Here is a 57,671-nt window from a genome sequence, read left to right as displayed (position 1 = left end):
GGCTGCTCGATCTGCACTTCTTCTGCAAAATCCGCAAACAGCGAATTTTCCATTTCATTTTTACTTTCCTGGAAGCTCTGCCCGTATCTGATCAACCTTTCCAGATTTGTTCTGCCAGCCATGTCAATATCGAAATACTGACCTCTATGGAAAGAATCCAGTTCGTCAAAAGCACCGGCCAGCACTAAACTTTCAGCAACTCTTTTATTCATCTGAGAAGGAAGAATCCTTTCAAAAAAATCATAGATATTCTTAAATCTGCCGTTTGCTCTTTCTCTTGTGATAGCTTCACTTGGTCCTTCCCCAATACCTTTGATAGCTCCCAATCCAAAACGGATCTGTCCTTTTTCGTTTACAGAGAATTTATATTGAGATTCATTAACATCAGGCCCCAGAACGTCTACTCCCATACTTTTACAGTCTTCCATGAACATGGTAATAGAATCGGTATTGTTAATGTTATTACTCATTACGCTCGCCATATATTCAGCAGGATAATTGGCTTTTAAAAATGCGGTTTGATAAGCAATAAACGCATAGCACGTTGAGTGAGATTTATTAAAGGCGTATTCTGCAAAGGCTTTCCAGTCGTTCCAGATTTTTTCCAATCTTTCTTCGTCGAGATTGTTTTTTCTTCCGCCTTCGATGAATTTTGGGTACATTTTATTAAGAACGTCGATCTGCTTTTTACCCATCGCTTTTCTCAGTGTATCAGCTTCACCTTTTGTAAAATTGGCCAGTTTCTGAGATAAAAGCATTACCTGCTCCTGATAAACGGTAATTCCGTAAGTTTCTTTTAAATATTCTTCGGTTTCCGGTAAATCGTAAACAATCTCTTCGATTCCATGTTTTCTGTTGATGAAATTCGGGATATATTTAATCGGCCCCGGACGATACAAAGCATTCATCGCAATAAGGTCAGCAAAAACAGTAGGTTTAAGTTCCCTCATGTACTTTTGCATTCCCGGACTTTCATACTGGAAAATCCCAATCGTTCGTCCTTCTTTAAACAGCTGATACGTTTTAGTATCATCCAACGGGATTTCATCCGGATCAATGTCGACACCGTGCCTTTCTTTAACCAGTTTCAGAGCATCTTTAATAATGGTCAGTGTCCTAAGCCCCAGGAAGTCCATCTTAAGAAGGCCTGCACTTTCAGCAACTGAGTTATCAAACTGGGATACCAAAATATCTGCATCTTTCGCTGCAATCGTTACCGGAACAAGATTACTCACATCTTCCGGCGTAATAATAACCCCACAGGCATGAATCCCGGTATTCCGGATACATCCTTCCATTTTTTTCGCACTCGCCAACACATCATGACGGGGATCTGAAGGACTATCCAGAACAAATCGCATTTCGTCAACGAGCATCTGCTCCTCCGGTTTCAATTTATCATATTTAGCCAAAGCTTTAGCAATATTCATCCCGGGTGTGGAAGGAATCAGCTTGGCTATATTATTTGTATCAGGAATCGGAACATCCAGAACTCTTCCGGCATCTTTAATGGCAGATTTACCTCCCAAAACGGAATATGTAATGATCTGCGCTACCTGGTTCTGTCCATATTTATCAATTACCCATTTGATAATCCGGTCACGACCTTCATCATCAAAATCGATATCAATATCCGGCATGGAAACCCTTTCCGGATTCAGGAACCTCTCAAAAAGGAGGTCATATTTAATAGGATCTACATTGGTAATTCCGATACAGTACGCTACCGCAGAACCTGCCGCAGAACCCCGCCCCGGACCAACCCAAACGCCCATTTTACGGGCTTCATTACAGAAATCCTGTACAATCAGGAAATATCCCGGATATCCTGTATTGGCAATTACTTCAAGCTCGAAATCAAGACGTTCTTTAATACTTTCCGTGATTCCATCAACTCCATATCTTTTCTTGGCTCCTTCATAGGTCAAATAGGTCAGATAAGCCATTTCACCTCGTTTTCCACCATCTGTTTCATCTTCTGCATGAACGAATTCCTGAGGAATATCAAATTTAGGGAGAAGAACATCTCTTTTTAAAGTATAAGGCTTAAATTTTGCGGTAAATTCTTCAAAAGCGTCAAAAGCGTCTGGATATGCTAAAAAAGTTTCTTTAATTTCATCAGAATTTTTGATATAATATTCCCCCCGTAGCAAGGCCTCTTCTTTTACCAAAACCTTTACCGACAGGCGTTGAAAGCTTTTCACCGTCTTTGATACAGCTTACAATATCCTGAATATTAGAATCATCTTTATTGGTATAAAAAGTCTCGTTCTGTGCTAAAATTTTAACATTATATTTATCTGCAAAATGAAGGAGGACATCATTCAAATGCTCTTCTTCAGGCAAATTATGATTTTGAATCTGAACATAGAAATCGTCTCCAAAAGTATCTTTCCACCATCTAAAAAGCTCCTCCCCTTTCTGTTCACCCGTATTTAAAACAGCATCCGGAATATCACCGTGAATGCCGGAAGTCAAGGCTATGATACCTTCTTTATACTGAGCAATTAATTCGCGGCTTACCCTTGGAACTCCAAAATAAAACCCTTTAAGAAAACCGATACTTGAAAGCTTTGCCAGATTTTTATATCCGTTAAAATCTTTCGCCAGTAAAACAACCTGCGTTCTCCTGTCGGGATCATCTTTGGTAAACTGCTTTTGCTCATAGCGGTCGGAAATATAAAATTCGCAACCGACCACGGGAATCAATGGTTCTGAAACCGGTTCGGCATCACTGAACATTTCACCCTTTTCCTCCGCTTCCTGCTTTTTAGCTAAATATTCCTTATGCTTTTTAGCTCTGTCACCATTAACACCCTCCACGGCAGAAACAAATTTAAAAGCCCCCATCATATTTCCCAAATCCACCATTCCGACGGCCGGAAAGTTATCATCGGTAGCTTTTTTAATCAGATCATTAATGCTGGAAGTCGCCGAAAGAGTGGAGAAGACACTGTGGTTATTAAAATTGAAATATTTCCCGAGATCAATCTCATCAATACTTCCGAAATCCTGCTGTTTCTTTTTATTATGAAAATCTGCGACCTGTCTCCTGATAACAATATTGAAAGGCTTGATCGGATCGGGATAAAGCGTTTTAAAATACGTGAGCTGATCCTCAGAAATTTTTAAAACCTCAGCCGGTACCACTCCTATTCTCATCATCTCGAAAAACACCTGAGCCGTAGCATTTACGTCGGCCGCAGCATTGTGGGCTTCTTCAAACTTATGTCCGTACAGCTTTTCATATAGTTCTTCCAGTTTCGGAGGTTTAAATCTTCCGCCACGACCTCCTCCAAGCTGGCAGAAATCTGTCCCAAGAATCATCGTGTCAGCTCTCGGCTTTTCCTGAAGGTTGTCTTTAATATTTTTACGGTAAAATTCTGCTCCTACAATGTTATAGTCGAACTCTACGTTGTGTCCGGAAACAACTCTTACTTTTTCTAAAACTTTAGAAAATTCATTTAAAATCTCTGTAAGATCACGACCTTCTTCATTGGCAATCTTAGTCGTAATCCCGTGAATTCTTGCAGCGTTGAAAGGAATGTCATATCCTTCCGGTTTTATAATATAATCCTGATTTTCAATTAATGTTCCGTCATCATTATGCAACTGCCACGCAATCTGTACCATTCTTGGCCAGTTGTCTAAGTCTGAAAGCGGAGCGTTGAAATTCTTTGGTAAACCTGTGGTTTCTGTGTCAAAAACTAAATACATGTAACTTTTTTCTAGCTTTTAATTAAAAGAGAATGTAAAGTTACTTCATTTTTTTGATGTAAGTATGTTAATACAATTTTAAAAGGATTAAGAAAGTCTGTTTTCAAAGTTAAAAAATTCTTAATTACGGATAATTTTAATAAAATTTTTAAGATTAATTAAAATTTTATTAAGATTAATTATAGTATAACCAATATATATTAAGAAATCATGAAACTTCTATACATTTGTTGCAAGATATTTACATAATCACTAACGGGCATGAAGAAAAATCTAATTTTTATCGGAATGTTGCTATGCATAACTGCATATGCGCAAAAAAATAACGAAACTTTAAAAAGAGAATTTGAACAGCAAAAGATTCAGAATGAAAAAAAATTTGATGCTTATGCTGAAAAGGTTTACGGAAAAAATCCTGATTCATCAACGAAGAAAAAAATAGATTCATTAAAATCACGTTTAGGAGGATTCAATTTTGACATCCCTTATTTTTTAGAGGAGCATGATACCAGACAATTGTCGAATTCCAATTCTGACCAACTGAATACCGCAGGTAATATTTCAGGGCTTACAGGTGCTTTCAACGGAGAAAACATTAAATATACAATTTTCGACGGCGGAAGAATATATGCAGCTCATACCGCTTTTGATAATGCACCCAACAGAATCACTAATAAAGAAGAAAGCACACAAGACTATTCTGACCATTCTACAGGTGTAGGAAGTTTTATCGGTGGAAAAAGTGCTAATTTATCCAGCGGCGGTGTGTCTGTAGGAAATGCTAAAGGAGTTGCTGTCAATTCCACGATGGACAGTTATATGTTCGCAACAACTACTTTGCCTGGTGACACTTCCACAAGTACTGTTTTTGATAAAATTCTTACTGCTTCACCCAATATTTCCAATCACTCTTATGGTGTTAATTCCGGATGGACAATAAACTATGACACCAGTGGAAATATTACTTCCTTTTTATATAATGGATCTAAAAGCGGAAGCACATTCTATGATTTACAAGGCACTTACAATACGAGCGATTATAACTATGACATGTTAGTGTATAATAATCCTTCTTTCATTATTGTAAAATCTTCAGGAAACTATTTTGACATGGGACCTAATGGTTCTACCTCAACCGCTCCGAAATATTACCGAAATTCCAGCGGTCAGGTAGCCTTTAGCTCTACTGATACAATTCCCCAAAACAATTGCTCACAAGGGTACGATTGTATCGGAACAGGATCACTGGCAAAGAATATTATTGTAGTAGGAGCGACAGACATCATCACAACCAATAATTTCCGCTACACCACATCAAGTGACGTTGTGCATTCAGAATATAGCAGTGCAGGTCCAAGAGACGACGGCGGAATAAAGCCGGACATCTCCACAGTAGGAACAGATGTGCTGTATGCTGCGACATCAGCCACAGGCAGCAGCGTATGGGCAGGAGGAAGCGGAACTTCTTTTTCAGCACCGGTTGTAACAGGGATCATCGGACTTTGGACACAAATCTACAAGCAGCTATTCAATAATGCATTGCTTAATGCTGCTTCAGCAAAAGTACTTACCGTTCATTCTGCGGCTGAAGCAGGAAATATTGGTCCGGATCCATGGTTTGGATGGGGATTTATTGATGCTAAAAAAAGGAGCGGAATTACTCGTTGGTAAATCAAACAATACCGTAATCTTCAATGATGAAACACTCAACAGCGGAGTAAAAAACACTAAAACCGTTATAGCATCTGGAAGCGAGCCACTAAAAGCAACCATCAGCTGGATAGATCCGGAATATGAACCGAATTACCAGTTTGTATCAGATGTTTACAACAACAGATCATCAAAATTAATTAATGATCTCGATCTTAGAATTATAGATCTTACCACCAACACTATATATTATCCTTGGAAACTTGATGCCAACAGTCCTTTAACGCCTGCAACAAAAGCCGACAATACGGTTGATAATGTTGAACAGGTGGTTATTGATGCTCCTGTGGCCGGAAGAAGCTACAGAATCGAAATAACAAACAAAGGAACATTGGTTGATGAAGCCGGATCTTCTGCCCCACAAAGCTATTCGATTATGGTGACCGGACAAACCCAGTCTTCATTAGGAACAAGCGATGTAGCAACAGACAACGGAATAATCGTAGCACCTACGCTTACCAAAGATTTTGTTAAAGTATTAAAAGCACCGAAAAAGTCCGTCTTTAATGTGTATGATTTGTCCGGCAAAAAATTACAAAGCGGAACCATTAATAATAATGAGGAAAGCATCGATCTTACTCCATATATTAAAGGAATCTACATCATCGAAGTAAAAACTGCCCGTGAAACAATCTCTAAAAAAGTGATTAAAGAATAATAAAATATTGTTTTAGCTTTATGAATACACAAAACACTAACGATTGTTAGTGTTTTGTTTTTTTGTTTATCTTTGCTTCCTATGGAAAATACACTTCACGAAAAAGTTTCTCGGGAAATTCTGCTTAAAGCTTATAACCATATGATGCTTGCCAAGGCAATGGCAGACATTTACGAAGAAAACCGAAATGTTACCAAATACGTTCATAGTACATCAAGAGGCCACGAAGCCATTCAGCTGGCCATTGCTTACCAGCTTAAAAAAGAAGACTGGGTTTCTCCTTATTACAGAGACGAAAGTATTCTTTTAGGAATAGGTTTTGAACCTTATCAGCTGATGCTTCAGCTATTGGCAAAAGCAGACGATCCTTTTTCAGGAGGAAGATCTTACTACTCTCACCCGTCAAGCAGAGATGAAGATAAACCTAAAATAATTCACCAGAGCTCTGCCACAGGAATGCAGACCATTCCTACAGCGGGTATTGCACAGGGGATAAAATATATTGAGGATTTTAATCTTCAGCAGTTTGAAAATAATCCGGTTGTAGTCTGCAGCCTCGGAGATAATTCAGTAACGGAAGGTGAAGTGAGTGAAGCTCTTCAGTTTTCAGCATTACATCAGCTGCCGATTATTTTCCTGATTCAGGATAATGAATGGGGAATTTCCGTAACTAAAGAGGAAGCCAGAACCTGCGACGCTTACGATTTTGTAGCCGGATTTACAGGCTTAAGCAGAATGAGAGTCGACGGAACAGATTTCATTGAAAGCTTTGAGGTCATGAAAAAAGCAGTAGACTTTGTACGTACTGAAAGAAAACCTTTAGTTGTTTGCGCTAAAACTGTTTTAATTGGTCACCACACTTCCGGGGTACGAAGAGAATTCTACAGAGATGAAGAAGATTTATCAAAACATAGAGCCAAAGATCCGGGAGAGATTCTTAGAAATCAATTGCTGGAATCCGGAGTTGATGAAGAATTATTAAAACAGATCACTAAAAAAGCCCGTCTTGAAGCTGAAGAAGCTTTTGAAAGAGCCCAAAAAGCTGAAGATCCGAAACCTGAAACCGTAATGCAACATATTTTTGCACCGACTCCTATTACTGAAGAAGTTGGAACGCGTGAGCCTCAGGGTGGTGAAAAAATCGTTATGGTTGACGCTGCCATTCATGCCATTCAGGAGCTGATGTGGAAGCATCCTGAAGCCTTACTGTATGGACAGGATGTGGGCGAAAGAATCGGTGGTGTATTCCGCGAAACGGTAACGTTAGGAAAGAAATTCGGGAGCAAAAGAGTTTTCAACACCGCCATTCAGGAAGCCTATATTATCGGTTCTACAACAGGGATGAGCGCAGTCGGATTAAAACCAATTGTTGAAGTACAATTCGCCGATTACATTTATCCCGGAATCAACCAGCTGATTACGGAAATTTCAAAATCGAATTATTTAAGCCAGGGTAAATTTCCCGTAAGCAATATCATCCGTGTTCCAATTGGAGCTTATGGCGGCGGAGGACCTTACCACAGTGGCAGCGTTGAAAGTATTTTAGCAAATATTAAAGGAATAAAAATTGCTTATCCGAGCAATGCTGCTGATTTCAAAGGATTGTTAAAAGCAGCATATTACGACCCGAATCCGGTGATCATGCTGGAACATAAAGGATTGTACTGGAGTAAAGTTCCCGGAACGGAAGATGCCAAAACTATCGAACCTGCAGAAGACTATATCTTACCTTTCGGAAAAGGAAAAGTAATCATCGAAGCTGATAAAGATGAAACCGAAAAAGGCAGAACCTTGTTAGTTGTAACCTACGGGATGGGCGTTTACTGGGCTAAAGAAGCCGTGAAAAACTTTAACGGAAGAGTGGAAGTCATTGATTTAAGAACATTGATTCCGCTTGATGAAGAACTTGTTTTTGAAAGGGTAAAAGCTCACGGAAAATGCATCGTTCTTACAGAAGAACAATTGAACAACTCATTTGCTGAAGCTTTTGCACACAGAATTTCTAAAAATTGCTTCAAATATCTTGATGCCCCTGTTGAAACAATAGGATCTCTGGATACTCCTGCGGTTCCTATCAACTTAGTTTTAGAAAAAGCCATGTTGCCTAATGCTGAAAAATTAAGTCTAAAGATTGAAGAAATGCTGAAAAATTAATTCAGATAAAAATAAAATTTAACCTCTAAAATTTCTTTTAGAGGTTTTTTTTGTATGCTTTTTTGTTACTTTGAATAAATTTTAAAAAAGCATTACCTCCTTATGATCACAACAAAATACGTCAACTACAAACAAGTTCTTAACTTATCAGGATTTCATCTCATCCTGATTTCTATTTGGTGTACATTGATTGCCGTACTTTTTCATTTCTTCAATTGGCACTGGATGGTCATTCCGTGGGTTCCCGTAGCGTTGATCGGTACCGCAGAAGCTTTTTTGGTTGGTTTTAAAAACAATCAGGCCTACGACAGGTTATGGGAGGCCAGAAAAATATGGGGCGGAATCGTTAATTCCAGCCGAATGCTCGGTTCAATGGTCTATGCTTTTGATGCTGAAAATGAAAAAATTGGAAAATTTGAACTCGAAGATCACAGAAGAAAAATCGTCTGCAGACATATCGCATGGCTGTATGCATTCCGTGATCAGCTTCTTATTCCTGCAGAATGGGAACATATCAAGGTGGAGGAAGAGCTTTCAAAGAATACCGACCTCAAACGTAACCGTTTGATTAAAGCGGGATTTCCGGATTATACAAGAGCACCGCTATTTCTGAATAAATATTTATCAGAGGAAGAAGCGGAACAACAATCTCATTATAAAAATTTCGCCACTTATCTCATTGCCCAGCAGTCGAAGGATGTCAATGAGCTAAAAAATATGGGAGCCATTTCAGAATTCAACCAGATGCAGTTACAGGACTGTCTCAATGAATTTTATACCCTTCAGGGCCAAGCTGAAAGGATCAAAAAATTTCCTTTGCCGAGACAATTTGCGAGTACGGCTTTTGTATTTAATGTCATTTTTATTATGCTCCTTCCCTTAGGATTGGTAAGTGAATTTGCCCAGCTGGGAGATTGGGGAATCTGGGCTTCCATTCCTTTCTGTATTACAATTGGCTGGATTTATATCATTATGGAGCTTGTTGGAGATTATTCTGAAAACCCTTTTGAAGGATTAATGTTCGATATCCCCATGCTTTCCATATGCAGGACTATAGAAATTGATCTTCTCCAAATGACCGGAGAAACAAATCTGCCTGATCCTATTTCATCTAAAAATGGGGTTTTAGTCTAAAGATTAACTTTCAGAGGTACATTTCACAGAACAATTACGGTTGTATTTTTCACCTCAGAGATCATAAAGGAACTGTGAGTACTTGCAATATGCTGTAAAGTTGTAAGTTTAGAAAGCATAAAATTACGGTAGTCTTCCATATCCTTAACCGAAATTTTTAAGATATAATCATAATCGCCACTTACATGAAAACATTCGGTCACTTCGTGCAGATTGATGATTTCTCTCTCAAACTGCAATACATATTCTTTTTTATGCTGGGTTAATTTAACATGACACAGTACAATAAAATCCCTGTCGATTTTATGCCTGTCGAGAATGGCAACATATTTTGAAATAACTCCTGTATTTTCAAGTTTTTTGATGCGCTCATAAACAGCCGTAACAGACAAACCCAGCTTATAAGAAAGTTCTTTGGTGGTTTGTTTGGAGTCTTCCTGCAAAAAAAAGAGTAGTTTTTTATCCGTTTCATCGAATGCCATAGATTATTTTTTGTTAAAAGTTTACACAATTCAAATATAATAAACTTTAAATCTATAAAATTAAAAATTAATAGATTTATATTCTGACAATCGAAATTTATATTGTAAAAAACATTGAATAGTTTCATTTTAGCACGGAAAAATTAATGCTTATATGAAAGATTTTAACGCAGCCAACGAAATTCAGGACTTACAGTACTTCGGTGAGTTCGGAGGGGTAAATCCGTCTATTTCCGACAGTTCTACTTACACGTTCCTTTCTGCCAAAACCATGTTTGACACCTTTGAAGGAAACGCAGACGGATGTTATTTATATTCTAGGCATTCTTCTCCCATGAATCTGTATCTTTCACAGGCTCTTGCCAAAATGGAAAATACCGAAACTGCCAATGTAACAGCATCAGGAATGGGAGCCATTACTTCCGTGCTGCTTCAGTTGTGCAAAAGTGGCGATCATATCATTTCCAGCAGAACAATCTACGGTGGAACCTATGCTTTCATGAAAAATTTTCTACCACCATTTAATATCGAAACAACCTTCGTGGACATCAATAATTTTGAGTCCATCGAAAATTCCATACAACCCAACACAAAGATTATATACTGCGAAAGTGTAAGCAATCCCCTTCTGGAGGTTGCCGACTTGAGAAAGTTATCAGAAATCTGTAAAAAGCACAACTTAAAACTGATTGTTGATAACACTTTCTCACCACTTTCCATCTCACCTGTTGTATTGGGAGCGGATATCGTTATTCACTCCCTTACAAAATTCATCAACGGAAGCAGTGATACCGTGGGCGGAGTTTACTGCGGAACCCAGGAATTCATCAATGATACCAAAAATGTGAACACCGGAGCCTGTATGCTTTTAGGACCGACAATGGACAGCCTTCGCTCTGCAAGTATTCTGAAAAACCTCAGAACTCTTCACATCAGAATAAAGCAACACAGCCACAATGCGATGTTTCTTGCCGAAAGATTTGAAGAGGACGGATTGAAAGTCTCCTATCCCGGGCTGAAGTCTCACAAAAATCATGAATTAATGAAAAGCATGATGCATGAGGAATATGGTTTCGGAGGACTATTGACTGTAGATGCCGGAACAACTGAAAAAGCCAACGAGCTGATGGAATTGATGCAGAAGGAAAATTTAGGGTATCTCGCCGTAAGCCTTGGATTCTATAAAACTTTATTCTCATGCTCAGGAAGCTCGACTTCTTCGGAAATACCTGAGGAAGAACGTGCCGAAATGGGAATTTCTGATGGATTGATAAGATTTTCCATCGGTCTGGATCACGATATTCACAGAACCTATGAAAAGATGAGAGAATGCATGCTCAAAACAGGCGTTCTCAACCATGAAACTATATCTATATCTTAATTATTGTTTAAAAGCTGTTGTTCATCCGACAGCTTTTATTTTTTTACGTAATAAAAACTACATTTTATGAAAATGTTTCGGGAAAGCATCTTCCGGTTTCATTTTAAAGACATTCAGCAACACCCACGACTTTAAGAAGCCGTATCCGTAAGAAAACATTTGGATATAAGTGGAAATCACTGCCATTCCGGCAATGCTGATATTTTTAGTTACCCATAAAGCATGGAAAAGCACCATAAAAGTGTACAGTCCGTAAAATGCAAGGATAATCCCTTTTCCCATGATAAAATATTCAAGAAAACCCATGATATAACCCAATAAAAATAAAGTAGGAAATGCAAATGATATCTTTACGTAAGTTGGATGTCTTTGATTAAGAATTGGCCTTGCACACCCAAACTGATACACCTGTTTAGAAAACTTACCAAAATCTACTCTCCTTTTATGATAAACGGCAATATCATCAAAAAATGCCGTTATATAGTCATTTTCCCAAAGCGTCATTGACAGATCCGGATCTTCCCCGATTCTCATTTCCGAAAACCCTCCTACCTTTTCAAAGACTTCTTTCTTTACGCCCATATTAAAACTTCTCGGCTGAAATTTTGATACCGCTTTTTTATTTCCCCGGATTCCCCCCGTCGTGAAAACTGAAGTCATAGAATAGGAAATTGCTTTCTGCATCAGATTGAAACCTTTATGTGCTTTATCTGCGCCCCCAAATGCATCACATGGAATTGCTATGATATCTTTTTTGATATTTTCGATATAGTTCTCTTCAACAATCACATCACTGTCTACAAAAACCAGCCATTCATTTTCCGCTCTTCTCGCACCATAGTTCCTCGACAAGCCGGGTCCGGAATTATCTTTTCTGAAATACTTGACAGGTAAAAAAAGTTTCAAAATTTGAGATCGTGGGCTTAAGATCAACAAGAGAACCATCATCCACGATAATAATTTCAAAATCTTTATCTGTCTGTATGGTAAGAGAATTCAGGAGCTCAAAAAGCTCATCTTTACGGTTAAAAATAGCAACGATAATGGAAATGGTAGGCTTCAAATCTGAAAATTTTTCAAAAATACTTATTCACAAAGGAATGCGCAAAGCATTTATGATAAATTATGAAATGAATATTATTTTCAGACGAAAAAGCAGCATTTGCATTTCCGCTGATACAATATTCTTTACAGAATAAAAAAAGCCGAAACTCAATATTGAATTTCGACTTTTATTCTGTGAGTCGGGAAATTATATTCCGATATTTATTTTACCAGCTGAATATCTGCTGCAGAAAATCCTTTCGGTGACTTTTCTTTCTCATAAGACACTTTGTTTCCTTTCTTTACAGGCTCTGCGCAGTTGTTACTGTGGAAAAATATATTTTCCTTTGTTTTGTCTTCAGTGATGAATCCGTACCCTTTTTCACTGAAAAAAGTAATGATTCCTGTTTTTCTGATTTCTTCCGCTTCGATGGGAGCCGCTCCCAAACGGATATCGTCCACGTTGATCTCAGCTTTTTCCGCGTGATCTGGTGGAGTTGAAGTCAATTGACCGTTTGCATCTACATACATCAACATGTCGTCAAGACCTTTACCTTTGTTGTTGCTCGTTTTACGCTCTTCACGTTTCAGAGCTTTTTCCTTTTGTTTTTTGAATTTTCTTTTTTGAAATTTTCTTTTTTTAGAAAAAGAATCCGCCATATATTATTATAAAATTAGTTGTTACTGAATAAAAACTTTCCGTTGGTGCGAAAAGAAATAAAAAGCTTTGGATAAGATCTCTGATTATGCCTAAGCACGTCAGTGAAACAGTATTAAATCTGTCAGCTGTAAAAGCAAAAAACTGATTGGAAAATGAGAAATTCTAACTTGTACAGAGAAGGCCATGACCTTTTATCATCTACAAAGATACGAAAAAACAATGAAACTACCTATTAATTAATTGTATCTCAACTATATTTATCCTTAACACCTAGTTTCCAGAATAGATATAAACAAATTAAACCTATCTGTAACCACTCAATTTTATGCGCTCTTCCGCCTGCAAACAATATTCTTATGGCTGTATTTACTATTGTAACAGTAAAAAGTATTGAAAGCCTATATCCTTATCTGAATGCGCTGTCTCAAAACTCCACAAAAAAACCACCGGAAATCCGGTGGTTTCAAATATTATTGATAAATACTAATCTTACGCTTCAGTTGAAGGATTGTTATTTTCAGCAGGCTTTTCACCTTCAGGTCTGTTCGGTCTTCCCTCTCCTTCCGGTCTTGGTTTCCCTTCAGGTCTTGGAGGTCTTGGCAACAAAACTTTTCTTGAAAGCTTCATTTTTTTACGGTCATCATATCCCATAAATTTCACCTCCACTTCATCTCCTTCCTGATATGGAACTTTATCAAGACGCTTCCACTCTATTTCCGAGATATGAAGAAGTCCTTCCGTTCCTTTTGCAATCGCTACGAATGCTCCGAAGTCCATGATCTTCACCACTTTTCCGTTATACACCTGCCCTACAACAGGAACAAATGTGATTTCGTTGATTTTTGCCACTGCCGCATTGATCTTCTCTCTGTCGGTTCCTGCAATTTCGATACGGCCAATTTCACCGATTTCTTCAATCGCGATCACCGTACCGGTATCCTTCTGCATCTGCTGAATGATTTTTCCACCAGGCCCGATTACCGCACCAATGAAATCTTTCGGAATTTCCATTACCACCATTTTCGGAGCGTGAGGTTTTACGTCTGCTCTCGGTTCAGCAATTGTTTCCGTGATTTTATTTAAAATATGTAATCTTCCGTCTTTTGCCTGCATTAAAGCTTTTTCCATGATATCCATAGAAAGCCCCTGGATCTTGATATCCATCTGACAAGCGGTGATACCGTCTGCAGTTCCCGTTACTTTAAAGTCCATATCCCCAAGGTGATCTTCATCTCCTAAGATGTCAGAAAGTACCGTGAATTTTCCGGATTTCGTATCTGTGATCAGTCCCATTGCAATACCGGAAACAGGTTTTGTAATCTGTACCCCTGCATCCATTAACGCTAAAGTACCTGCACAAACTGTTGCCATTGAAGACGAACCGTTTGATTCCAGAATATCAGAAACAATTCTGATCGTATATGGATTTTCTTCAGGAATTACAGCCTGTAAAGCTCTCTGAGCCAAGTTTCCGTGTCCTACTTCTCTTCTTGAAGTTCCTCTTAAAGGTCTTGCTTCACCTGTTGAGAACGGCGGGAAATTATAATGTAAGAAGAATTTTTCGTCGTGCTGAGAAATAACACTGTCTACCATATTGGCATCTTTTACAGAACCTAATGTTACAGCTGTTAAAGACTGCGTTTCCCCTCTCGTAAAGATCGCAGAACCGTGCGCTCCCGGAAGATAGTCGATTTCAGACCAGATCGGACGGATCGTTTGAGGATCACGGCCATCCAGACGGATATTGTCTTCTAAAATCATCTGGCGCATGGCCTCTTTCTCTACATCATGATAATATATTTTTGCGAAAGGAGATACTCTTTCCAGTTCTTCAGGATTATCCACATACTGAGCAAGGAATCCTTCCAGAACCGCTTTGAATTTTTCTCCTCTTTCTTCTTTAGCAGATGGAGTTCTTGCAACTTCATACACTTTATCGTAAGTCTCTTTCCACACTTTTTCACGGATGGCTTCATCATGAACTTCGTGAGAATATTCTCTTTTAGGGAAAGCCTTGCCTACTTTTTCAGCTAATCTTTCCTGAGCTTCAATTTGTTTTTTGATTTCAGCATGGGCGAAGATGATCGCTTCCAGCATTTCCTGCTCGGAAATTTCCTTCATCTCTCCTTCTACCATTACGATTGAATCTTTAGTCGCTCCAACCATAATATCAAGTTCAGATTCTTTTAACGCTTCATAACTTGGGTTAATAGCCAATTCGCCGTCGAATCTTACCACTCTTACTTCAGACATCGGCCCGTTGAAAGGAATATCCGTAATAGCAATCGCTGCAGAAGCTGCTAAACCAGCTAAATCGTCAGGGATGGTTTGTCCGTCGTAAGAAATTAATGAAATCATTACCTGCACTTCCGCATGGAAATCTTCAGGGAAAAGCGGACGTAGCACTCTGTCTACCAAACGCATTGTTAAAATCTCCTGATCAGAAGGTCTTGCTTCTCTACGGAAAAAGTTTCCCGGAATTCGGCCTCCTGCATAAAATTTTTCTCTGTAATCTACCGTTAATGGTAAAAAGTCCACTCCCGGATTTGCTTCTTTGTTGGCTACAACAGTTGCTAAAAGCATTGTTCCACCCATTTTTACTACCACAGATCCATCAGCCTGCTTTGCTAATTTGCCTGTTTCAATTGTAATTTCTCTGCCGTCTGCAAGAGTAATCGTTTCTGTAAACGCTTGAGGTACACTCATAAAATTTTTCGTGTCTTGTACTCCGTATTGAGTACGAATTAATATTTAAACTCTTTAAATTTTCGATGCAAATTTAATGTAATTATTTGGATAAAGCACCTATTCGGGCTAAAATCCACATCAAAATACAGGGTTTACCTATATTTTCAGCATCTGAACTCTTTGTTTTTCTCTACTATAAATAAAGAAAAAAGCAACCTCTTTCGAAGTTGCTTCTTATTAAATCTCTGTAGATTATTTTCTTAAACCTAGTTCAGCGATGATCGCTCTGTATCTTGTAATATCTTTTTTTCTTAAGATAATCCAATAAGCTTTTTCTTTTACCTACTAATTTCACCAAAGATCTTTCAGTATTAAAATCATGACGATTAGCTTTCAAGTGCTGAGATAGGTGGTTAATTCTGAAAGTGAAAAGAGCTACCTGTCCTTCAGCGCTTCCTGTGTCTTGTGCAGATTTTCCATGTTTTGCGAAAATTTCTGCTTTTTTTTCTGTTGTTAAGTACATTCCAATATTGTTTAATGATTATTATGTAACGGCTGCAAAAGTACGACATTTTTTTGATCCCGCAAAGATTATTGATTTCATAAATTGAATTTGATAGATAAAAATGTTAAAAAATTCTTAAAAAAATTATGCTATCCGACTAAAAGGCAGTAATTTTGCATATGAATTAATGATGAGAAAAACTACTACTTTCATAATTTTCGCCATCTTCATCTTATCCGGCATTTCTTTGCTTAAAGCGCAGAGAAGCGATGATCTTAAGATAAAAAAAGTTTTATACTTCAATCCTGAAGTAGATCCTGATATTGAGGAGATCAAGGAACCTACCAATACGGCATTTTTCAGTGCTGTTTCCGACAATTTAAGCGAAAGAAAAAATAAAATGATAAAGACTGAAACGCAAGTTTCTTTCGACAGCATTGATAAAAAGACGATTTCAGATTATTGTCTCAACAATGATGCAGATTTTGCCATTGTACCCAAAGTAAAATATTTCAAAGTAGGAATCGGAAAATATGTTTTCTCCAATCAGGTTATCGTTAGTATGAAGCTTTTTGATGCTGAAGGAAATCTCCTTACACAAACCGATTACGACACTTACCGAAAAAATATGCGGCTTTTGGGATCCACCGTAAATTCAATAAAAATTGGAACGAACGGCGCCATCAAAGGAATTCTTAAGCAATTAAGGAAAATAAAACCTTCTGATGAAAACGGTTTTTAATTTCTGATTTTCATATTCATAACTCCTTACAGTATTATTACACAGACTTTTAAATAAGATATTATGCTCGTCATTGAAGTTCATAAAATTATATTCATCATTTGGTGAAAAATTAAATTATTTTTATTATTTTAGTTTAAACAATTCATTCAAACTATCTCAATTCAAATTCTTCTACACTCGCAGTTTTTTGTGAGTGTTTTTTTGTTTGTAAAAGTATTAAGACATATAACAATCACTATCATAAATATTTAATGTTTATTTTTTATCATTTAAAAGTGAATAATACAATATTTTTTATTACATTTATTAATTAAAACTTAGCATTATGAAAAATTTAAAGAAACTTACCCGAAACGCTCAGAAAGCGATCAACGGCGGCGTGCTGCAGAGATGTAAATACCATTTTGAATGCCCGGGAGGGTCCTGCTGTCAGGATGTTTGTGTCTATTACAACTGTCCAGAAGTGTAAAATATTTAAAAAAAATAATCACCAAAAATCTATTATTATGAAAAATTTAAAAAAATTAACCAGAAAACAACAGGAAAAAAATCAATGGTGCAGCTCTTAAAAAATGTACCAGCCATTCACAATGCGTTATAGGATGGTGCTGCAATATGATGTGCGTTGAATATGCCTGTATAGAAGAATAAAAACCCGGCCCAAACAAAATTTGAATTCTAGCATCTGTTTACAGGTGCTTTTTTGTTTATAACTTTAATTAATTCTTAAATTTAAAGCAGTTTTGGCTTGTTTTAAAAATTTGAACTATTTTTGCGTATCCAAAAAAATGACGTTTTGAATTCTAGAGACGAACTTATCTTCAATCCTGCCGATATTGCCGAAACTCTGAGCGAATTGCACGCTGATGAGAGGCTTTTAGCATTTCTGAAAGTTCCGAAAGAATACAAAGCTGAAGTTTTTTCACACCTCGATCCTGATTTTCAGGAAGAAACCATCCGAAGTATCGGAAGTGATGAAGTTTCTGAAATACTTAATGCAATGACTCCCGATGACCGGACGGCTCTGTTTGAAGATTTTCCGGATGAACTCATTAAATATTCCATTAATCATCTGAATCCGCAGGAAAGAAGAATTGCATTAAAACTATTAGGGTATGATTCCGATTCCATTGCGCGTCTGATGACACCTTATTATATCCAGATCCGTAAAGAATGGACAATAAAAAGATGCCTTCAGCAAATCAAGAAAGTCGGAAGCAAGGTAGAAACGATGAATTACCTGTATGTTGTTGATGAAAGAAATCGTCTGATTGATGATATCGCATTAGGAAGTCTTTTGCTTGCGGAAGAAGATACTTTAATTTCTGAAATTACTGATAATCATTTCGTTGCTATTACAACAACCACTTCAAAGGAAGATGCCGTACAATATTTTGAGAAATATGACCGTGCTGCCCTTCCGATTATTACAGAAGCCGGGGTTTTGGTAGGAATTGTAACTATAGATGACATTCTTGATCAGATAGAGCAACAAAATACTGAAGACATCCAGAAATTCGGGGGTCTTGAAGCTTTGGATCTTCCTTATACACAGACTTCCCTGATTGAAATGGTAAAAAAGAGAGGAATGTGGTTAATCATTCTATTCTTCTCAGAAATGCTCACTGCTTCCGCAATGGGATATTTTGAAGATGAAATTCAGAAAGCGGTTGTACTCGCATTATTTGTTCCTTTAATTATATCCAGTGGTGGAAATTCGGGTTCACAGGCAGCAACACTGATTATCAGGGCAATGGCGCTTCAGGAGATCGGACTGAAAGACTGGTGGTACGTGATGAGGAAAGAAATATTCACAGGGCTTCTTTTGGGTGGAATTTTAGGAGTTATCGGCTTTATGAGAATCATGGTCTGGCATCAGGCCGGCTTTTTCAACTATGGAATACATTGGGCATTTGTAGGCTTAAGTGTGGGCGTTTCTCTTGTTTTAATTGTACTTTGGGGTACACTGTCCGGTTCTATGGTTCCGTTTATTCTTAAAAAATTAAAGCTTGACCCGGCTACTTCTTCTGCTCCATTTGTAGCCACATTGGTGGATGTTACGGGACTTATTATCTATTTTTCCGTTGCCGGACTTTTCTTAACGGGCAAACTTTTGTAATTTTAGGCAACCACTAAAATATCATCATGAAAGTTGTTTCTCTTGTTCCCTCAATTACTGAGGCTCTTTTTGATCTGGGCTTAACTGAAAATGAAGTGATCGGCAGGACAAAATTCTGTATTCATCCCAAAAATATGGTAAAAAATGTACCTGTTATCGGCGGTACAAAAAATATTAATATTGATAAAATCAGAGAGTTAAAACCCGATCTTATCCTCGCTAACAAAGAGGAAAATGTAAGAGAACAGGTTGAAGCTTTAATGGATAATTTTAAAGTAATTGTCAGCAATGTAGAGAATATTGAAGACAACTATTATCTACTTAAAAATTTAGGCAAAATCTTCAATAAAGAAGGTAAAGCACAGCTTTTTAATCTTAAAATTTATGATGTTCTCAATCAGGCTAAAATTAATCAAAAAGTAAAAGTTGCCTATCTCATTTGGAATAATCCTTATATGACGATAGGATCTGACACGTTTATTCATAAGATACTGGAAGAAATCGGTTTTGAAAATGTATTTAAAGGTAAAAAACGTTATCCGCAGATTGAAACAGAAGATTTAGCCGATGCAGATATCATCATGCTTTCATCCGAACCTTTTCCATTCAAAGAAAAACATATTCATGAGCTGAAAGCGTTTTATCCTGATAAAAAAATAATGATTGTAGACGGAGAAGCTTTTTCGTGGTACGGAACGCACATCGCGAAATGTGAGAATTATTTTAAAGAATTGGTAGATGATATTAATGTAAGTTTAGGCTAAATCCGTTCATATCTATTTGATTTTAAACGTGTAAAGTCTGAATCTGTTGATTATTTAAAAGATCATAGAAAGACTCCGGCCCTTCGGGCCGGAGTCAAATATTTCAAAAACAATTTATTACAAAATTTTAGAAACTTCATTGCAAAGCCATTCCAATAATTCCCTGTCTTCATCAGTAAAAGGATCAACGGTATGGGAGTCGATATCGATCTGTCCGACATTTTTTCCGTCTTTGAAAATAGGAACAACGATTTCCGCTTTTGTATCGATGGAACAGCTCAGATAGTTGCTTTCTTCCTTTACATCAGGTACTACAAAAGTTTCGTTTGAAACCGCAACCTGTCCGCAAATTCCTTTACCATAAGGAATGATGGTATGATCTGTAGGTGCACCTACGTAAGGTCCTAATTTCAATTCGTCTTTATCTCCGTTCTTGAAGTAAAAACCAGTCCAGTTGAAATAAGATATTTCCTGATCCAAAAGATGACAAACTTTTTCAAGTTTCTCTTCCGTATTATGTTTAGGGCTTTCTAAAATCGATAAAAGCCTTTTTTTTAGTTCTGACATTTTATATTATTTTTAAGAGAATTGTTTTAGCGAAAGTTCTTCTTTATAGCCAAACATTCCGCGTTCTTTAATCATTTCTGCAACACCTTCCGGAACCTGAGTTTCCCAGCCTTTGATATTACAGGCGATTTTTTTCAAAATATCCCTTGAATAAATTTCCAAAAACTCCGGATTGTAGTTGGTAATATCTACTATACGTTCGTTATGTTTGAAATATTTATACAATTCTTTAAGATTTTCTTCCACTTTTAATGTTGAAGAATCCAGCAGTTCATGTGTTTCAGGATCTTTATAAGGATAAAGATATACCCGCATTCCGTTTCGGAAAAATTTACCGAAAGCTTCCAGAATCCCTCCCGAAAGATTTTTGTAATATTTTTCGTCAAAAACCATCAGCAGATTATTCACCCCCATAGCAACACCGATATTTCCACTCGTATATGAGGCAAAATAATCGATAAGTCGGTAATATTCAGAATAATTAGAAACAATCACCGTATATCCCAACTGCGCCAAAACATCAACCCTGTCGAGGAAATCCCGCTCATCAATATCACCGTCCGCACGAAGATTTGAAATGGTGATCTCAATTAAAACTTCAATTTCGTCCGGTGTACAAATTGCATCTTTCTGAAACATCTCAAGGCCATTTTTCAGCATATCGATATTCACTTTTGTCACCGGTCGAAAACTTCCTCTCACTGCAAAAATATTTTTCTTGTATAAAATATCTGCAGGAAGCATATTGTTTCCTTCGGAGTTAAAGATCACAGCATCTGTCATTCCGTTTTTAACCAACTGTAAAGACATCAATCTGTTATCGACATACGAAAAAGCTGGTCCATTAAAATCGATCATATCAATTTCGAGGTTGTCTTTGGCCACGTCATCGTATAAAGATTCAATTAAATTTCTAGGATTATCATAGTAATGAAATGCTCCGAAAATAAGGTTTACACCAAGATTCCCTAAAGTTTCCTGTTGTAACGTAGCATCATTTTCTTTAAATTTTACGTGAATAACAATTTCATTATAATCTTCATTTTCCTTCACCTGAAAACGAATTCCTACCCAACCGTGTCCCCTTACGGTTTTATCAAAATTAATGGTGGTAACGGTATTTGCGTAAGAAAAAAACTTTCTGTTCGGGTTGTTTTCTCTGGAAATCCTTTCTTCGATCAGGGCAACTTCATAACGAAGCATTTTTCGAAGTCTGTTTTGGGTAACATATCTGTTTTTTACCTCTTTTCCATAGATCGCATCACTGAAATCTTTGTCGTAAGCCGACATTGCTTTAGCAATTGTACCGGAAGCGCCTCCTGCTCTAAAAAAGTGTCGAACAGTCTCCTGCCCTGCTCCAATTTCCGCGAAAGTACCATAAATAGTAGGATCTAGATTAATTGTTAATGCTTTTTGTTTAGGAGTTAGTTTCTGATACATTAGGACATTAAATTTTTCGTAAATTTACCAAAATTAAAACAACCTCAAAAGAAATGAAGTTGAAATTTTTAGGAACGGGAACTTCACAGGGTGTACCGGTGATTGGCTGCACCTGCGAAGTATGTACATCAGAAAATCCCAAAGACAATCGTCTCAGGTCTTCTGTAATGGTAACCACAGATGAAGACAGAAAAATACTGATTGACTGTGGCCCAGACTTCAGACAACAAATGCTTGTAAATAAGGAAAATACAGTTGATATTGCATTATTGACCCATGAACATAACGACCATGTGATCGGTCTTGATGATATGCGTCCTCTTATTTTTAAAAGTGAAAAAGACATGCCTCTCTATTGCAATTCGAGAGTAGGAAATGAGGTTAAAAAAAGATTTCCATATGCTTTTGCAGATGAAAAATATCCGGGAGCACCCGCCTTTGAGCTTCACGAAATTGAGAACAAACCATTTACCATTTTAAATACTGAAATTACACCTGTCGAAGTAATTCATTTTAAAATAACCGTTTTCGGATATAAATTTAAAAATCTCGCTTATATTACCGATGCCGGATTTATTTCTGATATCGAAAAGGAAAAGCTTAAAAATTTGGATATATTAATTTTAAACTGCATCAGGAAATTTGATCCGCATCCTGCTCATTTTATCCTTGCTGATACCATTAAACTGTTTGAAGAACTGAAACCTAAAAAATTATTTTTAACACATATTAGTCATCACTTCGGCCTGCATGATGTTGAAGACAAACAACTTCCATCCGGCATGCATTTAGCTTACGATGGTCTGGAAATAAATTTTTAATTTTTTCCTGAAATATTTTTCAGTATTAATAAAAAGTTTCTATATTTGCACACCGATTCAAAGAAAGGTAACACACCGGCCCAGGTGGCGGAATTGGTAGACGCGCTGGTCTCAAACACCAGTTCTTAGGAGTACCGGTTCGATCCCGGTCCTGGGTACAAGACCGGAAAGAGGTGATAATTCACTTTCTTTCCGGTTTTTTTTAGTCCCTAAGTCATTGTTTATCTGGTATATATAAGAGAGTAAAACATTAGGTCGGGTGGTTCGATAATGATTTTTTGAAAATTGCAATTTTTGAGGAAATATCGAACCAATTATTTTGCGTTTCACGTCAATATCCCCGTCAGTATAGACTTTCGCAAGATCTACCAGGTTCGATAATGCTTGGTCTAGTAGTTTTAAAAAATCAATTTTTTTATTATCTTTTCCTTTAGTTAATTTAGCTTCGAGCTTTTCAATTTGCCCTTTACATTCGGTTTTAATTTCAAAATAATCATCGTCATCAATTACCCCTTCCATCAGTTTATTTCTTGCCTGTTTTAATCTGCTGTTTAAACGATCTATCTCTAATAGAATTGCTTTCCTTTCCTTTTGGGGATTATTAATTAATTTTTCAAAATTTTGTTTCAATACCTTTTTTAAATAGTTTTTTATAGATGCGCGCATTTCCAATGACTGCAATAGCTCTAAAAATTTTGAATTAATAATCTCAGATTTGTACCGGTATGAACAGGGAGACTGGCAATGGTAGTAATAATACTTATTTCCGGAACGTCCCGTAGATGCACTACCTGTGATCAAATGACCGCAATCCGGACAAACTAGGAAACCTCTTAATGGTAAATTATCGTCAGATAATACTTTTACATTGGGTCTGGCTGGATTCACATTTCCATCCATTATACATTGAACTTTTTCGAATAGTTCTTCACTGATCAGAGGTTCATGAATACTTTTAACAAAATGAGCCTCCTCTTCATTGAATTGCTCCACATAAATTTTCCCACAATATGCCGTATTGCGTAAACTTGCTAGAAAAGCACTTATCTTAACTGATTTTCCTTCCTTTCTGTTCATCATATCCATTATCTGACTCGCTGAATATACGCCTTTTGACATTTCGTTAAATGCCCATCTCATGTTAGAAGCTTCTGGTTCCTTCAGAGTTATATACTTCTTTCCGTTCTCCGTTATTTTGTTAGCATAGCCGTAAGGCGCCCTTCCCATTAATCTGCCTTCTTTTTTAGCACGGCGCATTCCATAATAAGTATTCAAAGCGCGCCTGTCGTTTTCGACTTCTGGCGCAGCAAGATATATAGCCAACATCATTTTATTTTCTGGAATTGAAAGATCTAAAGGTTGCTCAATGGCCTGCGGCTCTACGTTAATTTTCCTAAGTATATTAATCATTTGATAGGCATCACCAGCGTTCCTGCTGAAGCGATCCCATTTTGTAAAAAGCAGCAGATTTGTTTTCGAGCTTTTTTTCTTTAGCGTATCCAATAATTTAATCCACTCCGGCCTGTTAAAAGTCTTGGCTGAGTAATCTTCATAAATGATTTGACCTACCTGAATGTTATTGTTTTCACAGTACCGTTTTAATCGCTCTTCCTGATCTCTTTGTGAGTATCCCTTATCTGCTTGCTCATCAGTTGACACACGGATATATAAATCGGCTTTTTTCATATTTAAATCTTAGAAAATATTATTGTTCTAAAAAACGCTTTATAGTAATTGTTGATAGCATTTTTAAAAATTCTACAATCAGTTCCGCTTCCGCTATAGTTAGCTCAATTTTTTCCTCTTCTTTAAAAATTTTGATAATCTCATCAATGCTAATATTAATTTCAAGTTTCCTTTCCACGACCGATATCTTTTAAATAAAAATATCCGGCATAATTAATCGCAATTAATTGAGGTACTTACCTGCAACACTTGGCTTAGAAGTGCAAATTAATCTTAACATAAAAACTATAGTTTATCAGACTTTTAACATTTACTCAAAAGATACTGCTTTCGGAAGCAGTATTCTACACAAATGCATTAGCACAGACTACCTCCCGTAAATCTGCATTAGCAACAGAATTTATAATTTTGTTTATTATTTTTAAAGCGGCAACAAGATTTGTTGTGAAGAAATTCATCATTCTTAGATCCAACTAAAATACAAATAATCAGTTGAATGTTAAAATTATACAGTATAAATCTAATTATACTTTGTAAAATTTTGTAGGGACGGAGCATGAAATTGACACTTTTTTTGCCTTAATTTGAATTCAAGGGCTTATGAACTCAATTATCCAATTTGCTTTTTAAGTTCGTCCTTACTTGGAAGGATCGCCTTATACTCTTTTGCAAAAATAGTATTGTTGTTTTCTGGAAGTGTAAACTCGATCACTGTTTTGTTCTCTTCTTTGCAAAGAATAATTCCAATGGTAGGGTTCTCTTCTTCCAACTTCACTTTTCTGTCATAATAATTGACATACATCTGCATTTGCCCAATATCCTGATGGGTCAGCTTTCCAATTTTTAGATCAAAAAGCACGAAGCACTTCAATAAACGATTGTAAAACACTAAGTCCACAAAGAAACTATCGCCTTCGAATGTAAATCTTCGTTGCCGCCCTTCAAAGAGAAAGCCCTTTCCTAATTCTAGCATAAAATGCTCTAATTTATTGATGATCCCAGTTTCCAAATCACTTTCGGAATAGCGATTATCTTCTTTTAGATCTAAGAATTCCAAAACATAGTGACTTTTTAAAACATCGGTCGGCTTTTCTATGATCTGTCCTTTCTGGGCTAACTTCTTCAAATCTTTCTCGTTCCTGCTTAATGCCAACCTTTCATATATAGCTGAATTAAATTGTCTTGTAAGCTCTCTAACACTCCAGTTATTCTGGCTCGCCTCTATTTCATAGAAATTTCTCTCATCTGAGTTTTCGATCTTCATTAATTGAATGTAGTGAGACCACGATAATGAGAAAAAAGAATTACGAGACACTGATTCATAAATTACAGCCTCAGCAGAATTACGAGACGCTGTTTCGTATTTTTCAGAAATTCTATTTTGATACATTAAATAAAACTTTCTCATCCACTGCAAATTATCCACTGAATAGCCTCTGCCGAATTCTTTTGTCAATTGTTTACTTAGATTTTTCAAGGTTTCTTTTGCATACTCTGCTCTGTCCTTTCCATCCTGCTCATTCTCAATGATTACCTTACCTATTTCAAAATAAGTCAATAACATAGCCGTATTGATATTTCGAACAATACTGCTTTTAGCATTTTCGATTAACTGCTTTATTGAAATGAAAAGATGTGATGACAATTGACTCATACTTACAAATTTAAAATTATTTCTTTACTAAATATCGATATTATATGGTGGTAAATATGCCATTTTAAGGATATCAAAATAAAATTGCTGCATTTGGCAGTATGTGGCAGTACTTGGCTTTGTAAGATAAAAAAACACAAAGTAAAAAAACTACCTACAACTTCATTAATAATTAAGATTTTCACTATCTGAAACTAAATTTATATTTATTAAATCTGTAAACTATTTTCCATAATAAACCGGTAAAAAGGCAGCTAAGGTATTGTTGTCAGCCAACGCTTTTCCCGCCAAAAGACTACGGCATAAACGGTTTCCTCCCTAAAGGTACCCTCCAATTATTCCGTTTCCTTTTGGTTATTATTCATTGTCAACACTTCATATCTGCTTTCTTTTTTCCGGTTTTTCTTTTGAAAAATATTCTGTGACGCCTGAAAGGCTTTAGGATAAGCTGGAGAAGGGATGGGAAACAAATCTAAAATATAATAGGTACGGGAAACCCAAGTCTCTGCCGTACAAGAGCAATCACATGGATTTTAATATTGTCAATGAAATAAAATTAATCTACTCACGAAAAGGAAATTCTGAGAAATTAATAAGCTGTTCACGTGATGCCGTTGATGTATTTCGTCACTACTTTGACCCTGATGAAATAGATTATAGAGAATCGTTCTTTGCATTATATCTAAATCAGGCAAACAAAGTTTTAGGGATAAAGAAAATATCCGAATCAGGAATTACCTCAACGATAGTTGATGTAAGAATTATTATGCAAGCAGCCCTATTGTGCAATGCAACTGCCATTATAGTTGCACATAATCACCCATCAGGAAATTTAAAACCCTCACCGGAAGACTTAAAAATTACTCTGAGCATAAAAAGTGCATCAGAGTTTTTAAATATTAAATTATTAGATCATTGTATTCTAACTTCAACAGATTATATGTCGTTTGCCGATGAAGGACATCTTTGAATAAGTTTTACAATTACTAGAGTAAGCGACAATCCTTCATTGTCGCTTATTTAAAATTTGGCGAAAAGACAATCCCTTCCTTTGGTCGGCAAAGTCTTTTCGCACATCATAGGGAGTAACCCTATTGAAAAAATTAGCTTACATCAATTTTCTCAAAAAAGGTTACACAGACATAGTAAGGTTATATCAGATAACCATAGATCTAAAACAAAAGGCTATTTCTGATGAAATAGCCTGAAATTTTAAACGATGATTTCTTATAAAGTTCCTACACTTTGAGGATTAAACTGGAAATTTACTTCCTGCTTATTACCCATATTATCCGAAATCCAAATATCAAAACTTTGAGAGACTGAAGATTCGGAAGTATAGTATAACCTGAACTCCTTTTTACTTAGCGGATAGAAATCATTAGGAACAAAGGATGGATTGTCAAATAACCGCAAACTTCCGACTCCTTCAGACTGAAAATACCGTAGCAAGTAAGTAGTACCTGCATAATTTCCACTCGGTATAATACGACATCTGATCTCTACAGTTTCACCCTTAGAAATGTATTTCTGAACAGGCATCACATCTACCTCAAAAGGAAAATTCTGCTGAATTTCCAAAGTATCTTTCTCACATGATTGTATAAGTAATAAGATCATCACTGGAATGATGAAATACTTGAACAATAATTTAAATTTATGATTAAGTATATTTTGCATTTTATATTATTTTAAAAATTACATCTTATTCCAACACCAAATAGGGCTTGTAACTGCTCCGTCTGACTATTTTTCAAATAGCTAAGTTGCCCGTTGACCAGGAAAACCAAATATGGTGTCAGATAGCTTTCGATGGACAACTTACCATTTACCCCATAAATAAAGTGATCTGTTTCGGTAAGCATTGAACCGTCATATAGCAATTCATTGCCTTTATTAACCTGTTCATATCCTGCCAGAACACCAATTCCCATATTAAGATTAACATTTCGCATGAAGTCGCCCCATACGTAAAAACTGTAGCCTCCGTTAAACAGAAACATTTCTATCGGGATATTGTAGTTGGTATACTCATAATATTTTCTGCTATATTCTGCCAGCCCAAACAAATAATTCCCGTTCTTTCCATAAGAAATAAGCCCTGCTGTTAAAACATAATTTTGTTTTTCGGGAGAACTAGGAAATACAGAATAGGATATTTCAAATCCTTTTTGCTTCGGAATCATCTGCTGTGCAAATGACTTTGAACTCATTGTTAAAATGAAAACCACTGTTATCAATAATCTGTTCATCTTAGTTGGTTTTAAAATTTAAACTATTGATCAGTTTCGCGTTGATCAGTTCCCTATTCTCAAGCTGAATTTTTTGATGTCGTCCTCCGTTTCTTTCAAGAACTTCAATCTCTAAAACCTGATCTTCTAACAAAGTAAATTGCTCCAGTAAATAAACTCCTATAACATTGGAATGCCGAGTTGCAGTCAAAGAAGGAGAGTAAACTCTGATTGGTTCCAATAACTTATCTTGAATAACAGTTCTCTTTAAGTTCTTCTTATCAACGATCTTAAAGTTGACGATTTCACTTTCGTAAGCGACGTTGCTGCTGTTATCAATCTGTAAGGTAAAGTAGAATTTATTGTCATTCACGTGTAATGCACGGACAGAAAACTGAATACCGAAACTCTTTGACGCAATATGTTTAATAGTTTTTCCACTCTTTCGAAACAGACTTTCCATAATCAATTCTGTAAGTGATGAAGAGCTTCCCTTGAGATCTTCAAAAAGTACATCAGTTGAATATTCCCTTTCAATGCTTCTCTGCATCTTTACAAGATCGTAACTGAGGACATCAGGATATGCGCTATAAAAGACATCGAAACTGTAAAATTTTCCATCTTCTGTAATGACAGAAAAATTGGTTTCCTCTTCAAAATCCCTGGCAGCAGACTTAACCCGAAGAACATTTCCGATGGGTTCAGCTTTATTAGCAACCAAAAGATCACTTCCCAGATCGACGTATCTTATTGCGGAAGGAAAAATCACATGCGTGGTTTTACTGTAAGTCACCTCCATCCTGAAAGGTTCCAGCTTTGCCCCTTCCAATGAAACATAGGTCATCACGGAATCCTGACCAAATGCTCTGCTCATAAACAGCAGAAACAGAATAATGAAAATATAATGGCTCTTTTGTGTATTCATTTTTTAATTTTTTGATTAATTATTTTTCGGTACCAGCAAGACCTGATGGCCTGCTTTTACAGTTACTTTTAGCTGCCGCACCCTTTTTTGAAAATAACCGGACAACCCTTGTACAACACTCCTGCTTAAATCGGAAGCAACCTGCTGGCTAGCTGATTGAGTCATCATAATGTTGGTACCGGAAGTCTGGCTCATATTGGCAACAACATCGCTGACCGCATTTTGCTCCGGTGAATACGGAATATATAACCCCAATTGCCCATCATTATCATAGATATTGATTTCTACAGGATAGACGCTGCCCTTATATTGAATGGAGGATATTGTTAACTGAAGTCGCCCACCCTGAAATTTACCTGAAGCGATAAGCAAACTGCCCGGAGGAAGTTCTGTACGCCCTACCTGCAACGCCTCGATCAGTCTTATGGATAGTGTACTTTCATTGACTACAGTCTTAGTCTCATAGATAATACCTTTTATCGCATTTTTAGACTGACCTGAAATTACCGTTTCATTTTGAACATTATAAAACCTATTTTGATTCAAACCTGCCACAAAAGCACTGTCTGACGGCTCTCTGTATAATGAGGAAACAATATTGGAATGTGCAGGTCTTACTGAAGTCAGTTTAACTTTCTTTTCAGTAGATTTGTTAGGCTCTTCTTTTGGTGCAGACTCTTCCTGTCTTGGAGTTGTCGGAAAGTATTTGGCTGCCATCTGATACGATTTTTCCATCAGTTCTAACTGATCGTTCATTCCAAGACCTGCTGGAACAGCATTGTTCTGCATCGCTTCATTCTTTAACCTTGAAATTTCTTTCCTCAGATTATTGACTTCCTGATCATCCCGGCCATAGAACGAACTCAAAGTCTGCTGTGCATTACGATAACTGTTTATAGCATTCTGATCGGATTGCTGAAGAGTACTCGTATTAGATGGTAAAGCAGAAGTATTAATATTCGAATTTAAAGTACCCTGGTTATTCCAATAGTCCGATAAAGTGGTTATCGTATTTCTTTTCTCTTCATTTTTTTGCTCCAGCAGCTGTTGCTCATAAGCCTTTTGCTTATCCGACTGCAACTGTCCATCCTTTGCCTGTGGAATAGCAGCATTAAAACCTGCTTCTTCAACTAAAGTAGTATTGGATTTTGGTTTAAAAATAAGGTAAAAGCAAGTTGCACAAACGACAGCAATCAGGAAATAAATAACCGGCTTCTTCACTCTCTCCCATTGGGCTTTCGGATGATTACCCAAGTCATTGGAATTTTGAGGAAGATCATTTTCTGTGATTTTAATTTTCTTTGGATCTTTCATGCTCTATTCTTTTGCTGGTGAGTTTACTGTATCATTATGTCCTGAACTTCTTTCTATAGTCTTCTTAGAAATTCCGTCAATGTGATGGATCGACATGGTATTTCTTCTTTGACCTGTTGAAATAAAGACGTTGACAATAACAATGATTGTTAGCAGTACATAACCGCCAAAGAAAACTTTGGTTAGCAATCTTTGCTTCGCTATAGGGAGAACCTTCCAATGATTCTCCGTCTTTAAAACATAATGTTCGATTGTATCTCTTAATTTTTTCATTGCGGTCATGTTAGCGTTCGACAGTTTCTACATCTTTGTTTTCAATCACGTTGAATTTTTCTATCGTAAACCCCTGTGGATTGCTGTCAGACCTTACAGAATTAACCAAAGAACAGTTCGTGACCAAATTTCTGATCGTAAGATTACTGGATCTGATAATAAACTGCCTGCCATAAGTTCTTACATCATAAGGATAGCTGTCGAAGTTCGCAACAACACTGTCCACTTCAATTCTTTGCTGGATATTACCGGAAATGATTCTGTTGTAATATCCTTTTTCCTGGAGGTCCTTATAGTAGTTAAATGCGGATTGGTCAGCCAGATTGAAGGCCCTCTTGACATTACTTTCAATGGCATTCTTGTCAGGCGCTATCGTGAAAAACAATTCGTGAAATCTTCTCACATGCTCCCTAGCTTCAACCGGCCTATTGATCGACATATCCTGTGAAAGCGCTACCATCAGGGATTTACCGTTATCCAGCACATAAATCTTCTGCCGCTGCTCTTCGGCAAACTGGTAAGATTTAAATACCACTACGCCCACAACACCAAAACATAACACCACAAAAACAAACGTAAATAATCGGATCTGCTTGAAACTGCTCTCAATATTTCTTAAAGTTTTAAATTCCATAGAACTGTATTTTTTATTTTAATAATCTTCCCGAAATATTACCTGTTGCAGAACCTGCTGCAGCGCCCGCAACATTACCAGACTTTGTAGCGGTCTGGTTCACATTACGCATGAAATTGCCTGCTCCTCCTGCCTGAATTATCCAGCCCGTAACAGTTGGTACTGTAAAATAGCCTATGATACCGATTACCATATAGATAATGTACACGGTATTGGAAGTATCAGGAATAAAAGTGGGGTCTGCGAGCATCTCAATATCCCGTTCTAAAATCAAAGCCTGTATCTTGGCCAGAATAGCACTGAATATGTCAGCAACCGGAAGCCATAAATAAACACTGACATACCTTGTCAGCCACTGGGTTAATGTGGTCTGAAAACCATCCCAGACGGAAATCGCAAATGCGATTGGTCCGAGGATTGAAAGAACGATCAGAAAGAAGGTCCTGATGGTATCAATGACCAATGCTGCTGACTGAAAAAGGATTTCAAGAAATTCACGGAAACCATCTCTGATATCTTTCTTGATCGCAAACATCTCCCTCTCAATATACATTCCCGACATCGTGACCAAATCAGATGGCGACCAGCCAAGTTCTTCCAGCTTTTTGTCAAATTCTTCATTAGAAATCAGATAAGCCATCTCTGGATTTCTGAGCATGGCTTCCCGCTCTAAAAGATCTTTTTTCTGCTGTAGTTCATTCATATCCAATACCTGGTTTTCCAACATGGAATGACTTCCCTGAACAATGGGACTCATAACACCATTTAATCCTCCTAAAACCAATGTTGAGAAAAACATAATGCAGATGCCAATGGCAAAAGGTCTCAGCATAGGAAACAAATCAATAGGTTCCGCACGGCTCAACGACTGCCAAACTTTCAATGCCACATAGAATAAAGCACCCAATCCTGCGACTCCTTTTGCCACAGCAGCCATATCCGCACACATAGGCATCATTTCTTCGTAAACGGAACGCAATACTTCGTGTAAGTTGCTCGGTTCCATTTTACCAGTATTTTTGATTGGAGGTTCCGTAGAGATCTAACACCCTTTGGGTATTGTTCTGTTTTTTTGCTCTCAGATAGCTTACCGAAATATTCTTATTAGTGTAGTAGCGTACCAGATTATGATAAGCTTTCACCTCTTTGTAAACCCGGTCGATAACATCCATTCTTTCCTTATCGTTAAGCGATAGGCCATTTGAAGTAATAATTTCTTTCAGTTCTTTTAGTAGTTCCGTACTTTCCGTAAGAAGAGCAGAATAACCATTGGCAATAGATGCCAATTCCTGCGCGTTAAAGTTGGGGTCATTCAGCATTTTTCCGAAATTATTGACATACATTTCAGAAACGTCACCCACTAAAAGAACCGTCTGCTGGACCTTTCTGGCATCTTTTACAAGATTGTTGACGGCTTTGAGTTTATCGTAATACTCTTTACCCTGCTCGTACACCTTTTTGACTTCGTTGAAGTTCTTAACAACGTTGGATACCGTCGATGAAGTCTGTACAATTTCGTTGGCAGAGTTCAAAATACCTGATGCCAGATTAGCAGGGTCAGTTACTACAAATTGTGCTTTTGCATAGGTGAAGGTAGCAAAGAATGCTACCATTACTGTTTTAATGATTAAATGTTTCATTGTTGTAAAATTTTAATTGATTTAGTTGTCTTTCGTATTCGATTTGATTCTCTTGAGAGAAATCCTCTTGATGGCATGTTCTACATTACCGTCAAGTTCCGATGCAAGATTCATCACTTCCATCTTTTCTGTTTCTTCCGTGGTATAGGCCAGGTATTCCTCAGTGGATACTTCGGTGGCATAGACTGCGGAGTGCGTTCCACCTAACCCAATCCATACTTCCTTATACAATCTTCGTGGATCATTGTTCATATTGATAGAAAGTACCTGAGCTTTTTCTTTATCAGTCAATCCCAGCATAGCCTGAATGTCATCGAACTTGTTCATATACTTACGCTGATCGAGAAGGATTTTACAGTCAGAATTGTTGATTATACTTTCCTTAACAATCGGTGATTGTATAATATCATCAACCTCCTGAGTTACTACAATGGCTTCCCCAAAGAATTTTCTTACCGTCTTAAAAAGATATTTGATATACTCAGCCATCCCCTCTTTCGCAATGGCTTTCCAGGCTTCTTCGATGAGGATCAGTTTTCTGATTCCTTTAAGTCTTCGCATCTTATTGATGAAAACTTCCATAATGATAATGGTTACAATAGGAAATAGAATTTTATGATCTTTAATAGCATCGATTTCAAAGACAATGAAACGCTTGGATAACAAGTCCAGCTGCTTTTCTGAATTGAGCAGATAGTCATATTCGCCTCCTCTGTAGTAAGGCTCCAACACATTAAGAAAGTTGGCTATGTCAAAATCCTTTTCTCTGACTTTCTTTCGCTCCAATACTTTCTGATAATCCTCTTTGACAAAGTCATAAAATCCATTGAAAGACGGATGCTGATCATTGGATTTTATCTTTTCAATATATCCACTTACTGCATTGGACAATGCTACCTCTTCCGAGCGGGTCGGTGGTTCATCATCTCTTTTCCAAAGCGTTAAAATCAAGGTTTTGATACTCTCTCTTTTTTCGATATCAAAGACGCCGTCATCGGTATAGAATGGATTGAAAGCAATAGGATTGTCCTCTGTATAGGTAAAATAAACCCCATCCTCACCTTTGGTTTTTCCTTTAATCAATTCACATAATCCCTGGTAGGAATTTCCGGTATCAACCAAAAGAACATGAGCACCCTGTTCATAATATTGACGCACCATGTGGTTCGTAAAGAAAGACTTACCGCTGCCTGAAGGTCCGAGGATGAATTTGTTTCTATTGGTAATAATCCCCTGCTTCATCGGCAGATCCGAAATATCCAAATGAATCGGCTTTCCGGTCAAACGGTCAGCCATTTTGATCCCAAAAGGGGATGGAGAATCCTGATAATTTGTTTCTTCGGCGAAAAAACATAATGCCGGTTCTATGAAAGTATAGAAGCTTTCTTCGCTTGGAAAGTCCCCCGCATTGCCAGGAATTCCCGCCCAATATAAGGTCGCTGTATCCGTTGTGTTGTGGCGGGGTTTGCATTCCATCAGTGCTAATGCACTTCCTGTATCATTCTTTAATTGTTTTAGTTCAGCGGGATTATCAGACCATGACATCACATTGAAATGAGCCCGGATAGATTGTAACCCAAAAGAATGTGCTTCATTCAAATACTTTTCGATCCACTCTTTATTGATCTGATTGGCTCTGCTGTATCTTGCGAGTGAATGCATATTCCTCGCTGATTTTTCAAATTGTCGAAGATTTTCATCACTGTTGTCAATAAACAAATACTGGTTATACATGTGATTGCAGCTAAGCAAAAGTCCCACGGGGGGAAGCAAACGACAGCAGGCAATCACTGCGGTCTGTGCTTAACTTTTCATAACGGCTGTGCGAGGATACGGTTCCAGGCAAATCCTCGGTGTCAGACAACGTATGCATACTGATACGGTTGTTACCAATCCGCATTTCTTCAGATCCCAACTTAATGTCCTGCAATGACGGATTGGCTTCACGGGATAACGTCAGATACTGTCCTAGTAAACCTGAGCTTTCTGACGTTCCTGATATCTCATCTTCATTCATCCTTTCGAGATGAATATAGCCGCTGTCATTCATTATCCGCTCCAGCTGGTCCACAGCTTCTAGAAATCGATGGATGACTTCTTTATCCTTAATCTCTTTTGGAATCAGCTTACCTCTGCACAGAGATGAAAAGTTACTCTGCATACGCATTCTCTCCTTACTGGTTTTCGTGATGAACAGGTAGCAGTAATGATTTAAAAACGGTCTCTCATTGAAATGCCTTTCAAATGATTTTGACAGAAAACTCTGGTCTTCTTTCGATAGGTCAGGATTGTAGTTCTCTTTGATAAACCAATCCTGTTTATGTATTACCGTATAGTCAGGAAGCGTTTTAATAGCTTTGAACCATGCAGAGTGCATCGCTTCATACTCAGCGGAAGCAACGGTAAACAGTTCGGGAAGTTTTACTTTAAAGCAAACCGTAACATCGGCGTCCTTTGATATAATACAGCCATTTTCAATCGCCAGCAATGGAAATTTACTTTCCAACGTTGCTACCTTGGAAGAATTTCTCATACGCCTGCTTTTTTAGAGTTAGCTTTCAGATACCGGTAAATACTCTTACGGCTAATGATGTACTTAGGATGCTTTCTGCAGGCACCTAATTTCATTAAGCCATGTTCTCCGTATTTTCCGTTCAGCGTAAAAGTCTGCCAGATGAGAAGTCCACTAATGAATCCCCCCAGAATGAGACAGAGATAAGTATTGACACCAATCATATACATAATCATGACAGAGATCAATACCCCAAGCAAACCACCGACGAAAATAAAAAGGTACTGTGCTTTAAGACCTTTAAATTCTACCGTCTTCCCTATTCCTTTATTGATATGATAGGTATTCATAATCATGATTTAAAGGAAGAATGAGCGCAGAATTGTCGCCGCAACAATTAAAAAGATACATGCTCCAAACCAGCTTGCAGCGGTCTTACTGGTGTCTGGATCACCACTGCTGAACTTGTTGTAAACCTTTACACCGCCGATTAACCCTACTACCGCACCAATAGCATAAATTAATTGGGTAGCGGGTTCAAAATAAGAGGTAACCATCTGTGTCGCCTCATTGATTCCCGCTGAACCATTACCTTGGGCAAAAACTGAATTAAATGTTACCAATGTTAAAATTGCATACAGCAATTTTCTTCTTTGTTTTTCCATTTCTTGAATTTTAATTTGTTGGAACACTGCGCTCTGCAGGTCTCGGAAACAAATTTGTTCTGGAAAAACGAGGTATTTTTTTCTTGTCTTTGAGCGTACCTCTTTGGCTTCAGAAGACACCATTTCTTGTAATAAATGATAGAAAATACCAGATAGACTCCTGCCATTCATCAAAAAAAAGGGAATCTGCCTAAACAAATTCCCCAATATCGAAACCTTTTACATCATCATTATGTCTGGAAGTATCAACGCTCTGATTTTCCGAATTACTTCGTTGTAAGAGTCTGGCAACCTTCAATGAAGCACCTTCCAATGAGTTCTCTAAAAGATTGAAAAGCTCCGTTCCCTCTATTTTGCGAATAATGTTGACTGCTTCTTCATCCAAAGCGGGCTCCGAAACTTCGTCCTGAAGCAACCGCCCCACAGTACTTAATTCCTGAAAGGTAACCCCTGAAGCAAAACCGCTCTCAATTTTTAAATCACCATCATGGCGCCACTCTTCTTCTTCATCTCCCAAGTCAAAACTGCCTGCAAAAAGCTCCTCCAAGTTTTTACTTACAGCAGAGACTGCTACTTCATCACCTCTGGTTTCTGAATCAAAAATACCGGCGCTCTCATTAAGATGTTGATTCTGGCTTTTAAGGCTATCAATTGGCAATGAAAGTCTTTGGTCATCTTTTATCTCACCCATTAAAATGTCAAACTTCTTATTTTTTTTGACGACCTGCTCAAAGTCATTTCGCTTCTTTGACCTTTTTTCAATCAGCAGCAGAATGATCGCGATTAATAATCCTATTATTATAATCTGTTCCATACTTGATAATTAAAAAATTGGTCGGTATTTGCTATTGAAATCGTCAGTGATTTCCTTTTCAAACATTTCAAAATGATACGCCAGGATATTATCCAGATAAGCATACAAAGAAATCTGATCATCGGCGATAATCTGGATAATCCGGGAGAGACGTTCGTGATATTCAGGACGGATATAAATACTTTTATCACCCCGCTTAGTCATCGTATGATGGGTTAGAAACTGCTCGACATAGCTAACATCTGAGGGCCTCTTATTCTTCAGTCTATTTTTTGTTGTACCTTTTTCCGTTGGAGGATCATCAGTCTGCGCAAGAACTTTTTTTGTCTGGACTTCCTGCCATAATGGACATCAGATATTGTTCATCAATGCCATTATCTTCCCTATTATTTTTTTCATATTCCATACGCTTATAATTTTACAATTCTTAAAAATTCCTCTATAAACTTGTCCAGCCTGCATTGAGCTAGCAGCTTAGAATCTGCAGGCAGCAATGTCGAACGGAAAACAGTCTTTGCCAATGACTCTCCTTCTTTCCGAAATCTTTTACTGTCTGCAATTGTTGTTTCCATAAGATGTAACCCTAAATCTATAATTACCTTACTGTAATTTTTGTAAAGAATCGATTTTTCTCTTCCATCTACCTGATTCCAAAACAAATGAATACTCTTAATCCCTGTTTGATTTTCTTTCATCAAAACATTGGTAAGAACATCAGTTAAACTTAACGTACTCTCCAATACTACACGATCCGCAGTAATAGGAGAAAAAATATAATTGACATTCACCAGGGTCCTTAAAATACCTGCCGTATTAACGGTTCCCGGTAAATCTAAAAAGATGACATCAGGTATAATCTCTGAGCCGTTAACATAAGCTTCCATTTCTTCTAAAACCTTATCGGTTTTACTCTGAAAAATGGGATACGCTTTTTTATTGATACTCGTAAACTGTTTGTGAGCCATCTTTTTTTAAAGTCTCATTCTGCATCACCATTTTTAGGTCTCGTTCTCGCATTTGTAGTAAACTGTATTGCGGAAAATCGCAGTCAAAAACAGCAACTTGATATCCCTTTTGATAATGAAGAAGACTCGCAATGAGTGTTGTAAAGGTGCTTTTTCCTACTCCTCCTTTTTGAGTTGAAAATGCAACAACTGTGGGTTGTTTTTTTGTTTTCATTTTATTGATTTTTAGTTAAACATATTTGATGGGATGAACGGTGCAGTCTTTTAAGCAGTAATGACTTCTAGCAGGCTATTTGGCTATCGCTAATACTGTACGAGATTCCTGATCGATGTACTGGCTTACATCAGTACTGAATGAATACTGCATTGCTATCCTGATAGATTGACTGTCTTGCTGCTATCTCTCACCAATGATATCCAGACGGCTGGAATGCCGGAATGCAAGAATGCTGGATTTCAAAAGTTCAAGATTTCTGTCAAATCTGCAATTAGGCGCTACTGCCTTCCATCAGGTACAAATAAATACTGTTTATATTTCAATGCTTTTCAATTGGTATTTTTTGTCTTTACTTGTCCGCCTTTGGCCAAATTCTCTGTACAGCAAATGTGAGCTGTAGTGGCTTACTTTGTTTGCAAGAGACTGAGGAGTCTTAGGAAATTGTAGCGTTTAATTGAGAGATGGCAATAATCTATTTCACTGAAGAGATTTCCTTTCACCTGAAAGGGGCAAGTTGTGTTTTCAGCATCTCGAAACCTTTTCGGCTGCTGAAAACAACTTGCCCTTTGCAGGGAGCCTAGAAACAATCTCCGAAGTCGTTGTTTTATAAAATTAAATTAGATCATTATGAATGAAAATGGAAAAGCCCCAAAAAAAGACAGGTCGTCGCCCAAAAGCTGATCCTGCTAAAATTAGATATACGATCTCTTTTAATGAGGTCGAACACTCCCGGTTTCTTGAACTTTTTGACCGATCAGGAATGACCGTCAAAGCTCATTTTATAACATCCTGCATCTTTGAAAAGACGATAAAAACTGTGAAATTGGATAAAGGAACGATTGATTTTTATATGAGGCTTACCTCATTTCACAGCCAGTTCCGTGCGGTCGGTATTAATTACAATCAGATTGTTAAACTGCTATACACTCATTTTTCTGAGAAAAAAGCGGCGGCTTTACTTTTTAAATTGGAAAAGCAGACTATAGAAATGGTGCAAATATTCAAAAAAAGTAGTTCAACTGACTGAAGAATTTAATCAAAAACATCTTAAGAAAGACGAATAATATGATTGCGAAAATTGGTAGAAGCAGCAATTTGTTCGGTACATTGTCCTACAATAATTTGAAAATAGAGAAGGAGAAAGGAAAAATTCTGCTGACTAACAAAATTATTGAAACGGCAGATGGAAAGTACACGGTAAGTCAGCTCGCAAAATCTTTTGAGCCTTATTTATTAGCCAATCGAAATACAGAAAAACATACGCTGCATATTTCTTTAAATCCTGATCCTAAAGATCACGTATCTGATCAGCAGTATACGGAAATCGCCCAGAAATATATGCAGGAAATGGGCTATGGCGAACAGCCTTTCGTAGTATTTAAACATACGGATATAGACAGAAGTCATATCCACATCGTTTCTGTTTACGTCGATGAGGATGGTAAAAAAATCTCTGATAAATTCGAAAAGGTTCGGTCAATGAAAGTATGCCGTGAACTGGAAGAGAAATTCGGATTAATATCTGCCCTGGAAAAAGAAAATAAGTTGAACAGCCCGATTTTTAAGGCGGTCGATTATAACAGAGGCGATATTAAAAGTCAGATTGCCTCAGTGGTAAGACATATTAGTTCTCAATATCAATTTCAGTCGTTGGGGGAATACAATGCCCTGCTCACTCTTTTCAATATTACTGCGGAAAAAGTGGAAGGAGAACTGCACGGTCATTTGCAAAAAGGTTTACTGTACTTTCCAACAGACCGGAATGGCAAAAAGACAGGCCATCCTTTTAAAGCATCGCTGTTTGGAAAAAAGGCTGGTCTTGATTCTTTGGAAAGGCACTTTGAGTCTTCCATAAAAAGAATGAAAAGTCTTCCTGTGAGGGAAAAGCTAAAAGAAAAAATCGTATTGACAGTACAATCTTCAAACGATGAAAAATCATTCACAAAAAAATTACAGAAAGAAGGAGTTGATACAGTGATCCGTAAAAATAATGAAGGAAGAATTTATGGAATGACATTTATTGACCATCCATCTAAAACAGTTTGGAATGGATCACGTTTGGGAAAGGAATGTTCAGCGAATGTTTTTAATGATCAATGGAATAAGCCAAGTGAGACGGGAGATAAGGAAATGAATGATCAACATATTTTTCATCTAAAACCTACTCAAGACAGTCATCATCTTTTCAATGCAGTTGAAAGTAGCGGAGATTCTTTTTTCGAATCCTTTGGTGGAATTCTTCCGCCTGTAAGTAATGAAAATGATTATGAAGAAATTGAATTTGCCAGCAGAATGAAGAAAAGAAAAATGAGAAAAAAGAAATAACTAGATAAGGTCTAATATAAACTGACAACGTTTTTCAATAGTATTTTTGGAACGATACAAGTCTCATAGCCAAGTTCAATATAGATCAGTTTCATCTTTATAAATTTCTACCGCTTCCTACCAACTTTGTTTGAGTTTGGACTGCCAAATAGCGCCATTTATTTACAAATATTCCCAGATATACCATAGTATCTACTTAGTAAATAATTTCCAGTCCTAACATTTAATGTAAAGAAAATGCAAGGAGAAGATGACGTAAGGGGATTAGCTAAAATTATGGGATTCATGAGAGCGGTAAGCATTATCGTTGTGATGATGCATCTTTACTGGTTTTGCTATGGATTTTTTGATAAGCATCAGTGGACAATCGGCATCATTGCAAAGATGCTGCATAATTTTAACCGGACTTCAGGTCTATTCTCACATCCCTTATATACCAAATTATTTGCAGTCATACTTTTAGGTCTGAGCTGCCTTGGAACAAAGGGCGTAAAAAGTGAGCAGATAACCTGGAACAAAATCATACGAACTCTCATAATTGGGTTTCTATTATTTTTCTTGAACGGCTGGTTGCTAAAATTTCACGACGACATTATTGTATATCTCTATTTGCTTTCTACCGGACTAGGATATATTTTGTTAATGCAGGCTGGTATATGGATGAGCCGTATATTGAAAAACAATTTGATGGATGATGTCTTCAACAGTGAAAATGAAAGTTTTCAGCAGGAGACTAGATTGCTTTACAATGACTACTCAGTCAATCTACCTACTAAATTCTACTATCGAGGACACTGGCATCAAGGATGGATCAATGTCGTCAATCCATTTCGTGCAACCATTGTTTTAGGGACACCCGGTTCAGGAAAATCTTATGCTGTAGTCAACAATTACATTAGGCAACATATCGAAAAGGGCTTTTCAATGTATATCTATGATTTTAAATTTGATGACCTTTCAACAATCGCTTATAATCATCTTCTACATCATTCCGATTCTTATACCATAAAGCCAAAATTTTATATCATCAACTTTGATAATCCTCGAAAAAGCCACCGCTGTAATCCATTAAATCCTGATTTTATGACGGATATTTCGGATGCCTATGAAGCAGCATACACGATAATGTTAAATCTTAACAGAAGCTGGATACAGAAGCAGGGTGACTTTTTTTGTGGAATCCCCAATTATTCTTCTGGCCGCTATTATCTGGTTTTTGAAAATCTATGATGATGGTAAGTACTGTACTTTTCCACACGCTATTGAGCTGCTGAACAAAAAATATGAAGATGTATTTACCATTCTGACATCCTATTCTGAATTGGAAAACTACCTCTCCCCTTTTATGGATGCCTGGCAGGGAGGTGCACAGGATCAATTGCAGGGACAGATCGCCTCAGCAAAGATTCCCTTATCAAGGATGATATCGCCGCAACTGTATTGGGTAATGACGGGAGACGATTTTTCTTTGGATATTAATAATCCGAAAGAACCAAAAATATTGTGTGTCGGTAATAACCCTGACCGTCAGAATATCTATTCTGCGGCACTGGGGCTTTACAACTCAAGAATTGTAAAACTGATCAATAAAAAAGGGCAACTGAAAAGCTCAGTCATTATTGATGAGTTACCTACCATTTATTTTAGAGGTCTTGATAACCTTATTGCAACAGCACGAAGCAATAAGGTTTCTGTTTGCTTGGGATTTCAGGATTTTTCCCAGCTTACCCGGGACTATGGTGATAAAGAAAGTAAGGTCATTCAGAACACAGTCGGAAACATTTTCAGCGGACAGGTGGTTGGTGAAACAGCAAAGGCTTTATCCGAAAGATTTGGTAAGGTTCTACAGAAGAGACAAAGTATATCCATTAACAGGAATGATACCTCGACATCTATCTCCACGCAACTAGACAGTCTGATTCCTGCATCTAAGATTTCAACCTTGACTCAGGGATTTTTTGTAGGTGCTGTTTCGGATAATTTTGATGAAAGAATAGAACAAAAGATTTTTCATTCGGAAATTGTCGTTGATACTGCAAAACTTTCAGCGGAGGAAAAGCATTATCAAAAGATACCGGAAATTCGTTCTTTTGCAGACGAGGACGGCAATGACGGTATGAGACATGAAATTGAAAAAAATTACAGAAGTATTAAAACTGATATTCTTCAGATCATAAAAAGTGAAATAGAAAGAATTTCTAATGACTCCGATTTGCAGCATTTGGTGCAGTAATTTGTAAATTAACTCAATAGCGAAGCCCTGACATTTATCTAAATTAAGTTGGTCTCACATCATGAAAGATAGATTCATCGTTTCTGTGTCATAATGATAATTATTGTTTACAGTCCAATTGTCAAAACTATAGCTTTAATCATAATTTTTACTTTTGTTAGGACTTTTACAAGCATATCTATTCTTGATGCTAAAGAGAATATTTGCAAATTCAAAAAAGAAAAATGAAAACCCTGTTTTAAACGTGAAAAACAAGCCGAAAGTTATATCTAGATTTTTTTTACAAATATTCATTATACCAACTCAATAGGATTCCAGTCGGTTTTAACAACAACATTATTTGGAACATCGGACACATCATTGTAACACAACAAAAACTTATTTACATAGGTTCTCCCCTACAAGGATATATTTCAGATGAGTTGTTTAAAAAATACCAATCGAGAACAAAACCAACAGAATCAGTTTCTCGACAAGAAGCAGATGAACTTAAATCATTTTTGACTTCAAAAATTGAGCGCACAATTAATGATTTCGAAAACGGCATCTTTATCCGCTACAACAAAAGCATCACTGGTATTGGCTTTCATCAAATTTCTATACAAGATGCTTTTGCGTACAAAAATTATCACTAGGATCTGCATTTGGGATACATAATGAGTATTAAGAAATTTGTTTAAAAAAGGTTCTCTTAAAAAATAATATTGATAACATTTAGATACTACGTAATAAATATCAGGTTATAATGATAGTTTTTTGATATTCTTCGCCTTATTGGCATTTCATCTTAACTGATATAAGGTAGGTCTATAAATTCATAGTTTTGTACTCAAACAATTATAGATGAATTTGCGAAGAAATAAATTAGAATATATCTGTCTCAAACCCGATGAACCACTAATAGATATAGTGGAAAGCATTTGGATGGTAAAAAACAACTCTGATGAAGAAAAAGAAGGCATTATAGTTCCGGATGGAAAAATAGATTTATTTCTGCTAGCTGATGAAAATGGAAATTTTGAAATTTTCATTTCCGGAATATGTTCTGCTCCAATCACCAAACCTCCATTTCCCAAATCTACAATGTTTGCAATAAGCTTTTATCCCATTGCTGCCGAATATATTTTCAACCAATCTTTTGCAGATTTAAATAACATCAAGAAAACACTTCAGACAGGGTACTGGGGATTTTCAAGAGATGATCTGAATGATTTTAATCAATTTTACCATAAAACTACAAAGGTTATTTCTTCGTTATTATCCAAAGAAATAGACGACCGAAAAAAAGAAGTTATTTAAACGCATTCATGCTTCTAAAGGAGAAATTACGGTAAAAGAACTCGAAGAAAATATTTTTTGGAGTAGCAGACAAATGAATCGTTATTTCCACAAATGGTTGGGCGTAACGCTTAAATCCTATCTAAATATAATCCGTTTCTCCAACTCATTAAAACAACTAAAAAATGGAGATTTCTACCCCCAACTCGATTATGCAGACCAATCACATTTTATAAGGGAAGTGAAAAAATTTGCAGGAGTAAAACCAATTATTTTAAATAAAAATGAAAACGACCGATTTATCCAATTTAGCCTGATGCCGGAAAAGTAATTTTGTTCTGTAATCAAAATAAGAATAAAATGAATTTAAATCACATTAACATCGTTGTGCAAGACGTAGATAAAGCTGTAAATTTATTTACAAAACACCTGGGTTTTAGTTTAATTGTGAATAGAAACAGCAAAATGGCAGTTCTGGAAAACGGCAATAATTTCGCCTTAGTTATTTGGGGACAGGAACTGAACCACAAAGAAAATACGCCTGAATATCCGGAAAATTTCCACATCGGATTTTATCAAAAGGATGAACAAGAAGTTTGGGATATTTATGAAAAGTTAAAACCTGAAGCTGACTTACAATTTGAAAATGAACCTAAGAAAATTAGGAATACGTTTGGTTTCTATTTCTTTTTTGAAAAGTTGTTGATAGAAATAAGTGTTAGTCCATTTAAGGATAATATTGCATAGCTTGCCAACCACCAATAGATCATTTAAATTAAGTGATCTATTAACTTTTTAGGGGAAAATTATAGCTAATAAATCTATAGCCGTACTTCTTATTTGGTCTTAAATTCAGTAGGTCTCATGTTGGTCAGTTGCTGAAAATTATTACTAAAAGCAGATATGTTCGAATAACCGACTTCATAGGCTATCTCCGTCATGTTCAGATCTGTATCTTTTATTAATTCCATCGCTCTGATAATACGCAGCATCTTTAAGTATTGAACAAAAGTGATATGCAATTTCGTTTGGAATAATCTGGTCAGACTTCTCACACTCATTCCCGATTGCTGAGCAAAACTATTTAAGCTTAGATTTTCATTTAATCGGTTTCTAAAACTGTCGATTATGGCATTGAGCCGCTGATCGTCCGTTGTGGGAAGTTGAATGGAGAATTTTTTGAGATTTTCCTTTGATAATACATTCTTAAGCGTGGATAGAAATTCAAATTCCCATGATCCTTTGTAATAATCACCTTGCCATTTCTCGCTAAATGAGAGCATTTCTGCCAGAAGCTTACTAACAGGATAAATACCCAGTTCATCATAAAAACTATCTGCTTTTTCATCTGGAAAATAGATGTTGATAATGTATAAATCCTGTGTATTAAACATCAAATTGTGAGGGTAGTTTTTAGGTATCCATATATAATGATTAGACGGAATATAGAAATCTTTTGCGTCTGTTTGTAAATAAGCAATTCCTCCATAAACCAATAATAACTGAGCCTTATCGTGCTGATGAGCAGGCAAACGCTGTTCAGTTTGCTGTCGCATCACGAGGATGGAGTCAGGATTTTGATCCACAATAGTTATTAATTGGCTAAGAATCTCCATATGGCCAAATATAGCAAACTTTAGGCTAATTATATAAAATAAAGGTTAGGTGTGTTGAATAATTTTGCTTTGTTAATAATAGCAGAATCATTATGAAACATAAAATTATAAAACCTGACAAGGATTTTGAACTTGAAAAACAAGCCGAAAAATCTGAATATAAATTATCTAGTGCAGATGAAGAAATTATTGATAAAGCTTATATCTACTGGTTGGCTTGTGCTTATTCGAGTCCTTTGATGCCAATGGTCGATTTAAGCTTTGCTTTTTATGAATTGAAAAGGATGTTAAAACAATGGTTAGAAAAGAGAAAGAAGCCAATCATTTATGAAAACAAAACTAATGAAAAATATAATACAGTTCCGATTTTGGGCATACTGTTACTGTTATTTGCACCCAATATTTACGCTCAGCATACAGAAAATGAACAATTATTAAGTTTGGAAGAAATATGGAAAGTTGCTGAAACGAATAATCGACAACTAAAACTATCCGACCTAAATCTTCAGCAGAGTAAAATAGAAATATTGGAAGCCAAAGATCGTTTATTACCGGAACTTTCGGTAGGTGGAGACGTAAAACTCAACTCCAAATTTCTGATTTATAACAATGGATTATTCTCTTCTCCACAGGATGTGCCTGTAAAAGGCTATGGATACGGAGTAGGCTACAACTTGAACTTTAATCTGTACAATGGTGGTAAAGACAAAAGAAACATTGCCATGAAAAAGGAAGAGGATACACGAAAACAATATGAAGTGGATCTGCAAAAGCATAGTGTAAAATATAATGTCGCAGTTGCTTATTTTGATTTGTATAAGTTTTTGCATTTCTATGATTTTCTTCATGCAGAGATTGAAGCAGAAAAAAAACAATTGAGATTGATAGAAAGTTTGCATAAAAACGGTACCGTACTAAAGAGTGATGTACTGAGAACCTCCGTGAAATTGTCTCAACTGGAACTTAATCTTTCTGATGTTACAAAAAAAGATTGAAATCACCAAACAACGGCTCAATATTCTGATGGGACGTGAAAATGATATGGGGTTAGCAATCAAATACGAAGATACAATTGAATTAAACGCTATCACAGACGGTGACTACAATGATTATGTAAACATTGCTTTTAATGAATCACCCGAGTTCAAAATGGTGACAAGCGATATTAAGGTGAGTGAATTGAACATTAAACAGGTAAAGGCTATGCAATTACCCAAAGTTTCTTTGTACGCTAACTATAATTACAACTATCCACAGATTTCCTTTTATCCGTATTCCAACGACTTGTGGGGATTTGGTCAGACAGGAATTAAAGTACAATATTCTATTGATAATTTGTACAAAAGTAAACACACCATTGCTCGTGCCCAAGTTGTTAACAATCAAGCTATAGAAAAAGCAGAGATGAAGAAGGACGAAATCTCTCTTCAAGTAAAAGAAGCTTATTTACAGCAGCAACAGGCTTTGGAGAGCGTGGAAACGGCTGAACAAAATATCATCAAAAGCACCGAGACCGTTCGTGTCATCAGAAGTAGCTACTTAAACCAGGAATCGCTACTGACCGATCTTTTGGAGGCAGAAAATGCTTTACTGGAAGCAAAATTCAATCTGATAACAGCACAGACAAACGTAAAAGTAAGCCATATCAGACTATTGACAATTGTAGGAATTCTTTAATACAACTATTATGAACAAAAATAAAACAGATAAAATTGTTGTAGGCCTGACCAAATGGTTTGGTATTGCATTATTCATAGGGATCATTATTTGGGGAGCTATCTATTTCTTTAAAGGATATCGCTATGAACAGACCAACGACGCTCAGGTAGATGCTTACTTGTCGCCCATAAACGCAAAAGTGGGTGGCTATATCAGTAAAATATATTACAAGGACAATCAGCTTGTTAAAAAAGGTGATACACTTGTTGTCATTGAGTTGGACGAGTATGGACTGAAAAAAGATGCTGCATCAGCAGAACTCATGAGTTCACACGCTAAATTACCGATTTTGACGGCGAGCGAAGAAACGCAACTTAAAAGTATTGAGGTTATAAAAGCACAATTAGCAGGAGCAAAAGCGAGATTGAACCAACAGCAAAAAGAATTTGACCGTTATAAAAATCTACTGGCGGATGAATCTACCACACAACAAAAATTCGACAACATCAGTGCTTCTTTATCCATTGCACAGTCAGATTATGATCAGGCTAAAGCTTCTTTAGAAGTAGCAGAATCTAAACTTAATGATTTCAGAGCTCAACATAATGCTATACAGGCAGAGATAAAAATTAAAGAAACACTTGTTCAAAGACAGGAATTGGACATTCGATATACGGTTATCACTGCACCTTTTGATGGGCAAATTGGTAAAAAGACCATTCAGGAAGGTCAATTGATACAAGCTGGGCAAACTTTGGCTTTTTTTGTTGAACAAAGCCGAGGAAAAATGGGTGATTGCAAATTTTAAAGAAACACAGATTGGCAACTTTAAGATTGGACAAGCAGTGTTTATAGAAGTTGATGCTTTCCCGAATGAAAAATTCAAAGGTACTATCGAATCACTTTCGCCCACCACAGGTTCACGTTATTCGCTACTTCCACCGGATAATGCAACAGGTAATTTTGTCAAAATCATCCAACGGATTCCTGTAAGAATTAAACTGACCGATACGCCTGAAAAATTAGGGAAACTCTCTGCCGGGATGAATGCTAACGTTTATGTTTTAAAAGATTAATGATGCAAGCACATAAAATTCCTATTTTCAAATCCTGGGTATCTGAATGGGTGGCGAGATCCGTCATATTTGCTATCCTGATGACCTGTCTGTTTAGTTTCGCTTTTTATGGTAGTCCGGTTGCAGCAATGGGTTTCTATGGGATAAAGCCTACAGATGTACAATATGGTATGGTCGTTATCTATGGCTCTACCGTAGCTTTCCTGGCACTTGATTTTCGGATCGTAAAATATTTTGCACCAAGGAAATATTTACTGATTGCTATTGCTGTAAATGCAATATGTTCTGTGATCTGTTTTCATTTCAAAGATTGGACATTATTTGTTATTTGCCAGTTTTTTCAAGGAATTACCTGTGCATTGATGTCAAGCATCGTCTTACAACTTATTTTCCCAAGATTACAGTCCGTACGTGCACGTGTGATTGCTTTTAGCATACTATATGGCAGCATACAGATTGCCGTTCCTTTTTATTCTATTTTTACCAGCGTGGTTATTCATTTCTTTGATTTTAACTGGCTATTCTACGGATTTATTATCATACTCATCATTTTGACAATTATTTTATTGCTAACAATGAACAGTAAAGCTCGATTTACCAAAAAGATTCCACTTTATCAGGTGGATTGGATAGGTTATCTTTTTTACGTGTCTTTTATATTAATCTTAGGATATATTCTAGTTTACGGACGACAATTGGGATGGTTCGGTAGTCCATTAATAACTTCGCTTAGTGTCGTTAATCTAATTATTCTTTCACTTTTCATCAGTAGAGAATTGAAACTTAAAAGACCATTAATCAACTTGCAGATTTTCAAGACAAAGAATTTTGTCATTGGGCTATTATTACTTTTTGCATTTTATATTTTTAAGGGAAGTACAGGACTTGCTTACGGCTATCTTGAGGTAATTTTAGGAAATGACCCACTGAGCACCATTCCGATATGGACGTCTGTAATTTTTGGAACTACAGTGAGTATGTTCATTACCTCCAGATTTGTCTTGATGGGCTACAATCTGATAAGAATGATTATTGCTGGCTTTGGACTCATGGCGATTTATTACGCTTATATGATACTATTTGTTTCTGTACAAGGCGAAACAATTGATTTCATTTTACCGATGTTTATTTATGGTGTGGCAACAGGAGTCTTATTTGTTCCTATTGTTTCGTTTACCGCTTCATCAGCACCGCCAGCAATTGCTATCAATGCATCGCTTGTTGGTATATTGGCTAGGTTTACAGGGTTTACAGCTAGTCTGGCACTGAATAACGAGCTTCAATTATTTGCAAAATCAGGAGTTCGTGAAAAGATTCGGGAAGCAGTTACGGAAACCAACCCTGAATTACCAGCTACCTTACTGGATATTCAAAATCAATATATGAACGCAGGCAGCGATATTTATACTTCAAAAACATTATCCTCAGCCTATATTAATCAAATGATAGGTCATCAGATATTGGCTCGTGCTACAAGAGATTATTATGATTGGATGCTGACAGGTGTGATTTTCGTAATTGTTATTTTGTTCTTTTTACCACAGATTCGACAAGTTGTTTTACGATTAGGGAAAGGTAATATTCCTTATTAAAACTTTTTTATGATTAGATTTTTAAAATGAGACTAATTAAAGTAGATGCCATAGATAAAAAATAATGAGTGGTAACCTGATTTGCAATCACCTAATTTAATAATGCTTGATAAACCAGAAACTTAAAAGCAATTCTGGTTTATCAAGCATAGGTCACTCCCCCCTCAATATTTTGAAAATGCTGAGAAAGATTATCGCTGACGATATTTAAAAACTTAGTCGGTCCCTGCTTCCTGTTTCGGATCTCAAAGATGGTCTTATGGAAGTTTCCAAGGTCTGTATCCAATGATTTTTCAACAGACTTGATCACTTCGCTAAGTTCAACATTTCCGCCGTTAAAGCACCGCATATGGTATAAGGCATAGACCAGCTCAATAAGTCCAACCTTGGATGCTGACCAGACTAATGGCGATGTAGATTTGCTGCTATCTCTATCTGATAAACCGTCAATCTGCTTTTTTAAATACTGGTCAAATTTTTCGTTCGCCATAAATTTGGCAATAAGCTGATCATGAGAGGTCGTGAAGCTGGTATCGAAATTGTAGAACCCCAATGAGAGTTTCATTTTAAGATCATAGGAATCCCTGACAAATACTTTATGATCCAGATAAGTCGCTTCCCTCCTATAATAACTGTAAAAATCAGATTGTTCTGCATAAAATTTTTCGAGCTTTCTCTGCTCTGCCTCATAGTATTTCTTCAAGGCTTTATTTCCGACATTGGGCTTATGAGATTCTACATCTAAAACCGTTGAATAATAAATGAACTTGGAAATGAATTTTGGTTTCAGCTTTTTGAAGAAATGAATTTCTTCGCCCAAATTCTCAAAATGATGAGCAGACACTAAAGACTTTAATTGTCTGATAGAATTATCGATTAAGATTAAAGATTTTTCTGCAACTTTCAACATATCATTTTCATCATACATTTCATTGATCTTAAGCTCTAAATCTTCATGCAGTTTTGCAATTTTTCTAAAAATAGTTTTTGTTACCATGTCCTTTTTTTAGAAATTTACAAAAAAAACGTTTAGCGACGGCTCATTCAGCTGATTCTCAATTCTTTTTTCCGCTTTTTGATGTAATCTGTTGGTCGGATGCCATTGATATCGTAGAAAAGATTTGAAAAATTCTGACGGGCTGCAATCCCACACTCTTCTGCCAAGGCTTCTATGGTGTAGTTGAGGTATTTAGTATTGGTGTTTAAGAGGTTTGTTATATAATTGATCCTGAGTTCTGCAATATACCTTGTGAAATTCATCCCTTTATTCTCATTGATATAGATGGATAGATAATTTGCATTGGTATTAAGTTTGGCAGCAATACTATTTTGAGTAATGCCTTTCTTTGTAAATTGCAGTTCTCTCTCGAATTTTTCCAGCCTTTCACCAATGTCAGATGTTACTTCAGGCGTCAGGAAAGTTTTTCTTAAGGAGTATTCCTGAGATTGCTCTTCAACAGTATTGGCAATGCCATAAGAGCCTTCTTCAATTCTCTTTTGCAGTAGGTCATATTGTTTTTTTATTCTGCGGTCCTTCCGGTATCGGATGACAAAAAATATAATAGTAATCGTACTCGACAAGATCAGGAATTGGGCGATCCGCATTTTTTTCCTGCCTGCCTTCTCAATGTCTTCTCTTTGCTCAATGAGTGACCTGCGGTCGTACTCCTTATGAAGTTTTCCTGATAAGTATGGATAATCCTTGCTGATCATACTGTCCGCCTTCAGAAGCTGATCAGTATAATACAATTGTTTGTCGAGGTCTTTGTTTTTATAATAGCTGATGAGATAATTGTAACTTTTATAAACCTCCGGTAGGATAAATCCTTCTTTGACAAAGATGGAATCGATTTTACTGTAATAGCCGATCACAAAATCATCCAAATTCTTAGCCTCTGAGATCTTTCCAAGGTAATAGTAAATGACGGATACCCATGCAAAGTCATTTCTTTTCAAGATTGCAGGTAATGCCCTGTTGAGATCCGACGCCGCACCATCATAATCTTTCTTCAAAAATTTGGAGATCCCTATACATTTTAGAAAATAGCTGTTCTCCAATAGAAAGTCACGGTCACCCTCAGTCAGTTTATATCCCAATTTGCTCAGACTGTCACTTGTGGAGACATTTTTTAAGTACCGATTGACAACGGTCATTTGATGAAGTGAATTGAGATAGGCTTTCTTGTTGTTGAATTGTAGGTTTTCATGCAGACCTTTTTGATTCATGGCCCTTTCATAAAATTGAGAACATTCCTGAAAATGCTCAAGGGCTTCATCATAATATCCCAGATGTTCCTTGACGATACCTAAATGGTAAATTACTTTGTAATGCTGGTATTTATCCTTTGAGCCTTTTGAATAGTCATAAGCTTTCATATATTGGTTTAAAGCAAGTTTGTATTTCTTCTGGTAGAAATAATATATAATGCCTTTGCTTAAATAGTCTTTGCTGATATCGTCTTTAGTCCCCTGTTTTATACTGACCGTCAAAGCACTGTCTGCATAACTCATCTTGTTATGGTAATCGAACTGCCTACCATCCCTGTACCCCTGAATTAATTTCGGGATATTGTTTTCCGATTTTGCTTTTTGAATGTATGCTTTCACGAAAGGCATGGCACGAACATCATCGATGGTCATTTTTTTCGTAATGGTCTCTGATTTCTCTGAAAGTCCTGAGCTCTTTTTGCTGTGAAAATAATAATTGTGAATAGGCAGAAAGCAGGACGAGAAAGTAATTTAACTTTTTCATATACTGATTATTAGAACCTCACCATCTCAAAAATACGGATTTTGATTTTAAATAATGCCTTTAGCAGCCAGCGAAGACCATTCAATGTATGATATTCTGTCACCACCGATAAATAAGCCTTTACGGACATTTTTGTGATGGTACAATTTTAAAATTGAGACGTATCTATTTTAAAATTGCCCCACAGGACAGTTTTTTTCCGGCCTCAGCGCTAATAACTTTGGCTTCAGAATTCTAATTCAATCCGACGTCGGGATAACCAAATCAAAAGAAATTACAATGAAAAAGTTAATCCCAATTTTTAGTATAGCAATAGCTGCAATGAGTTTACAAAACTGTTCGAACCGAGATGAAGATTTAATACAAGACGACAACTCATTTGATGAAGTTAAAATGTCCATCATGAAAAAAGATTCTGCAAAATCCTCAGAAGAAATTATAGATCCCGACCCGCCGGTAAGAGATGGTGATAACTGGAGGACAGAGCATAAAGATTAATCAATTCATGAACTATGATTCCTCATACCTCCATATCAGCTGCCACAGGCTTACCATGTCCGGAAAGTGGCATCTGGGAGAGTATGGGGAATTTCAGAACAACTGTAACATTATTTAAAGGTGAACCGATGCCTGACTATTGCGGAATGAAGATCAAATGGAGACTGATTCAGGTCTGTTAAACATATTAAAAACAAAGCCATGAAATCTTTTAAGACGATTTTTGTCAAAGGTGTTTCCTACTTTTTTTATCCTCTTGTTTATTTATGCGAGTGTGAGTAAACTGTTGGACTTTGAGAATTTCCAGGTACAGTTAGCGCAGTCACCATTATTGAGTGCTTATGCTGGAAGTATATCATATTCCGTAATTATTATTGAGTTACTTATTGCTTTGTTACTGAGTTTAAGCAAAACCAGACTTTTAGGTTTATTGGCATCTTTCGGACTTATGATCGCTTTCACGGTATATATTTATCTTATTTTGTATCATAGCGAATTCGTTCCCTGTTCTTGTGGCGGCATATTAGAAAATATGGGTTGGGCAACACATTTAATTTTTAATATCATAACAGTTATTTTAGCAGCATTGGCAATAATCTTGAGCACCAGTTCTGAAAATAAATCTCAAATAATTAGAACTTTATCTTCACGTATATTATCTATGGTAGTTACTTCTCTTTTTGGCGCTGCCATCGTAATTTTTCTTTTCTATTCATCTGAATATATCATTAAAAAGGAAAACAATTTTACAAGAAGATTTCTAAATCATCCTATTCTTCAGGAGAATTTTATGGAATTAGGAATTGACTCCTATTACTTTGCAGGCGTCAGCGGCAATTTCATTTATTTAGCTAATAAAACTTCACCCTTTCAAATTCTGAAAATAGACCTACAACTCACATCTTCCAAGCTAATAAACCTCGTTCCGGAAGGTAATTACAGATTTAAATCATTATCATACGAAGTATTAGGGCAAGAGTTATTTGCTTTCGACGGTAGTATTCCAATTATTTATAAAGCTCCTATTACAGATTCTGAAATCAAACTTAAGACAATTAGCCTAAATGATGCCTTCTTTAGCCAAATAGTCGCTTTAGATTCATGCAATTTCGCCCTGAGAACAAAGACAGAATACAATACTGATAATGTTTTGGGGTTACTGAATCTTAGTCATAAGCCAGAAGTAAGGCTTAACAAAAGTATTCTTTCAGCGAAAGATCAGAATATTTTTGATACTGACGGCAAGCTTCTCTTTGATAAAAGTAACAAGGAATTGTATTACATATTTTTTTATCGAAATCAAATTTTGAAAATAAGTAACAGTCTCAATTTGATTGGTACTATGAAAACGATTGACATCACGTCAGTATCCAAAATAGAAACAATAAAGCTTAAAGATGGAACTATTAAAATGAGCAGACCACCTCAAGTTAATAATCTGTCAACGAATTTACATCGGGGGCTCATATTCAATAAATCAGGTTTAATGGGGAAATATGAACCCAAAGAAAGCTGGAAATCATCGTCAATTATTGACATTTATAAAGTCAATTCTTCTCAATATTGGGGCAGTTTTTATGTACAGCACCGCGGCGGTAAATCATTGTCTCATATGCTTGTCACCGACCATTACTTGTTTGCTCTGGTCGGAAATGATCTCATCCGTTACAAACTTAGACAGCCAATCACAGATGGGATGAATGGGGTTATGCCGAAAAACCATAAAAAAGAGTAGGTAAAATTTTTAAACATCAATTATTATGAAAAAGCTAAGATCAGCAATTTTACCATTGGTAATTGCAACAGTAGGTGTAGGAAGTGCATTTGCAACTACAACAAAAAAGAATACCAACTCTGTTGATATTCAAGGTTATCTGTTCCGACCAAATGAAGTGGAACAATGTCAGCCGATGTCAAAGTTCTGTGACAACAATGGAGCATTCGATTGTACTGTTTCAGGACCTGGCACAGAAGCTTTGAGAATTTTTAACGGCACAAGTTGCCCAAACATTCTTAAGCACAGTGTTGCTAATTAAAGAAGAAGGATGCCGAGAGGCATCCTTTTTTTAGTTCATTTTTAAAATCCATTCTGGACTTTTAACGTCCTTAAGATGAAAATCAAACCATTGAGATATTCTGCTATACAGATCTACTCTATTTTCAATTTTCTGCAAGCTGTGGTCATCATCAGGATAAAAAAGTGCAATGACGGGCTTATGATTTCTTTTAAGGGCTAAGTAAAATTCCATGGATTGCTGCCAATCGATATTTTCGTCTTTTTTACCTGTCCATAAAAGTATAGGAGCCTTAACATTTTCAGCGTGATAAACAGGGCTGTTGTCTATGTATAGCTCTTTATAGCGTGTAAAATCACCCGGCATTCTGTACTGTCCGTTTTCAAACTGCCAATAAAAAGGTCCATTCCACAAGTAATTGTATGAATGGTATGATCTAACGAGATCACTGTTGCCAGCACCTGCCACATAGGCAGCAAACTTACCAGATTGTGTAGCAATAAAGTTAGTTTCATAACCTCCATGAGAATGTCCTATCAGTCCTACTCTTGAAAAATCAATTGATGGATTATTGCTTAAAGCGTTCATTGAACTTTCTACACAATCTAATGCAGAACGTCCAGTCCCCCTCTCATCAAATACAATTTCGGGCAGAAAAACAAAATAACCGTTTTCGATAAACCTTCTGCTGTTGATTCCTTCTGTACTTCCGAACATTCCATCGATAAGATATTGATTGCTTTCAAATCTCTGGCTTTCATAAATGGATACAACCATTGGATATTTTTTATTTTTATCAAAATTCAATGGATAAATAAGCGTACCTTTTAGTTCAGCTCCTTTTGAATTCCTGGCTGATATCCATTCGGATTTAATCTTCGTTGCTCCTTTATCCTGCAACGCACTATCATAAAGATCTTTTTCAATTTTCCCCTTTAGCCAGATTTGCGGCGGCTTATTCATATTGCTTCGTACAAATAAAAGCTGCAGTCTTGAGGAATAGTCGAACATTTCTGAAATGTAGTCCTGGGTTGGCGGAATAAGCATTGTGAGTGATTGACCATTAAAAGAAGCAATCGCATTGGTATTATCTTCTTTTTTCCAAAGATGTATTAAGACATTTTTATCGGCAGGATACGATGTTTTGTAAATCGGTGAACCGAAACTAATAGGCGTCTGCTCTCCATTTACCAGTTTACTTCTAAAGCCACTTGGAAGTTTTAAAACCTGATGTCTTTGTGATGTTATATTGTAAACATCAAGCCTTTCTTCGTTTTCAAACAACAAGGTTTGTGAATCTTGAGAAAAATAAACTTTTCTTGAAGAATTTACAGGAATTATTTTCCTTTCTCCATTATTAATATCAACCAAAACCCACTGTCCGTCTTTAAGCGTTATCATATACTTCCCTTGTGTATCAGTGTAAATAACATCACCGGACTCAATTAAAAACTCATGTTTCTTTGAAGCAATATTGTACCTATAGATGCTGTAAGGAAAGGATTTCTTTGTAAAGTCCTTATGCTGGTAGAGATCATAGGATAGCAAAAAATTGGGGTTACCTACATAAAAAGCGTGACTGTGATCTTTATCCTGCAACGATGTAACATCACCGGATTTGAGATTCCAAATCAATATTTTGTTTTCGCTATTATCAAAAAACCGCTGATCAATTTTATTATCATTTCCATACCATAATTCCACTTCATTTTTATCTTTAGAATCTGAAAAGAAATTGAGATTAAGGAATATATTATCCTGATCAATTTCAATTGGTGTCATAACAGCCGATTTTATGGGTTTTGCTCCATCGTACTTAAACTCTTTCGTAAAGTTATTAGTCGAATTATGATAAAAAATCTTAAATTCTTTATCATGTTTCTCATAAACAATAAATGAGTTTTCAGAGATCCTCCTCGCAATCAGACCAGGCTCGTTCGAACTATGCAATAATACTGAATGTTCTTTCTTCAATAACCAGAGCTGATATTGATTCTTTTCTTTCGATACATAAAAAAAGTCTTCATTTCTCAATGACGTATTTACAATGTCTGGGACGACACGGAGTATTTTTCCGTACTCATCATTTATTAGTAATGAATCATTTCTTGCGATGACTACCTGATTTTGGCTTCTTATATACTGTGCAGAAGTTACACCTTTCCACTTTTTCTTTTTTTTAGATCGCAAGTCGATAACTTCTGCATCTGAACCAGTACAGAAGAATAGCTGACCGGATTTTGTAAAACGTTCAGAATGGCTGTTTGGAATCTGAAGCATTATCGCATCCTGATTTCTGGTATCAACTACCGAAAGTGTATCCTTATTCTGCTCGTAGGATTTTTTGAAAATCACAAATCTTCCGTCCGGCGATAATTGCGGTGACAAAATGCCAAAATAATGGTTTCTTAAATTTTCAGGAATGGTATAATTTTCAGGGTTTCCCTGCGCCATAAAAGTGACAGGTGACAGCAGCAGAAATAGAAGTATTTTGATCAGTATATTAA

The 57,671-nt window shown here is 36.5% G+C and carries 47 protein-coding genes, 1 tRNA gene and 8 pseudogenes (3 of these 56 only partly in view); 26 read left to right on the top strand and 30 right to left on the bottom strand.

Annotated features, from left to right (window positions below; translation table 11 throughout):
* A pseudogene (gene dnaE / locus AAHI02_RS19875) lies at positions 1-3,717 on the bottom strand (DNA polymerase III subunit alpha) (it extends 959 nt beyond the left edge of the window).
* A 261-nt stretch (positions 3,718-3,978) separates the two neighbouring features.
* Here dnaE and AAHI02_RS19870 point away from each other — a divergent pair.
* The 4 genes from AAHI02_RS19870 to AAHI02_RS19855 all read left to right on the top strand — a co-directional run bounded on the left by AAHI02_RS19870 (position 3,979) and on the right by AAHI02_RS19855 (position 9,373).
* Positions 3,979-5,388, top strand: a complete 1,410-nt coding sequence (locus AAHI02_RS19870) for a S8 family serine peptidase (RefSeq protein ID WP_346984641.1) — start codon at positions 3,979-3,981, stop codon at positions 5,386-5,388.
* Positions 5,354-6,085 carry a T9SS type A sorting domain-containing protein gene (locus AAHI02_RS19865; protein WP_346984640.1) on the top strand — a complete coding sequence of 244 codons (732 nt, stop codon included), beginning with the start codon at positions 5,354-5,356 and terminating at the stop codon, positions 6,083-6,085. The genes AAHI02_RS19870 and AAHI02_RS19865 overlap by 35 nt, the downstream gene beginning before the upstream one ends.
* An 81-nt stretch (positions 6,086-6,166) precedes the next feature.
* Positions 6,167-8,239 carry a thiamine pyrophosphate-dependent enzyme gene (locus tag AAHI02_RS19860; RefSeq protein ID WP_346984639.1) on the top strand — a complete coding sequence of 691 codons (2,073 nt, stop codon included), beginning with the start codon at positions 6,167-6,169 and terminating at the stop codon, positions 8,237-8,239.
* Between the two features lie 102 nt (positions 8,240-8,341).
* Positions 8,342-9,373, top strand: a complete 1,032-nt coding sequence (locus AAHI02_RS19855) for a bestrophin family ion channel (protein WP_346984638.1) — start codon at positions 8,342-8,344, stop codon at positions 9,371-9,373.
* A gap of 23 nt (positions 9,374-9,396) precedes the next feature.
* Here AAHI02_RS19855 and AAHI02_RS19850 read toward each other — a convergent pair whose 3' ends face one another.
* On the bottom strand, positions 9,397-9,855 hold the full coding sequence (locus tag AAHI02_RS19850; protein WP_346984637.1) for an Lrp/AsnC family transcriptional regulator: 459 nt from the start codon (positions 9,853-9,855) through the stop codon (positions 9,397-9,399).
* A 154-nt stretch (positions 9,856-10,009) separates the two neighbouring features.
* On the opposite strand from AAHI02_RS19850, the gene AAHI02_RS19845 reads away from it, so the two are divergent.
* The gene (locus tag AAHI02_RS19845; protein WP_346984636.1) at positions 10,010-11,236 is read left to right on the top strand and encodes an aminotransferase class I/II-fold pyridoxal phosphate-dependent enzyme; all 1,227 of its coding nucleotides are present in this window, start codon (positions 10,010-10,012) and stop codon (positions 11,234-11,236) included.
* Positions 11,237-11,293: 57 nt separating this feature from the next.
* Here AAHI02_RS19845 and AAHI02_RS19840 read toward each other — a convergent pair.
* The 4 genes and pseudogenes from AAHI02_RS19840 to rpsO form a co-directional block, all read right to left on the bottom strand.
* Positions 11,294-12,299: pseudogene (locus AAHI02_RS19840) on the bottom strand (glycosyltransferase).
* A 203-nt stretch (positions 12,300-12,502) separates the two neighbouring features.
* Positions 12,503-12,940 carry a cold shock domain-containing protein gene (locus AAHI02_RS19835; RefSeq protein ID WP_346984635.1) on the bottom strand — a complete coding sequence of 146 codons (438 nt, stop codon included), beginning with the start codon at positions 12,938-12,940 and terminating at the stop codon, positions 12,503-12,505.
* A gap of 490 nt (positions 12,941-13,430) precedes the next feature.
* Complete coding sequence (locus AAHI02_RS19830) at positions 13,431-15,647, bottom strand: polyribonucleotide nucleotidyltransferase (protein WP_346984634.1); 2,217 nt, start codon at positions 15,645-15,647, stop codon at positions 13,431-13,433.
* Between the two features lie 234 nt (positions 15,648-15,881).
* Positions 15,882-16,152, bottom strand: a pseudogene (rpsO, locus tag AAHI02_RS19825) (30S ribosomal protein S15).
* A 169-nt stretch (positions 16,153-16,321) separates the two neighbouring features.
* Between rpsO and AAHI02_RS19820 the strand changes: the two are divergent.
* The 4 genes from AAHI02_RS19820 to AAHI02_RS19805 all read left to right on the top strand — a co-directional run bounded on the left by AAHI02_RS19820 (position 16,322) and on the right by AAHI02_RS19805 (position 19,762).
* Entirely contained in the window at positions 16,322-16,876 is a 555-nt protein-coding gene (locus AAHI02_RS19820; RefSeq protein ID WP_346984633.1) for a pyruvate decarboxylase, read from the top strand.
* Positions 16,877-17,204: 328 nt separating this feature from the next.
* A complete protein-coding gene (locus tag AAHI02_RS19815; protein ID WP_346984632.1) occupies positions 17,205-17,348 on the top strand; it encodes a hypothetical protein in 144 nt (47 codons plus the stop codon).
* 327 nt (positions 17,349-17,675) lie between these two features.
* Positions 17,676-18,998, top strand: a complete 1,323-nt coding sequence (mgtE, locus tag AAHI02_RS19810) for a magnesium transporter (RefSeq protein WP_346984631.1) — start codon at positions 17,676-17,678, stop codon at positions 18,996-18,998.
* A 26-nt stretch (positions 18,999-19,024) separates the two neighbouring features.
* Entirely contained in the window at positions 19,025-19,762 is a 738-nt protein-coding gene (locus AAHI02_RS19805) for a helical backbone metal receptor (protein ID WP_346984630.1), read from the top strand.
* Between the two features lie 117 nt (positions 19,763-19,879).
* Here the strand turns inward: AAHI02_RS19805 and AAHI02_RS19800 are convergent, their stop codons facing one another.
* A complete protein-coding gene (locus tag AAHI02_RS19800) occupies positions 19,880-20,329 on the bottom strand; it encodes a GAF domain-containing protein (protein ID WP_042719917.1) in 450 nt (149 codons plus the stop codon).
* A 12-nt stretch (positions 20,330-20,341) separates the two neighbouring features.
* Entirely contained in the window at positions 20,342-21,769 is a 1,428-nt protein-coding gene (locus AAHI02_RS19795) for a TonB-dependent receptor (protein ID WP_346984629.1), read from the bottom strand.
* Positions 21,770-21,822: 53 nt separating this feature from the next.
* Between AAHI02_RS19795 and AAHI02_RS19790 the strand changes: the two genes are divergently transcribed.
* Both AAHI02_RS19790 and AAHI02_RS19785 read left to right on the top strand, forming a co-directional pair.
* The gene (locus tag AAHI02_RS19790; protein ID WP_346984628.1) at positions 21,823-22,590 is read left to right on the top strand and encodes an MBL fold metallo-hydrolase; all 768 of its coding nucleotides are present in this window, start codon (positions 21,823-21,825) and stop codon (positions 22,588-22,590) included.
* A 78-nt stretch (positions 22,591-22,668) separates the two neighbouring features.
* A tRNA-Leu gene (locus tag AAHI02_RS19785) sits at positions 22,669-22,748 on the top strand.
* Here the strand turns inward: AAHI02_RS19785 and AAHI02_RS19780 are convergent.
* From AAHI02_RS19780 to AAHI02_RS19770, 3 genes are all read right to left on the bottom strand, one after another.
* A complete protein-coding gene (locus AAHI02_RS19780) occupies positions 22,702-24,276 on the bottom strand; it encodes a recombinase family protein (RefSeq protein WP_323673773.1) in 1,575 nt (524 codons plus the stop codon). The two genes, AAHI02_RS19785 and AAHI02_RS19780, sit on opposite strands and share 47 nt — an antisense overlap.
* Before the next feature lie 19 nt (positions 24,277-24,295).
* Positions 24,296-24,454, bottom strand: a complete 159-nt coding sequence (locus tag AAHI02_RS19775; RefSeq protein WP_322924938.1) for a hypothetical protein — start codon at positions 24,452-24,454, stop codon at positions 24,296-24,298.
* Positions 24,455-24,886: 432 nt separating this feature from the next.
* Entirely contained in the window at positions 24,887-25,930 is a 1,044-nt protein-coding gene (locus AAHI02_RS19770) for a PDDEXK nuclease domain-containing protein (RefSeq protein ID WP_322924936.1), read from the bottom strand.
* A gap of 526 nt (positions 25,931-26,456) precedes the next feature.
* Here AAHI02_RS19770 and AAHI02_RS19765 point away from each other — a divergent pair.
* Complete coding sequence (locus AAHI02_RS19765; RefSeq protein ID WP_322924934.1) at positions 26,457-26,900, top strand: JAB domain-containing protein; 444 nt, start codon at positions 26,457-26,459, stop codon at positions 26,898-26,900.
* A gap of 257 nt (positions 26,901-27,157) precedes the next feature.
* On the opposite strand, the gene AAHI02_RS19760 is transcribed toward AAHI02_RS19765, so the two are convergent.
* The 14 genes and pseudogenes from AAHI02_RS19760 to AAHI02_RS19695 all read right to left on the bottom strand — a co-directional run bounded on the left by AAHI02_RS19760 (position 27,158) and on the right by AAHI02_RS19695 (position 38,117).
* The gene (locus tag AAHI02_RS19760) at positions 27,158-27,610 is read right to left on the bottom strand and encodes a DUF3872 domain-containing protein (protein WP_322924933.1); all 453 of its coding nucleotides are present in this window, start codon (positions 27,608-27,610) and stop codon (positions 27,158-27,160) included.
* 11 nt (positions 27,611-27,621) lie between these two features.
* Positions 27,622-28,182, bottom strand: coding sequence for a conjugal transfer protein TraO (locus AAHI02_RS19755; protein ID WP_322924931.1), 561 nt, complete (start codon positions 28,180-28,182; stop codon positions 27,622-27,624).
* Position 28,183: 1 nt separating this feature from the next.
* Positions 28,184-29,086, bottom strand: coding sequence for a conjugative transposon protein TraN (gene traN, locus AAHI02_RS19750; RefSeq protein ID WP_322924929.1), 903 nt, complete (start codon positions 29,084-29,086; stop codon positions 28,184-28,186).
* Between the two features lie 15 nt (positions 29,087-29,101).
* Positions 29,102-30,400, bottom strand: coding sequence for a conjugative transposon protein TraM (gene traM, locus AAHI02_RS19745; RefSeq protein ID WP_322924927.1), 1,299 nt, complete (start codon positions 30,398-30,400; stop codon positions 29,102-29,104).
* A 3-nt stretch (positions 30,401-30,403) separates the two neighbouring features.
* The gene (locus AAHI02_RS19740; protein WP_346984627.1) at positions 30,404-30,673 is read right to left on the bottom strand and encodes a hypothetical protein; all 270 of its coding nucleotides are present in this window, start codon (positions 30,671-30,673) and stop codon (positions 30,404-30,406) included.
* Between the two features lie 10 nt (positions 30,674-30,683).
* The gene (gene traK, locus AAHI02_RS19735; protein WP_322924924.1) at positions 30,684-31,307 is read right to left on the bottom strand and encodes a conjugative transposon protein TraK; all 624 of its coding nucleotides are present in this window, start codon (positions 31,305-31,307) and stop codon (positions 30,684-30,686) included.
* 13 nt (positions 31,308-31,320) lie between these two features.
* Positions 31,321-32,313 carry a conjugative transposon protein TraJ gene (traJ, locus tag AAHI02_RS19730; protein WP_322924922.1) on the bottom strand — a complete coding sequence of 331 codons (993 nt, stop codon included), beginning with the start codon at positions 32,311-32,313 and terminating at the stop codon, positions 31,321-31,323.
* A 1-nt stretch (position 32,314) separates the two neighbouring features.
* The gene (locus AAHI02_RS19725) at positions 32,315-32,947 is read right to left on the bottom strand and encodes a DUF4141 domain-containing protein (RefSeq protein ID WP_322924920.1); all 633 of its coding nucleotides are present in this window, start codon (positions 32,945-32,947) and stop codon (positions 32,315-32,317) included.
* Positions 32,948-32,968: 21 nt separating this feature from the next.
* Positions 32,969-35,480 (bottom strand): annotated as a pseudogene (locus AAHI02_RS19720) (TraG family conjugative transposon ATPase).
* Positions 35,477-35,809, bottom strand: coding sequence for a DUF4133 domain-containing protein (locus tag AAHI02_RS19715; RefSeq protein WP_322924916.1), 333 nt, complete (start codon positions 35,807-35,809; stop codon positions 35,477-35,479). The pseudogene AAHI02_RS19720 and the gene AAHI02_RS19715 overlap by 4 nt, the downstream one beginning before the upstream one ends.
* Positions 35,810-35,818: 9 nt before the next feature.
* Entirely contained in the window at positions 35,819-36,124 is a 306-nt protein-coding gene (locus AAHI02_RS19710; RefSeq protein ID WP_322924914.1) for a DUF4134 domain-containing protein, read from the bottom strand.
* Positions 36,125-36,314: 190 nt separating this feature from the next.
* Complete coding sequence (locus tag AAHI02_RS19705) at positions 36,315-36,938, bottom strand: hypothetical protein (RefSeq protein WP_322924912.1); 624 nt, start codon at positions 36,936-36,938, stop codon at positions 36,315-36,317.
* 9 nt (positions 36,939-36,947) lie between these two features.
* Positions 36,948-37,205: pseudogene (locus AAHI02_RS19700) on the bottom strand (DUF3408 domain-containing protein); the annotation flags it as partial.
* Positions 37,206-37,348: 143 nt separating this feature from the next.
* Positions 37,349-38,117, bottom strand: a pseudogene (locus AAHI02_RS19695) (ParA family protein).
* A gap of 640 nt (positions 38,118-38,757) precedes the next feature.
* On the opposite strand from AAHI02_RS19695, the pseudogene mobA reads away from it, so the two are divergent.
* From mobA to AAHI02_RS19670, 5 genes and pseudogenes are all read left to right on the top strand, one after another.
* Positions 38,758-39,184: pseudogene (mobA, locus tag AAHI02_RS19690) on the top strand (conjugal transfer protein MobA).
* Between the two features lies 1 nt (position 39,185).
* Positions 39,186-40,445, top strand: coding sequence for a conjugal transfer protein MobB (mobB, locus tag AAHI02_RS19685; RefSeq protein WP_322924905.1), 1,260 nt, complete (start codon positions 39,186-39,188; stop codon positions 40,443-40,445).
* Positions 40,446-40,682: 237 nt separating this feature from the next.
* A pseudogene (gene mobC, locus AAHI02_RS19680) lies at positions 40,683-42,678 on the top strand (conjugal transfer protein MobC).
* A gap of 924 nt (positions 42,679-43,602) precedes the next feature.
* Positions 43,603-43,977, top strand: a complete 375-nt coding sequence (locus tag AAHI02_RS19675) for a DUF6597 domain-containing transcriptional factor (protein WP_346984626.1) — start codon at positions 43,603-43,605, stop codon at positions 43,975-43,977.
* Between the two features lie 339 nt (positions 43,978-44,316).
* On the top strand, positions 44,317-44,703 hold the full coding sequence (locus AAHI02_RS19670) for a VOC family protein (protein WP_322924900.1): 387 nt from the start codon (positions 44,317-44,319) through the stop codon (positions 44,701-44,703).
* An 89-nt stretch (positions 44,704-44,792) separates the two neighbouring features.
* Here AAHI02_RS19670 and AAHI02_RS19665 read toward each other — a convergent pair whose 3' ends face one another.
* Positions 44,793-45,572 carry an AraC family transcriptional regulator gene (locus AAHI02_RS19665; RefSeq protein ID WP_322924898.1) on the bottom strand — a complete coding sequence of 260 codons (780 nt, stop codon included), beginning with the start codon at positions 45,570-45,572 and terminating at the stop codon, positions 44,793-44,795.
* Between the two features lie 92 nt (positions 45,573-45,664).
* Here AAHI02_RS19665 and AAHI02_RS19660 point away from each other — a divergent pair, with 92 nt between their 5' ends.
* From AAHI02_RS19660 to AAHI02_RS19640, 5 genes are read left to right on the top strand one after another with little or no spacing between them, the layout of a single operon-like run.
* Positions 45,665-46,567, top strand: a complete 903-nt coding sequence (locus AAHI02_RS19660) for a TolC family protein (protein WP_346984625.1) — start codon at positions 45,665-45,667, stop codon at positions 46,565-46,567.
* Positions 46,548-47,249, top strand: a complete 702-nt coding sequence (locus tag AAHI02_RS19655) for a TolC family protein (protein WP_346984624.1) — start codon at positions 46,548-46,550, stop codon at positions 47,247-47,249. Before AAHI02_RS19660 ends, AAHI02_RS19655 begins: the two co-directional genes overlap by 20 nt.
* Before the next feature lie 10 nt (positions 47,250-47,259).
* A complete protein-coding gene (locus AAHI02_RS19650) occupies positions 47,260-48,039 on the top strand; it encodes a biotin/lipoyl-binding protein (protein WP_346984623.1) in 780 nt (259 codons plus the stop codon).
* The gene (locus AAHI02_RS19645) at positions 48,023-48,307 is read left to right on the top strand and encodes an HlyD family secretion protein (RefSeq protein ID WP_346984622.1); all 285 of its coding nucleotides are present in this window, start codon (positions 48,023-48,025) and stop codon (positions 48,305-48,307) included. Before AAHI02_RS19650 ends, AAHI02_RS19645 begins: the two co-directional genes overlap by 17 nt.
* A complete protein-coding gene (locus tag AAHI02_RS19640; RefSeq protein WP_322924892.1) occupies positions 48,307-49,899 on the top strand; it encodes an MFS transporter in 1,593 nt (530 codons plus the stop codon). Before AAHI02_RS19645 ends, AAHI02_RS19640 begins: the two co-directional genes overlap by 1 nt.
* 142 nt (positions 49,900-50,041) lie before the next feature.
* Here the strand turns inward: AAHI02_RS19640 and AAHI02_RS19635 are convergent, their stop codons facing one another.
* On the bottom strand, positions 50,042-50,896 hold the full coding sequence (locus tag AAHI02_RS19635) for an RteC domain-containing protein (protein WP_346984621.1): 855 nt from the start codon (positions 50,894-50,896) through the stop codon (positions 50,042-50,044).
* A gap of 47 nt (positions 50,897-50,943) precedes the next feature.
* The gene (locus AAHI02_RS19630) at positions 50,944-52,539 is read right to left on the bottom strand and encodes a helix-turn-helix domain-containing protein (protein WP_346984620.1); all 1,596 of its coding nucleotides are present in this window, start codon (positions 52,537-52,539) and stop codon (positions 50,944-50,946) included.
* 391 nt (positions 52,540-52,930) lie between these two features.
* Between AAHI02_RS19630 and AAHI02_RS19625 the strand changes: the two genes are divergently transcribed.
* The 4 genes from AAHI02_RS19625 to AAHI02_RS19610 are packed head-to-tail and all read left to right on the top strand — an operon-like array spanning position 52,931 to position 55,185.
* Positions 52,931-53,149: a hypothetical protein gene (locus tag AAHI02_RS19625; protein WP_322924887.1), complete on the top strand. Its 219-nt coding sequence runs from the start codon at positions 52,931-52,933 to the stop codon at positions 53,147-53,149.
* A gap of 14 nt (positions 53,150-53,163) precedes the next feature.
* A complete protein-coding gene (locus AAHI02_RS19620) occupies positions 53,164-53,331 on the top strand; it encodes a hypothetical protein (protein ID WP_322924886.1) in 168 nt (55 codons plus the stop codon).
* A gap of 50 nt (positions 53,332-53,381) precedes the next feature.
* Complete coding sequence (locus AAHI02_RS19615; protein WP_346984619.1) at positions 53,382-54,884, top strand: MauE/DoxX family redox-associated membrane protein; 1,503 nt, start codon at positions 53,382-53,384, stop codon at positions 54,882-54,884.
* Between the two features lie 25 nt (positions 54,885-54,909).
* Positions 54,910-55,185 carry a DUF6520 family protein gene (locus AAHI02_RS19610; protein ID WP_322924882.1) on the top strand — a complete coding sequence of 92 codons (276 nt, stop codon included), beginning with the start codon at positions 54,910-54,912 and terminating at the stop codon, positions 55,183-55,185.
* A gap of 30 nt (positions 55,186-55,215) precedes the next feature.
* Here AAHI02_RS19610 and AAHI02_RS19605 read toward each other — a convergent pair whose 3' ends face one another.
* A protein-coding gene (locus AAHI02_RS19605; protein WP_322924880.1) for a prolyl oligopeptidase family serine peptidase crosses the window boundary here: on the bottom strand, positions 55,216-57,671 show its 3' portion. It continues 7 nt past the right edge of the window; 2,456 of the gene's 2,463 nt are visible here — the last part of the coding sequence; its start codon lies beyond the right edge, outside the window; its stop codon occupies positions 55,216-55,218.
* A protein-coding gene (locus AAHI02_RS19600; RefSeq protein WP_322924878.1) for a RagB/SusD family nutrient uptake outer membrane protein crosses the window boundary here: on the bottom strand, positions 57,668-57,671 show its final stretch. 1,376 nt of this gene lie beyond the right edge of the window; 4 of the gene's 1,380 nt are visible here — the last part of the coding sequence; the start codon falls outside the window, past its right edge — the gene reads right to left on this strand; it ends in the stop codon at positions 57,668-57,670. Before AAHI02_RS19600 ends, AAHI02_RS19605 begins: the two co-directional genes overlap by 11 nt.

Origin of the sequence: Chryseobacterium sp. POE27 (assembly GCF_039727685.1) — a bacterium.
GTDB lineage: Bacteria > Bacteroidota > Bacteroidia > Flavobacteriales > Weeksellaceae > Chryseobacterium.
Note: the sequence above shows the minus strand (reverse complement) of the source record. Positions and strands in the feature narration are given on the sequence as shown.

Coding starts and splice junctions, on each gene's coding strand:
- AAHI02_RS19870 (WP_346984641.1), top strand. CDS start 3,979: ATGAAGAAAAATCTAATTTTTATCGGAATGTTGCTATGCATAACTGCA.
- AAHI02_RS19865 (WP_346984640.1), top strand. CDS start 5,354: ATGCTAAAAAAAGGAGCGGAATTACTCGTTGGTAAATCAAACAATACC.
- AAHI02_RS19860 (WP_346984639.1), top strand. CDS start 6,167: ATGGAAAATACACTTCACGAAAAAGTTTCTCGGGAAATTCTGCTTAAA.
- AAHI02_RS19855 (WP_346984638.1), top strand. CDS start 8,342: ATGATCACAACAAAATACGTCAACTACAAACAAGTTCTTAACTTATCA.
- AAHI02_RS19850 (WP_346984637.1), bottom strand. CDS start 9,855: ATGGCATTCGATGAAACGGATAAAAAACTACTCTTTTTTTTGCAGGAA.
- AAHI02_RS19845 (WP_346984636.1), top strand. CDS start 10,010: ATGAAAGATTTTAACGCAGCCAACGAAATTCAGGACTTACAGTACTTC.
- AAHI02_RS19835 (WP_346984635.1), bottom strand. CDS start 12,940: ATGGCGGATTCTTTTTCTAAAAAAAGAAAATTTCAAAAAAGAAAATTC.
- AAHI02_RS19830 (WP_346984634.1), bottom strand. CDS start 15,647: ATGAGTGTACCTCAAGCGTTTACAGAAACGATTACTCTTGCAGACGGC.
- AAHI02_RS19820 (WP_346984633.1), top strand. CDS start 16,322: ATGATGAGAAAAACTACTACTTTCATAATTTTCGCCATCTTCATCTTA.
- AAHI02_RS19815 (WP_346984632.1), top strand. CDS start 17,205: ATGAAAAATTTAAAGAAACTTACCCGAAACGCTCAGAAAGCGATCAAC.
- AAHI02_RS19805 (WP_346984630.1), top strand. CDS start 19,025: ATGAAAGTTGTTTCTCTTGTTCCCTCAATTACTGAGGCTCTTTTTGAT.
- AAHI02_RS19800 (WP_042719917.1), bottom strand. CDS start 20,329: ATGTCAGAACTAAAAAAAAGGCTTTTATCGATTTTAGAAAGCCCTAAA.
- AAHI02_RS19795 (WP_346984629.1), bottom strand. CDS start 21,769: ATGTATCAGAAACTAACTCCTAAACAAAAAGCATTAACAATTAATCTA.
- AAHI02_RS19790 (WP_346984628.1), top strand. CDS start 21,823: ATGAAGTTGAAATTTTTAGGAACGGGAACTTCACAGGGTGTACCGGTG.
- AAHI02_RS19780 (WP_323673773.1), bottom strand. CDS start 24,276: ATGAAAAAAGCCGATTTATATATCCGTGTGTCAACTGATGAGCAAGCA.
- AAHI02_RS19770 (WP_322924936.1), bottom strand. CDS start 25,930: ATGAGTCAATTGTCATCACATCTTTTCATTTCAATAAAGCAGTTAATC.
- AAHI02_RS19765 (WP_322924934.1), top strand. CDS start 26,457: ATGGATTTTAATATTGTCAATGAAATAAAATTAATCTACTCACGAAAA.
- AAHI02_RS19760 (WP_322924933.1), bottom strand. CDS start 27,610: ATGCAAAATATACTTAATCATAAATTTAAATTATTGTTCAAGTATTTC.
- AAHI02_RS19755 (WP_322924931.1), bottom strand. CDS start 28,182: ATGAACAGATTATTGATAACAGTGGTTTTCATTTTAACAATGAGTTCA.
- traN (WP_322924929.1), bottom strand. CDS start 29,086: ATGAATACACAAAAGAGCCATTATATTTTCATTATTCTGTTTCTGCTG.
- traM (WP_322924927.1), bottom strand. CDS start 30,400: ATGAAAGATCCAAAGAAAATTAAAATCACAGAAAATGATCTTCCTCAA.
- AAHI02_RS19740 (WP_346984627.1), bottom strand. CDS start 30,673: ATGAAAAAATTAAGAGATACAATCGAACATTATGTTTTAAAGACGGAG.
- traK (WP_322924924.1), bottom strand. CDS start 31,307: ATGGAATTTAAAACTTTAAGAAATATTGAGAGCAGTTTCAAGCAGATC.
- traJ (WP_322924922.1), bottom strand. CDS start 32,313: ATGGAACCGAGCAACTTACACGAAGTATTGCGTTCCGTTTACGAAGAA.
- AAHI02_RS19725 (WP_322924920.1), bottom strand. CDS start 32,947: ATGAAACATTTAATCATTAAAACAGTAATGGTAGCATTCTTTGCTACC.
- AAHI02_RS19715 (WP_322924916.1), bottom strand. CDS start 35,809: ATGAATACCTATCATATCAATAAAGGAATAGGGAAGACGGTAGAATTT.
- AAHI02_RS19710 (WP_322924914.1), bottom strand. CDS start 36,124: ATGGAAAAACAAAGAAGAAAATTGCTGTATGCAATTTTAACATTGGTA.
- AAHI02_RS19705 (WP_322924912.1), bottom strand. CDS start 36,938: ATGGAACAGATTATAATAATAGGATTATTAATCGCGATCATTCTGCTG.
- mobB (WP_322924905.1), top strand. CDS start 39,186: ATGATTGCGAAAATTGGTAGAAGCAGCAATTTGTTCGGTACATTGTCC.
- AAHI02_RS19675 (WP_346984626.1), top strand. CDS start 43,603: ATGGTAAAAAACAACTCTGATGAAGAAAAAGAAGGCATTATAGTTCCG.
- AAHI02_RS19670 (WP_322924900.1), top strand. CDS start 44,317: ATGAATTTAAATCACATTAACATCGTTGTGCAAGACGTAGATAAAGCT.
- AAHI02_RS19665 (WP_322924898.1), bottom strand. CDS start 45,572: ATGGAGATTCTTAGCCAATTAATAACTATTGTGGATCAAAATCCTGAC.
- AAHI02_RS19660 (WP_346984625.1), top strand. CDS start 45,665: ATGAAACATAAAATTATAAAACCTGACAAGGATTTTGAACTTGAAAAA.
- AAHI02_RS19655 (WP_346984624.1), top strand. CDS start 46,548: ATGTTACAAAAAAAGATTGAAATCACCAAACAACGGCTCAATATTCTG.
- AAHI02_RS19650 (WP_346984623.1), top strand. CDS start 47,260: ATGAACAAAAATAAAACAGATAAAATTGTTGTAGGCCTGACCAAATGG.
- AAHI02_RS19640 (WP_322924892.1), top strand. CDS start 48,307: ATGATGCAAGCACATAAAATTCCTATTTTCAAATCCTGGGTATCTGAA.
- AAHI02_RS19635 (WP_346984621.1), bottom strand. CDS start 50,896: ATGGTAACAAAAACTATTTTTAGAAAAATTGCAAAACTGCATGAAGAT.
- AAHI02_RS19630 (WP_346984620.1), bottom strand. CDS start 52,539: ATGACCATCGATGATGTTCGTGCCATGCCTTTCGTGAAAGCATACATT.
- AAHI02_RS19625 (WP_322924887.1), top strand. CDS start 52,931: ATGAAAAAGTTAATCCCAATTTTTAGTATAGCAATAGCTGCAATGAGT.
- AAHI02_RS19620 (WP_322924886.1), top strand. CDS start 53,164: ATGATTCCTCATACCTCCATATCAGCTGCCACAGGCTTACCATGTCCG.
- AAHI02_RS19610 (WP_322924882.1), top strand. CDS start 54,910: ATGAAAAAGCTAAGATCAGCAATTTTACCATTGGTAATTGCAACAGTA.